This is a genomic window from Gracilibacillus thailandensis (assembly GCF_010994055.1).
Taxonomy (GTDB): domain Bacteria; phylum Bacillota; class Bacilli; order Bacillales; family Amphibacillaceae; genus Gracilibacillus; species Gracilibacillus lacisalsi.
The window spans coordinates 1-49,589 of sequence record NZ_WJID01000051.1 but is presented as its reverse complement, the minus strand read 5'-3'; the positions used below and the strand labels follow the sequence as shown (position 1 = coordinate 49,589).

Genomic DNA, 49,589 nt, shown 5'->3' with positions numbered 1-49,589 from the left:
ATCACTCCAGGAAGCACCACCACATTTAGTATAGAGCCCTTTTTATTCAAGTGGACATAAAAAAACAGAGAAGGGCAGTATGAACTGTTGACCCTTCTCTGTCCGGTTACCTGAGAGTTTTTGCCTTATAGAAAGCTTCCCCTTTGGTGGCGTATGGATACGCGCTCTCCAGAGATTCGTCCTATTATGGTACTTTAACCTGAGAGATTGGTTCATAAGGATTTTTTATGAACTTGCTCCTTCGGTGGTAATCAATACGCTCTCCCATAATAATCATCCGATTCATATTTAGTTATATCATTATGTTATGGTGTTTAGTTTTTTTAGTCAATAGGAATGTAAAATTTTGTTACAAAGGTGCTTCATCTGTTACATGGTTATGCAGGAAAAAATGAATCTATACATCTGCTCCAACTACATCTCATTATTTGTTTTTAAAAAAGTACATTGTTAAAGGACCAAATATCACAATTAATGCAATCGATATATAGATGACGATCATGACATCTCCATTTGCCTCCGAACCATGGATCAGTGTACGAACCGCATCAACTACAAACGTTATTGGATTAATATCTACAAACTTCTGTAACCAGTTTGGCATTGTTGAAGGATCAACAAACACACTACTTAAAAAGGTGAGTGGAAATAAAAACATCATACTAATTCCCATTAATGCTTTTTCAGAACGAACGATAATCCCGAGCATTGTCCAGATCCATGATAAACTAAAGGAGAACAAGAGAAGAATAGCAACTCCCATGATGACACCACTAAAACCAGCTTCTGGTCTAAACCCTAGTATATATCCTAGTGTTACCATGATAGTCGAGGCAATTAAGTATCGTAGTGTGTCAACAAGTAAAGCACCAACTAATACAGACGGTTGCCATATCGGTAGAGAACGAAAACGATCAAATACGCCTTTTTCGATATCCTTATTCAAGTCTAGGCCAGTGTACATCGTGATCATAGAAACCGTCATTACTAAAATACCTGGCAAAACGAAATTTAAATATTCGCCTGTAGAACCGGAAATTGCTCCACCAAACAAATAAGTAAACATTAATAAAAAGATAATTGGAAAGATCGTCACGTCAAACAGCTGTTCAGGAACATAACGGATCCGTAATAATGCTCGCCATGCGAAAGTAGCAGACGCTTGGATCGCTGTGGGACTTTTGGGCCTGGTTCGATTAGTTAATACTTCTTCAATTGTTGATGGTTTATTCATTTGAGGAGTCGCCTCCTTCATGCTCTGGTACATTTCCGGTTAAAGTTAGAAACACTTCATCAAGACTTGGCTGACTCATCGAAAAGTCTTTGATTTGCACATTAGTATTCGCTAATTCACCAATTGCTTTTGCGGCTTTTGCATGCTCCTTGATCATAATGGTTAAGGATATATCTTGTTCGTTAATCTCAGGTTGCTGTTCAAATCGCGAAACAAAAATGTTCTGTGCTTTTTTCAATTCATCGACATCATCAAAGTGAACGGTGAGGCTACCGGCACCAATGGAGGATTTTAATTCTTTACTTGTACCCTCTGCAATCAGCTTTCCACGATCGATGACTCCGATTAAATCAGCTAATTGATCCGCTTCTTCTAAATACTGTGTGGTTAAAAATACAGTGGTTCCATTTTTAACAAGTGCTCTGACGATGTCCCATACTTGATTTCTGCTTCGTGGGTCTAGTCCTGTGGTAGGCTCATCAAGGAAAAGTAGTTCTGGGGAGGTAACGATACTTGCAGCAATGTCGATCCGTCTACGCATTCCGCCTGAGTATTTTTTTACTTGGCGCTTTGCGGCCTCTTCTAATTGAAAGGCTTGTAATAATTCATCTGCTCTTTGTTTTGCTTGTTTTCTGCTATAACCTACTAATCTACCGATAAAGATAAGGTTTTCTCTACCCGACAGTTCCTCATCAACCGAAGCAAATTGCCCGGTTAGACTAATAGAATGTCTGACTTTATCCGCTTCTTGTGTAAGATCATATCCCATCACTTTGGCATGCCCTTCATTTGGTTTCAACAAGGTTGCCAGCATACGAATGGTAGTTGTCTTTCCGGCGCCATTCGGACCAAGAAATCCATAGACAATACCTTTTGGCACTTGAAGACTAATGCCATCGACAGCACGTTCCTTACCGAAAATTTTCACTAAATCGGTTGCTTCTACCGCATATGTACTCATTAGACACATCACACCTTTCCTTTATTATTTCATCTATAAAAGTATAGCACACTAACGTTTGTTTATTGTAAAGAAATTTAGTGTAAGAGGAAGGCTTTTTAGAGGACTTCATTGATCTTTATTGAATTTTATGGAAAAATAGATGGTAATATAATATCTAAATTAAATTTTGTGAGGAATTATAGAATAAAGGAGAATACATTCGAAAAAATATGTTCTTATCGAAAAAGTAACAGAGATCTCAGAACTAGAATCTATCATTTGTAATAAATGTGGTACGGAAAAAGTTCTTCACGGAGAAGATTATGAAAAAGATTGGCAACGTGACTTATTTCAATCTTTCAACCTAAGGTTTGGCTATGGAAGCAAGTTTGATAATGAGCATTGGAAGTTTGAGTTATGTGAAGAATGCGTTATGGAATTGATCAATTCTTTTGCTTATCAGCCGGATGGCTATAGAGAATAAGCTTTCTAGACTAGAGATGGGGTAGATTAACATGAATATTATCTACAAAAGTTTGGAGAAGGACTATTGTGTTGAATTTGTTACATTAACGATCTTGTCTATTATTACTTTTAAACGAATTCAGAAAGTAGAAATGAAACGTGAGAAATTAAAAAAAGAAATAAAAGATAAACCTTATTATCGTGTTTGATATGAAACCTCCTAATGCTAGTTTAGAGGTTTCTTTTACTTATAAATGAAAAGAACTGTGTTACCTCATGCTATTGTTGCGGAGTCTGGTAATAGCGAAGGCAGCACACTTCGAGAGAAATAATAAGCTGTCTAGTGAGAGTGCGTGCTACTTTCCTAGACAGTTTTATTTTTGGATTATTTCTCTATGAAAACTGCAGACTAAAGTCGAAAAATGTAATTAATACAAAAAATATGTATTAATACATAATATCATTTTCTGTCAAACATACCCTAAGTTTCTAAGTGAATTAGGCTGTATATACTTAGAATGGCGAAATTAGTCATTTTTTGCAATTAACATAACTAATTAATTTGGGTAAAACAGTTTTATTATCTGAATGACTGAATGAAAAATATAAAAAAGTTAATCAATTGAACAGAAATAGTATTGACTTTTATGAAATGTAAGCGTATTCTATATTTAAAGTTACAGAAAAAATGTAATTAAACATTTTATTTGTAACTAAATGAAGGAGGAGTCAATATGAAGAAGGGGTTTAGTGCATTTATTGGTGTCGTTTTTGTTGCTTTGATATTGGCCGCGTGTTCTGATAACTCTGATTCAGCTGGAAATGATGTAGAAATTCCGGAAGGTGCTACTGAAGTGGTTATGTGGAATTTGTTTAGTGGTGGAGATGCGGAATACATGGAAGATATCGTAAAAGAATTTAATGAAAGTCAAGAAACGTATTTTGTTAATAATGTTCATCAGGATTATGATGAATATTACACAAAATTACTGACAAGTGTTGGATCGGGACAAGGCCCTGATTTAGGTATTGCTCACAGTCATGTTTTGCCTGAATTAGTTAGCCAAGGACTTGTAACCAATATTAATGATTATGCTGCAGATGTAGGACTTAATTGGGATGAGTTTAATCAGAATGTGTTGGATGTCACCATTTATGATGGCAATAACTATGCAGTGCCTATCGATACCCATCCAGAAATCATGTATATTAACAATGATCTTGTTGAGGAAGCTGGTCTTCTAAATGACGATGGCACTCCAATGTTCGAAGAAACACCAGAAGGATTTGTTGAGTTCTTAACTTCACTTAAAGAAGCATTACCCGAAGATAAAATGGCCTTTGCTTTCTCCAGTAATGGTGAAGATCCATATCGAATCTGGTGGGCGTTATATAACCAGATGGGAGGAGAAAACTTAGTTTCCGGTAATTTGGAAAATCCGACGTATGCATTGGATCACGAGAAGGCAATTGCAGCAGCAGAGTACCTCTACGACTTATATCATACACATGAAGTTACTCCTCTAGATTTAGCTGACTTTTACAGTGATTTTCAATCCGGCAATGCAGCTGTAATGTCTACTGGTGTTTGGGCTACGGGGATTTGGGAGACAACGGATGACCTTAACTTTACACCAATGCCTTTCCCGAATATGTTTGGCCAAGAGGCTGCATGGGCAAGCTCTCATACATTCGTATTACCTTATTATGATGATGCAGATAAAGAAGCACAAAAAGGTGCCGTTGAATTTATGAAATTTGCTACTGACAATGGTGCTGATTGGGCTAAGGCTGGACATATACCAGCTAAAGATACTGTTCTAGAGTCAGATGAATTTCAAGAAATGCCATATCGCAGCGAGTACGCTGAAGTTGCCGATTATGTAAAATATGTGGACCGTACTGTTCATGCACGTGGAATTCAGGATATTGTTGTTCGTAATTTAGACACGTACTGGGCAGGAGATGCTACTGCAGAAGAAGTATTCTCCATGATTGAACAAGAAGTAACGGATCTAATAGCAGAATAAATGATCAAAATTACAGATAACTTAGCAGCCTGGTCCTATAAATTTAAAATCGAATGACTAGGACCAGACGCTATTCTTTTTCCATCCTTATCAGAGGAGGTCAAATTATGATGAAGAAACAATGGGTCCATGATGTAAAGGCGATTCCATTCTTATTACCGTTCTTTATTGCTTACATGATCTTTACGATATTTCCAATTTTTAAAGGTTTAGAAATGAGTCTATATGATTGGACGTTAGTTCGTAAATTAGAGTTTGTTGGATTAGAAAATTATATAAAAATGTTTACAGATCGACATTTTTGGCGAACGTTATGGAACACTACCCTCTTTGTAATATTGACAACGCCGTCGATGGTTTTATTGGCTTTAGGTTTAGCGCTATTATCTAACCTAAATACGAAATTGAAAACATTTTTCCGCGGTTCCTTTTTTATACCTAGTATTTTATCTGTTTCTGTTATTTCTTTTCTAATGATTTTTATGCTACAGCCCTATAACGGATTGGTAAACAATCTGATTCAAATGTTTGGCATTGAGGCGGAACCAAAGTGGATGGCAGATCAAGGTTTAGCCTGGGTGACTATAGTTGTTGTTACCTTATGGTGGACAGTTGGGTTTAATATGATTTTGTTCCTAGCTGCATTACAGGATATTCCGGAATCTTTATATGAAGCAAGTGAAATAGATGGTGCTTCGCGCTGGGATATGTTTAGGTATATCACATTACCACAGCTTATTCCGATCGGTCGCGTCATATTGCTGTTACAAATACTGGCGTCCTATAAAGTGTTTGCACAAATTCTATTAATTACTGGTGGTGGACCTGGCGGGGCAACAAGACCGTTAATTCAATATATTTATGAAGTTGGGTTTAATCAAAATAACCTAGGTTATGCTGCAACGATGTCCTATGCACTATTCTTTATTTTATTAATTCTCTCTATTATTCAATTAAAGAGTCAAAGATCGGGGGAGAACTAAATGAGTGATCCACAATTCGGGAATGAAACAGCGGTTCCAATCAGAAAAAGTAAAGTATTACAACGAAATCGTGATCCTAAATTAGGATTAAAAGTGACATTGGGGTTTATCGTAGCATTAATCTTTATTTCCCCTATTATTTGGATGCTGTTTGTTTCGATTAAGCCAAACGGTTTTTCAACAACAGAACCACTCGAATGGTTCTTACCACCGTATACATTTTATAACTATGTGGATATTATGTTCGGTAGTTTAATATTTCGTTGGTTGTTTAATAGTTTGATTGTAGCGGTTATTACCACTGCTTTAACGTTGTTGATAACGTCACTAGCTGCATTTGCGATTTCCCAAATGAAATTTCGCTTCAAAAACTTTATCTTTATTTTCTTTTTGCTAGGGTTAATGATTCCTGGCGAAGCAACGATTATCCCGCTTTATGAGGTGGCAAAGAGCTTAGGGTTAATTGATACGTATGCGGGTTTAATCTTACCGATGATAGCATCACCACTAGGTGTTATTATATTGAAAAGCTTTTTTGACAATGTTCCAAAAGAAGTCGTTGAGAGTGCGATTATCGATGGTTGTTCTTATTTTAAATTATTTTACAAGATCGTATTACCATTAGCGAAACCAGCATTATCAGCGATAGGGATCTTTACCTTTATCGGTTCGTGGAATAACTTCTTATGGCCCTATTTATCGATCATGTCAGAGACGCTGTACACGTTACCTGTTGGTTTACCAGTATTTAATGCTACCTATTCACAAGCGTATGTTCAACCAATGACAGCTAATGCTATTGCATCGATACCAGTAATCATCGCATTCTTAATTTTTGAAAAACAAATTGTAAAAGGAATTAGCTTTACAGGAATAAAAGGATAACAAAGGAGAATGGACATGACAGAAAAAACAATGACTTATCAAAGAACAGAATACCCTCGACCACAATTTCAACGTGATAGTTGGATGAACCTTAACGGAACTTGGAAGTTCGCATTTGATGATCAAAATATCGGAGAAAGTGACAAGTGGCACCAGAACTTGACAGAAACAACGGATATCCAAGTTCCATTTACGTATGAAACAAAAGCAAGTGGTATAGGGGATGAACAATTTCATCCATACGTATGGTATCAAAGATCCTTTGAGATACCAACTGATCAAATTGGTAAAAAAGTGCTGTTACACTTTCAGGCATCAGACTATTTAACAAAAGTGTGGGTGAATGGTGCATATATTGGCAGCCATAAAGGTGGGAATGCTCACTTTTCCTTTGATATTTCTAACGCCGTTACAACAAACGACAAAAATGAAGTTGTTGTGAAAGTCGAGGATAGCAATAGCTGTTATCAACCAAGAGGGAAACAAAGGTGGAAAGAGGATAATTTTGGTTGTTGGTATGTACAGACAACTGGAATCTGGCAAACGGTTTGGTTAGAATTTCTCGAAAACAAAAGTATTGAACATGTAAAAATGACACCGAACATTGATACGAATTCAGTAGTTTTTGATTATTCACTAACAGGTAACATCGATGAACAACTGAGAGTAGCAACAACGATTCAGTTTAAAGGTGAGACAGTAAAACAATTCTCTTTCACACCAAGCCGTTCAACGATGCACTTTGAAGTAGATCTATTAGCTGAAATACATGAATGGAAGGTCATGCACTGGACACCTGAGCATCCTAATTTGTACGATGTGACCATTCGCTTATATGAAGGAGACAGGTTGTTAGATGAAGTGCAATCTTACTTCGGTATGCGAAAAGTATCGATAAAAGATGGTCAGGTCTTGCTGAATAACCGTCCTATTTATCAGAAGCTTTTATTAGATCAAGGATATTGGCAGGACACTATGCTTACTCCACCGTCTGATGAAGCAATGATCGAAGATATCGAAAAAACATTAGAAATGGGCTTTAATGGTGTACGTAAACACCAAAAACTTGAAGACGAGCGCTTCTTGTATTGGTGTGACCGCAAAGGATTATTAGTTTGGTCTGAAATGGCTGCGACATATGAGTATTCAGAGCAAGCGGTGGAGAATTTTACAAAAGAGTGGTTAGAAATTGTCCAGCAATATTATAACCATCCATCGATCATTACGTGGGTTCCGTTTAATGAATCTTGGGGTGTACCTCACATCGCAACCAATAAAAAAGAACAAGCTTTTACAGAGTCTATTTACTATTTAACGAAATCAATGGATACGGAACGACCAGTTATCGTTAATGATGGATGGGAACATACGATTTCAGACATTATTACCTTACATGATTATGAGGAGTTTGGTGAAAGATTTTTAGATCGATATCGAGATAAAGAAGCGATCGTTCAGAATGACATAGCTCACAATAATGATAAGTTTCCTTTTGCGAATGGTTATACGTATAAAGGGCAGCCCATCATTATCTCCGAATATGGTGGTATTGCATTCAATGAAGGGAGCGGATGGGGATACGGTAATCAAGTTGAAACAGAGGAACAATTTTTGAATCGCTACCGAAATATCACGAATGCCATCAAAGACATTCCGTATATATCTGGTTACTGTTATACGCAAATTACGGATGTTCAACAAGAAATTAATGGTTTATTAAAAGAAGACCGAACACCAAAAATATCACTGGAAAAAATCAAACAAATAAATGATTAAGACTTCACAGGGATTGTTCTCAGCAATCGAACAATCCCTGGTTATCACGGTGTAAAACCTTCGATATTACTTCAGGCAACGAAAAGGAGTGGCTGTATTGAAAAAAAGCGTAGTCTTGCTGTTTCTTGTTGTGTTAGTACTATCTTTTCATAGTTTAAGTAAAGATTCTAGTGTTCAAGCTTCATCAGATCCCATTCAAATAGATGGGAATGATAGACCCGGAAATGAACAGTTACCTGATGAATTAAAGGAATTAAAGCAATTCAAGTTAGAGTTAAAAGAAGACTCATATGAAAGTGGGCTATATCATGATGGAAGCCTTACGATCAACTTTCATGACAGTAAAACTTTTGATTGGCAGTCTGATATTGGCATCAAGTATGTATTTGTAAAGGGTGGTAACGCAGGTAATTTATATAGTTATAATCAGGAGGATACTATGGATAATGAATTAAACGCTCCGAAAAATAAAGGGGGGCAACGACCAGACATTGGTCATATAACCTTTTATTATGAAGAAGAACCTGCACAACTATTTGAAAATCCTGTGGTAGGTGATGGGGCAGACCCATGGATCGTTAGACATACAGATGGCTATTATTACTATACAAATACAACTGGGAATAACGTAACGATATGGAAATCTAAGACTATTACAGGCTTACAGGAAGCAGAAAGTAAAGTTGTTTGGACACCGGAACAGGGTGCTCCTAATAGCGCGCACATTTGGGCTCCTGAAATCCATTTTATTGATGGCCAATGGTACATCTACTTTGCCGCATCTGATGGTGATATGGAAAAGCAACGCATGCATGTGCTTCAGTCAGAAACGTCTGATCCATTTAGTGACTATTCTTATCCGGAAGGAACTACCTATGGGAAGATAACGACCCCTGCTGACAAATGGGCCATTGATGGAACGATTTTGGAAATGGATGACGAATACTATTTTGCATGGTCAGGTTGGGAAGGTGACATTAATGTGCGTCAGGATATTTATATTGCGCCAATGGAAAATCCTTGGACGATAAGCGGTGAAAGAGTAGAATTATCAAAGCCAGAATATGATTGGGAAAAAATCGGGGAACCACTTATCAATGAAGGTCCACAATTTTTAAGAAATAATGATGGAGAGCTCTTCTTGATTTATTCTGCTAGTGGAAGCTGGACCGACGATTATAAATTAGGAATGTTGACCTTTACTGGATCAGATCCACTTGATCCGAATGCATGGGAAAAGAGTCCAGAACCAGTATTTGAAAAAGATCCGGAAGTGGATGTTTATGGTCCTGGACATAACGGTTTCTTTAAATCACCAGATGGAACCGAGGATTGGATCATTTACCATGCAGCCAAATTTCAAGGAGCAGGTTGGGATCGGAATATTAGAATGCAGAAGTTCACCTGGAATGAAGATGGAACACCTAACTTTGGCAAACCTGTTGCAACCGGAACATTGTTAGAAGTGCCGTCAGGTGAACAGGCAGGTACGTTAAGCCCTAAAGTTCCAGTAGGATATAAATTTGAAGCAGAAGATGCTACGGTTCATCGCGCCAGTATTGTAGAGAATACCTCTGCTTCCAATGGAGCAAAGGTTGGTTATATTGATTACGATGATAGTTTTGTCGAGTTTGATGTAGATCTTCCAGCTGGAGATTACACTTTAAAAATCAGATATGCAAATGGCATGGAGGAGCCATCCTCCCATCAAGTTTCCGTTAATGATGATACGATAGGTGAAGTTGTCTATCATAATTATGGTTGGGACAGCTGGTATTTTGCAGAAAAAAATATCCATCTAACTAGTTCGGAAAATAACATTAGACTAACAAAAGGAAATCTATTTGCAGAGCTTGATTTTATTGAATTAATCCCGAGGCAGCCAGAATTTAGATATGAAGCAGAACATGCAAATTTAAAGAACGTAACGACTATCAATACGTATACGGCATCCAATAAACAGAAAGTTAATGTTACTAGCGATGGCAGTCTGACTTATCAGATAAATGTGGAAGAAGCAGGAACTTACAACTTGGATCTGATCTATAGCAACGAGACAAATGAGATTGGCAGACAGGAATTGGTAATAAACAATCATAGCATTGGTGAACTAGAGTTTCCGCCAACGGGTAATAAGCAGAATACTGTTTCTATCCCGATAGAGTTAGAAGCAGGAGTACAGACGATTCAATTAGCACATAACTCGGGTGAATTAGCTTTAGACTATATACAATTAACCAAATAAATATAATTACTTAAGTTCCTCAAAATAAAATGATTCAGAGTGAGCAATTAAATGGTTGTTTGTACTAAACATTCAAGAAAGCGCTTTATTATTAGAGAGAAAAATTCAAAATTAATAAGAGTTACTTACAAAATAATACTAAGTAACTCGACTGAGGAGGAAGAAAATGAAAGGTAAAGCAAAAAAGATTGTCAATCCATTTATAGTTGTGATGTTGGTTGTTTTATTGTTGTCAGCTTGTAACTCTGATTCTAGTAGTTCCTCATCAAATAATTCTGGTAGTAGTGAAGAAGGAAAATTAACCATGACTGCTTGGGGGAATCCAGCTGAAATTAAAGTATATCAAAAAGCAATTGATGCTTATCAAGAGGTAAATCCAGATGTATCGATCAAATTAATTCCAGGACCAGGGGATACGTATAAACAAAAATTATTAACACAGCTCCAGGGTAGCCAATCACCAGATTTGTTCTATGTTGGAGGAGAATATATGTCACAGTTAATCGAGACGGGGCGAGTGGCTGAATTGTCAGAATTCTTAGGTTCAGAGGAAAGTTATGTGAAACCAGATGAATTTGCGGATGGATTATGGGGAGCAGCCAAAAAAGGGGAAGAAATCTATGGTGCACCAGTCGACTCGAATCCAGTGCTTCTTTATTACAACAAGAAAGTTTTAGAAGAAGCTGGATTGGATCCAAATGAACCGCAGAAATTGTACGAAGCAGGTGAATGGAATTGGGATAATTTTGTTAAAGTAAACAAACAAGTTGCTGAATCAGGAAAATATGGTTATGTAGCAGAAAGTGGATATCTACACATGTTTAACTGGGTTTGGTCCAATGGTGGACAAATGTATGATGAGGAAGGGAATATCATGCTGCAAGATAATGAAAAGGCAGAGGAAGCTATTGCTTACTTATATGAAAATGTTACAAATGGTAACTTCAAATATGCTGGTTCTTTACCAGAAGGCCAGGGACCTGACGCGATGTTTATGTCTAACCAAACAGCCTTTGTAGGAGCAGGACGATGGTATACACCGATGTTTAGTGAAAATGAAAGTCTGGAATTTGACTATATTCCATGGCCAACCAATACAGGAAATAAACTGGAACCAGTTACTATTGGAACTGCCTATTTATCTGCAACCACTGACTCCGATAATTTAGAGGAAGCAAAAAAATTCCTTTCTTTCTATACTTCAGAAGAAGGACAACGAGCACGTCTCGAAGGAAATGGCAATGCAGTACCATCTATCTCAAGTGTGGATGATATTATCGAGGGTGCGGAAGTGCCAGAACATGCAAGTTATTTAATAGATACTCGTGATATAGGAAAAGTAGAAACACATCAATCTATTATTCCAGGACTAGAGTCAGAAGTAACAAGTATATTTGATTTGATGTTCTTAGGAGAAAACACACCAGAGGCAGCAATTGCTGAAATAACCGAAAAAGCTGAGACAATGATTCAAGATTATAGGAATCAGTAAATCATGAGGGAGAGGGAGTAGACATCTCTGCTCCCCAATCTATATTTCAATAAAGAGGTGAGCAATGTGCGTAAAAACAATGCCTTATGGGGACTAATATTTCTGACACCACAATTACTAGGGTTAATTATTTTTGCGATTATCCCATTAATTTCTGCACTAGTATTAAGCTTTATGGAATGGGATGGCTTTGGAGAAAGATCCTTTGTAGGACTAGAAAATTTCATCTATCAGTTTTCGAGTTCGGATTTTTGGAAAGCCACTTACAATACCATTTTATATACGGTGCTGACTGTACCAATTGGTTTGATGATTTCCCTTCTTCTTGCGGTTGCACTCAATAAAATTAAAGGAAAAGAGATCTATCGTTTATTTTACTTTATGCCAGTGGTCACAAGCTCTGTTTCTATTGGGGTTATTTGGATGTGGATTCTAAATGGAGATCTTGGGATTCTGAATCAAGCTCTAGCAATGATCGGTATAGATGGACCTGACTGGTTAACGAATACGAATCTCGTCATGATATCGATCGCATTGCTAAGCATATGGTGGCAGCTTGGCTACAATATGGTTATTTTTCTAGCAGGACTGCAAGGAATATCGAAAACATATTATGAAGCAGCAGAAATAGATGGAGCATCTAAATTTCAGCAGTTTCGCAATATTACTCTGCCAATGCTGTCTCCCACCACGTTCTTTGTAGCGATTATGGCAATTATCGGTTCCTTCCAAGTATTTGATCAAGCATTTGTTATGACAAACGGTGGTCCCGGTAAGGCGAGCTATACGATGGTATATCATATTTATGATAATGCCTTTGTAGACTTTCGGTTCGGAGAAAGCTCTGCAGCTGCGATGATTTTGTTTGTTGTCATTTTAATCTTTACTCTCGTTCAATTTAAGCTACAAAAAAGGTGGGTTCACTATGAAGAGTAATACACAAACACTAAATGATCAAGTCATGACTGTTACTCAGACGAAGAAAAAAATTGCACCTGCAAAAGTTTTACTACACATTGTTCTAACCATTGGTGCACTGCTTATGGTATTTCCTTTTTTATGGACTATTAGTAGTTCATTAAAGGATATGACCCAAATTTTTGCAGTACCACCAGTTTGGATTCCAGATCCTATCGTATGGTCTAATTATGTCGATTCCTTTACCGCCATGCCGTTTGGTAGAGCTTATTGGAATAGCTTCTACATTACGGCAATTGTAGTGGTGGCACAGCTTTTTACTGGATCAATGGCTGCTTATGCTTTTGCGAAGCTACGTTTTCGTGGATCAGGTGTCCTGTTTATTTTGTTTTTAGCCACAATGATGATCCCAAAACAAGTTACCATGATTCCATTATATTTAATTATGGATAGAATTAATTGGCTTGATACTCATCTTGCGCTAATTGTACCTGGAGCATTATTCAATGCCTTTGCTGTCTTTTTACTACGTCAATTTATTCGTGGGATTCCTAAGGAATTAGAGGAAGCAGCAGTTATGGATGGTGCTAATCCATTTCGAATTTATTGGAGTGTAATATTACCTTTGATTCGCCCTGCATTGGCTGCAGTCGGTATTTTCATTTTCATGGGTACGTATAACAACTTTATTGATGCCTTAATCTATTTATCCACACCAGAAAATTTTACGGTCCCATTATTGCTTAATAATTTCAAAGGTTTATATGTAACAAACTGGGCATATATGATGGCAGGTGCAACCATTTCGGTTATTCCGGTTATCATTGTTTACGTGTTTGCCCAACGACATATCATTGAAGGGGTAACATTAACAGGTATAAAAGGTTAATTTTGAAAAATTCCCACTAGAAATCAAAAAGGATAGTGGGGATTTTTTATACTATATAAAGATATCATTCTGGCTAATCCAAAAAAATCAGACTGCTAAAAGAAATGTATTTCATTGGAGAATTTTGACCATGTAACTTTCAAGGTAGTATTAATAACTTGAATACGGACGATTCTATTATTACACGGTATATTAAAATCGATTGAGAATACTGAGCAAATAATAAGTATGTGGAAAAATCCCTACTTAACTTCTTCCTTCTTGCTTTATTTCGAATACCATTTATTTACCTCAAAGATGAGAGCTATTTTGTACGTAATCGGGATTTAGTCCAAAAAAATTGTAATAATATAAGGTTTTCATTTATAATATAAGAATGAAAGTAAGGAGGTAGCTGATTTTGCTCGAGTTATCACTTGAAGATCAAAAAAAATTAAGGAAGGTGGCGCGTGCGCTATCTTCAGAAGTCAGGTTACAAATCATCAGTCTTTTAAGTAAACAGAATATGAATATAAATCAATTGGCAGAAAGTATTGGGATTCCGATGTCTACTGCAGCCTCTCATATTAAAGTTTTAGAAGAAGCAGAACTAATATTGACAGAACTTCGACCAGCCAGCAGGGGAGCAATGAAGGTTTGTACAAGGAATTTTGATGATGTACATATAAAATTAAATACGTCTAAAAATTATGCAGGTGAATATGAAAACTATGAAATTGAAATGCCGATCGGACAGTATACGGACTTTAGCGTTTCGCCAACATGTGGTATGGCTAATCACGATGGGCTGATTATACAAGAGGATGATCCAGTTAATTTTTATAATCCTGCCAGATCAAGTGCACAACTTATCTGGACGAGAAAAGGTTATTTAGAGTATAAATTTCCACTTGCCATTCCACCAAGTGCAACAGTGAAAGAGCTTCAAGTATCATTTGAAGTCTGTTCCGAGGCACCAAACCATGATCATCACTGGCCTTCAGATATCAGTGTTTGGCTAAATGGTGTAGATGTAGGTACATGGACAAGTCCAGGGGATTTTGGTGATAGACCAGGTAAATTAAATCCGAAATATTGGGCAGAAAGTACAAACACTCAATATGGCACATTAAAGACTTGGAAGGTTACGGAAGACAAAGCGATGATCGATGATATCCCTTTTAGTAATGTGACAGTTGATGATTTAAATTTATATGAAAACAACTTTTTGACCTTTCGAGTAGGTATTAAAGACAATGCCTTACATAAAGGCGGCTTCAACATATTTGGTAAGGAGTTTGGGGATTATCCGCAAGATATTAAGTTAAAAGTGGTTTTTCAATAAGATTTAGAATTTTAAATTTTGCGCCCACGGTTCTGAATAATCATCCAATCGAAAACCAATTTAAGTTAAAACTGCACCCCAATCGGTAGAGAGCGTCTGACCATTGTTGTGCAGTTATAGTTTAAATGCTTAATATTTTCCTAATTACTTATCGAATTTTTCATTTTCTGGTGGTTGTTCTCCTAATTCATCGGATATCTCAGTTTGGTACTGTAACTGTCTATCCATTGGCCCTTTCTCATCATCAGGCAAAATTTGATTAGCTAAATAGCGATGGAAGAATATTTCAAAAAGACCAACAGCTAATGCTGCAATCGTAGTAGCTGTAAAAATGTTATCAGTTACAGCCATACCCTCAACAAACATAAATATAATTAACCATGCTATGAAAAAGTCTGCTACAGTCGCTAGTGTATTATTTGTTCTAGGTAATATCAATAGGTCCCCGATTACATAAGCAGCTAATCCTAACACGGCAGTTAAAAGAAAAACCTCACCGAAAGTCATTCCATACATTAATCCAAGGATAAGATATAGAAGAACTAGAGAAGCTATAAACTTAATCAACAAAGCACTTACATGTTTCATGTAAATTCCTCCTTTTGTTCATATTGTTTATTCCTTCTAAAAAAATATACATTACTTTATCACGGTCCCTCATAATTGATGTCAACCACAACAAATGATATGCTTTGGATAAATTTTGCATATGTTTGCAAGGAGGACTAATGATGCCAGAAAAATTTCAAGCATTAGTTGTAAATAAACAAGATGAAGAATTTTCGGTTAATAGGAAGGAGCTAACCTTTCAGGATTTACCGGAGGGAGAAGTCTTAATCCGTGTTCATTATTCCGGAATAAACTATAAAGATAGCCTCGCAACGATTCCAAACGGCAATGTTGTCAGCGATTATCCGATGATACCTGGAATTGATTTAGCAGGTGTTGTTGTTTCATCTGATGATCCACAGTTTAAAGAGGGAGACGAGGTGATCGCGACTAGCTATGAGATCGGCGTTTCCCATTATGGAGGGTACAGTAAGTATGCACGTATTCCCTCCAAATGGATTGTTCCACTTCCAGCAGGTCTTTCTCTGAAAGAAACCATGATTATTGGGACAGCTGGTTTTACTGCGGCATTGTCTGTTCAACGTTTAGAAGAAAATAATCTATCACCAGAAAAAGGAAAGGTGCTTGTAACAGGTGCAACTGGTGGTGTTGGCAGTTTTGCGGTAGCTATTCTTTCTTTACTCGGTTATCAAGTAGAGGCTAGTACCGGGAAGGAATCTGAGCGTGATTATTTGCGTAAACTTGGTGCGAATACAATCGTTTCTCGTGAAGAAGTATATGACGGGAAAATAAGAGCTTTAGCGAAACAAAAATGGGCTGCAGCGGTTGATCCAGTCGGTGGCGAACCACTAGCTTCTGTCTTAAGTCAAATCGAATACGGAGGTTCGGTTGCTGTTAGTGGGTTAACCGCTGGGACAAAACTGCCATCTACTGTTTTTCCATTTATCTTAAGAGGGGTTAATTTGCTAGGGATTGATTCTGTTTATTGTCCGATGGCAACACGTTTGAAAATATGGGAGCGTTTGGCGACTGATGTAAAATTAACTAATTTAGAGAAGTTTGTTGCTCAAGAAGTTAGCTTAGAAGAACTTCCAGACATTCTGCCAACCTTATTGAAGGGACAAGTTAGAGGGAGAATACTTGTGAAATTAATATAATCGACGAAAGGCTGCCGGATAATAGGTAGCCTTTCGTTATGCAGAATAAATGACTTAGGAGAATCAGTCATCCTGGTGAAGATAAATAATGCTCATAAATGCAAGCTGAATGTAAAAAATAATAGGAAACGGAGATAAGCACGAAAACAATTATAAATAATCGAAAAACAAGAAAGGTGGTGAATAAAATGGCAAAAAGGAATAAAATACTCGTTCCAGAAGCTCGAGAAGGATTGGACCAATTAAAAGCAAAAATAGCTAATACAAATGACCCGCAAAAAGCAAAGTATGAAGTGGCAGCAGAACAACATGTATCACTTGAGCAAGGCTATAATGGGAATATTAAGGCTAAAGATGCTGGAAAAATAGGTGGACACATAGGTGGTAATATGGTCCAAGAATTAGTCAAGATGGGGCAACAACAGCTTCAACAAAATCAGGAAGATTCTAAGTAAAAGGGTCCGTTTAATCAAAGGAAGACGAAGCGGTTGATCCTACATTAAATAGTTGGGATGAACCGCTTATTAAAAATAGCAAGTTCTCTAAGAGGGATTATTTAGAATATAACTATTTGGTTAAAAGTATGCTAATTTTCATTAATACTTTGATATTGTGATTTAATTTTATAAATTTCTTCGTCATGCTTAAAAACCATCTCTTTAAGATAATTAAAATCATCTTTAGTGGCTTTACTGTTTAACTTTTGCATTGTTTCCATATGATACTCACTTATTTTGGCTGTTTGTTCTTGAATGGCATTTGTTTTGTTTTCTAATCGATCAAAACGTTCATTGAATTGACGATCCATCTCATTAAGCCGCTGATTAGTTCCATCAAGCCGTTTATTTGTTTTTATCTGTTCGTCTTTGATGCCATTAATCTCACCTTTCATTACTTTTATTTCATCTAATATCTCCAATAAAAGTTTTTCTGCCATTTAACAGCACTCCTTCTTATTATATGTTTGATTATAGCATACTTGACGGATGTTTTGACATAGGATTCAAGGAAAGTAAAGGAATCTAAATTGTGGCGGGGTTAGCTTAGGTCAGGTTAATTTATACTTATGAGATTTTGGCACCACCTGCTTTAAGGGGAGTATGATGACTTTTACGAATGTATGTTCTGATTTTATTATACTACTACTACAAATGGAAAGCAAATATTTTGTTATCCTAAGAAAATGCAGCGTCATATGTGAGTTGTGATATTGTAGCATATGCCATCAATATTAGAAGAAAAGTTATCTAAGCATCCCTTCTATCTCAAATATTACCATATTTCATGCTATAATCGAGGTAATGTTGAGGGAAAGCAAGCTAAGGAGTAGCTCCTGCTGGCTTTATTGAGTTTGTGTGTTATATAGTGGGTCGATGATAAGATATACTATTTACTAGCAAAAAGAGAAAATGATACATAAGTCAACGAGATACTATAATGATTCAGAGGAGAATTAGATGAAGTTAAAACATTTTTTATTCTTACTATTATTGTTAACAGCCTGTAGCAATCAAACGTTATCGGAAGACGAAATATGGAATAAGACAGTAGAAAATATGAATCAATTAGAAAACTATTCTTTCCAAGGTAAGATGGAACATATAGAAAAAAATAATCAATTGGAATCAGATTATGCCATTTCGATTGCTGGAGATAATCAAGTAGAGCCATTCGAAGCCTCAATGGATACAACCTTTCAAATACATGATGAATCTCAAGAATATAAAACATACTATATAGAAGATACTGTATTCTATGAGGCTGAATCTGAGGAAGAACAATTGATAAAAGTAGAATTAGATGATCAACTGACACAAGTTCCAGATATTCTGGCATTTTTAGATGAACACAAAGACCAATTGACATATCAAGAACAAGCTGAAAGCTATCAGTATACTTATGCTTCAGACTCCGAACAAGAATCATCCATTCTTTCGTCGATTTATCCTCAGATACTATCATACGCAGTGTTTGAAATGCTTGCAGTTGAGGTAGTGCTAGAAGATATGAATATAGATAATTTAGTAGTCGATGTCCATATTGATAAGGACGATTATGTTATTTCAAAAATCGATATTGCGTTCGAAGGTAAGGGGAAGCAGGCAGACGCGCTTACTATAGCGCAAACAGTAGAATATAAACTCTTTGACCATAATCAAGTAGAGGAATTAGCTATTCCTTATGAAAAAACAGAAAAAGCTGTTACTTTTATGGAATACATACAGGGCCAAACGGAAGTAGCACAAGAGGAAAGAGAAAAGGAAGCAATTGAAAATAAAAAAAAATCACTCGGTCATACGCATGGTAACCTTATGAACGGTGGACGTTGGGCTACGGATGGGGAATGGATCTATTATTCGATATTTAGTGATGGACTTTTTCGCATGAGTATGGACGGGACACAAAGACATCGGATAACTGAAAGTGAAGCAACCCACATTAATATAGTGGATGATACATTGTTTTTTATTGATAAAAGTAATGAGAATAAGCTGAGTAAAATAAATAAAGACGGAACAGCAAAAGAATTTATAAATAATGTATCTGCTAATCATTTAATTGCGACGAAAGAGTGGTTATATTTCATTGAATTGGATGAGTATTATCATTACCCATTATGGCGGGAAAAACATGATGGTTCTTATGGAGAAAAAGTTGCAAATGAAGCGAGCGACTTTATGTTAGATGGAGATAATATGATTTATACCAAAAATTCAGATCCATTGTTGTATTATCGTGATCTCCAAGAAGATATTTACGAGCATACAGAGGAAGTATTTTTCGAGTTAGAATCCCCACATTTTCTAATAAAAGATGAATGGCTATACTTTGAACATTGGAAAGCTGACAATAAAATTTATCGAAAAAATATCGAAACAGGAGATACGGAACCATTAACAGCAAATAGCAGTTATAGTTTTAACATGAGTGATAACTATATATTCTATGTCAATGACAATGATAATTTTAGCCTATACCGATATGACCTTTCATCTCAAGAAGAAAAAAAGCTAGTAGATGGAGAAGTACATTATATTCATATTATAGAGGATGAACTATTTTTTGCCCACATGCCGGGACCTAATGCAATAGATTGGTACCGAATGTCATTTGACGGGGAACAACAAGAAAAAATACAATAAAAAGATATAGGAACTAGAAAAAAAGAGGTGTTAATCATGCAATATGATTCGATTATAGTTGGAGCAGGATCGATGGGAATGGCAACAGGTTATTATCTAGCCAAACAAGGAAATAACATTTTATTAATAGATGCAGGAGATCCACCACATACAGAAGGTTCCCATCACGGAGAAACGAGAATAATCCGGCATGCATATGGTGAAGGGGAAAGTTATGTCGAAATGGCTTTGCGTGCTCAATCTTTATGGGAGGAATTACAGACAGAAACCGATCGGACTATTTTTGTGCCAACAGGTGTGCTCAATATTGGTAAGGAAGATTCTGCTTTTATTCAAAATGTACGAAACAGTGCTCTAAATTATCAATTAGATGTTGAAACTCTAACAGCAGCAGATATTAATTCAAAATGGCCAGGTTTTGCTATTCCCGAAGGATTAATAGGCTGTTATGAAGTAAACTCTGGTGTGTTAATGAGTGATAATATTATCAAGACATATCGAGAGCTAGCAATTAAGCATGGCGCTGTCCTAAAAATAAATGAACCAGTAACAGATATTGTGATGGAGGAAAATCAGGTTACGGTTACGACAGAGAAACAAAGTTACAAAGGAGCAACAATAATTTTAACACCTGGAGCACATGCAAAGGAGAAGCTTGCAAGCATTGGTCTGGACTTACCACTAGAAACAGTGCGCAAGACTTTTTCGTGGTTTGCAGCAAATGGAGAATGGTATGCAGACGACCATTTTCCTGCTTTTAGTTTTGCTTTAGATCATGCTACCTATTATGGATTTCCGAGTGTTGAACGAGCGGGTGTTAAAATCGGCAGGCATGATGGTGGTATGAAACGGGATATCCATCAACCAATTGAGCCTTTTGGAACATATACCGAAGATAAAGAGGATGTCTCGATGGTGGCAGATCGTTATTTTTCCAATATTGCTAATCATCAAGAGGGAAAAGTTTGTACTTATACGAATACACCAGATGGTGATTTTATTATCGATCGACACCCTGATTATCAGCATGTCGTATTTGCTTGTGGCTTTTCGGGGCATGGGTACAAATTTAGTAGTGTTATCGGAGAAACTTTAGCCAAACTAGTAGCTGAGGAACAACCGTTAGTGGATATTACACCATTTGCTTATGCACGTTTTTTCTAATTGATACCTATTGATTTCGAATTCGCTGAAAGGCTGTGTAATAATTGAGAGTGTTTAATCATTATTCTATCGATATTCACCTCTTTCTAAAAAATCTCTCTAAATTGATTGAAAAATATACCGTCTGGATAGTATAGTAATATCACAAGTTTAAAAAAAGAGGAGATCTCGAATGGGCAGAAATTCTAGAAAAGTGGAAATCCTTCATGCTGCATCAAAGGTCGTTAGTGAGCAAGGTATCTTTAACTTAACACTTGACGCTACTGCAAAAGAAGCGGGCATTAGTAAAGGTGGACTGCTTTACCATTACCCATCCAAAGAAGCTCTCGTACAAGGGATGGTAGAACACCTTGCGAACAATTATCGCGAGAAAATAGCAAATAACGCTGAGGCAGATCCTGTTGATAAGGGAAAATGGGTTCGTGCCTATGTGGATGTCACTTTTAATCAAGCATACCAAAACAAAGATATGCATTATGGTTTACTTGCTGCAAAAGCAGTAAGCTCCAATTCGTTGGATCCTATTCGTGAACTATATACGGAGTGGCAGCAAGAAATCGAACATGACGGTATAGATCCAATTAAAGCGACCATCATTCGTTTGGCTACTGATGGGATTTGGTTATCTGAGTTATTCGATATTTATCATATCGAACCGGAAAAGAAAGAAGCAGTCTATAAAAAGCTCAAAGATTGGGCTAATGAATCAGATTAAATAATTTTTGAACAAAACACCAGTTTATCAAGCTGGTGTTTTAATTTTTTTGTGATTTCTTGTCGAAAACACGGAATGTACTGTCCTGACAGTCACTAACGCTCTACTTTTATTTTCAGAATCCCCCAATGTAACCCCTTTCTACTATTATATCGGCTTGAAAATAAACCGTCTGGATGGTATAGTTTCTAACGTGATAAAAAAACCGTCCGGATGGTATATAAATTATAAAGATTTGACAGATAAAAGCATCTTAATATAGAAAGTGAGGATATCCAATGAAGAACAAAGTATTATTAACAGCTGCGGTAACTGGTGCAGGAGATACAACAGCAAAAAGTTCTTATGTTCCGGTAACACCAAAGGAAATTGCTGAAGCAGCGATCGAATCAGCAAAAGCAGGTGCAACGGTAGCACATGTCCATGCTCGTGACCCAAAAACAGGTGGAATAAGTCATGATGTTAATCACTACCGAGAAATTGTCGATCGTATACGCGAATCAGAAACAGACGTGATTATTAATATTACTTCTGGAGGTGGCGGTGATTTTATTCCGAGTTTAGATACGCCAGCAGCTGGAGGCAATGGAACAGATATTCAAACACCAGCAGAACGTCACGAACCAGTCGGCGAACTACTTCCGGAAATGTGTACACTCGACTGCGGTTCAGTAAATTTCGGAGATATGATTTATATGAGCCCGACAGATTGGTTAAGAGATCAAGCAAAATTGATTCAAGACAGTGGTGTAAAACCTGAACTGGAATGTTTTGATACCGGACATCTTCGCTTTGCCAAACAACTTGTAAATGAAGGATTAATCGATGGCGATCCAATGTTCCAATTTTGCATGGGAATTCCATGGGGAATGGATGCAGATGTAGAGACAATGCTTTATATGAGAGATCGTCTTCCAGAGAATGCACATTGGTCAGCATTTGGTATTGGACGTATGCAGTTACCAATTCTGGCACAAGCTGCACAGTTAGGTGGAAATGTGCGTGTGGGATTGGAAGATAACATTTATTTATCTAAAGGTGTACTAGCTCGTAATGACCAACTCGTTGATAAAGCAGTTACTATGCTAAACAGCAATGATATTGAAGTGATGACACCAGAAGAAGCAAGACAACAATTCGGATTGCGAAATCCCTATGGAGGTAAGAAAGCATGAGTAACGTCAATAAAGTAGCAGTAGTTGGTACAGGTGTAATAGGAAATGGCTGGATTGGCCGATTTTTAGCACAAGGATTAGATGTAGTAGCATTTGATCCTGCAGATGGTGCAGAAGAACGTACGCGTCAGGTGGTAGAGCAAGTTTGGCCAGAGTTAGAAAGGTTAGGCATGACTGAAGGTGCTTCACAAAACCGTCTAACATTTGTTTCTACTTTAGAAGAAGCAGTTCAAGATGTTGATTTTATACAGGAAAATGTACCAGAGCGTGAAGATATTAAAAAAAGTGTTTTAACCAATATTGATCAGCATGCGAAACCTGATGCGATTATCGGGTCAAGCACATCTGGTATTATGGCAACGACTTTACAGGAAGATTTACAACACCCTGGACGTGTCATTGTGGCACACCCGTTTAACCCGGTATATATTTTACCGCTTGTTGAACTTGTTGGCGGTCAAGCAACAGATGCTGAACTGATGGAAAGAGCAAAAGCCTTCTATCAATCTATTCAAATGAGACCGCTAGTAATTAACAAAGAAATCGAAGGTCATGTTGCCGATCGTTTAATGGAAGCATTATGGCGTGAAGCATTACACCTTGTGAATGATGGTATTGTGACAACGGAAGAAGTTGATGCCGCAATCATTTATGGTGCAGGACTTCGTTGGGCTCAAATGGGACCCTTCTTAACATTCCACTTAGCTGGTGGTGAACAAGGAATGCGTCACATGCTTGAACAATTTGGTCCGGCATTGAAAAAGCCATGGACGAAATTAGAAGCACCTGAATTAACAGAAGACTTGAAAGAAAAAGTCATTGAAGGCTGTGAAAGTCATGCCGGTGATGTGCCAATTTCTGAATTAGAAAATAAACGAAATGAATTTTTAGTTAAACTACTAGATTTGGTAGAAGATTATTGGCCTCAATCAAAAATCTAAGGAGGTTCTATAACAATGGCGGAACAAGCCTTTCAATATCAAGATTATGTGCATCACGATTGGGTGGATTATAACGGCCATATGAATGATGCAGCATATGCGAAAGTATTTAGTCTTGCTGTCGATGCCTTTATCGATGAAATCGGACTAGATCCACAAGCTCGCGAAAAGTACAGCTATACCATTTTCACATTAGAAACACATTTATGTTATTTGCAAGAAGCACATCAAGGTCAGCAACTAACCGTCAATGTACAACTGTTAGATGTTGATGCCAAACGTCTACACATCATTTTCACGATGAAAAATACAAAAGACGATGTGCTTGCAACAAGTGAACAAATGTTAATGGGGATGGATACTGATCAACAACGACCTGCTCCTTTTCCAGAGGATGTTGCAGTGAAAGTAGAAACGATCTGGAACGAGCATAAACTACTGGAAGCTCCGAAACAAGCAGGAAGAATAATTGGTATCAAACGAAAAAGGTAAGAAGATAAGGATAGGAGAATGTTGATGAATAAGATTGAAGTGAATAATCTGACGAAAATCTTTGGTTCTCATCCACAACAAGGTCTCAAACGTTTGAAAAATGGCGAACAAAAAAGTGAAATCCTTGAGAAAACTGGAATGACAGTCGGTGTTAACCAAGCATCATTCGCAGTAAAACCTGGAGAAATCTTTGTTATTATGGGCCTTTCTGGAAGTGGTAAATCTACCTTAATACGATTAGTCAATCGATTGATAGAACCAACAGATGGAGAAGTGTTTATCGATGGGGAAGACATTACCAAAATGGATAAAAATACGCTAATTGATACAAGACGTAAAAAATTAGGGATGGTTTTCCAAAAATTTGGTTTGTTACCGCATAAAACAATCTTGGCAAATGTCGCATATGGCCTAGAACTTCAAGGTGTTAATAAACAAGAACGAGAACAAAAAGCGCAAGAAACGATTAAGGATGTTGGGTTGAGTGGTTATGAAGATAGCTATCCAAGTCAATTAAGTGGTGGGATGCAGCAACGTGTCGGCATCGCTCGTGCACTTGCCAATGATACAGATATCCTTTTAATGGATGAGGCGTTCAGTGCGTTAGACCCGATCATTCGAAAAGAAATGCAAGATGAACTATTAAAAATTCAAAACAAATTAGGTAAAACCGTATTATTCATTACCCATGATTTAGATGAAGCATTAAAGCTTGGCGACCGTATTGCGATCATGAAAGACGGTCGAATTGTTCAAATCGGAACATCAGAGGAGATTTTAGAAAACCCAGCAAATGATTATGTCTCCAATTTTGTGAAAGATGTTGATCGTTCCAAAGTGTTAGAAGCATCTCATGTCATGAAAAAACCAGAGGTGTTATTAACATACAAAGACGGACCGCGTGTAGCGGTAAGAAAGATGGAGGAAGCTGGTGTTTCCAGTATCTTTGTTACCGATAAGGAGAAGAACTTTAAAGGTCTGATCACGATTGATGATGCAGTGAAAGCATATCAAAATAATATTCCAATGGAAGAAGTACTGATTACCGATAATATCTATTCCACTTCGCCAGCTACACCATTAAATGACTTAATCGGTATAGCGGCAGATGTTAAATATCCAATTGTCGTTGTCGAAGATGAAAAACTATTAGGAATCGTTTCACGTGTTTCGATCCTATCGGGATTAGTGCTTGGGAAAGAGAAAGATGAGGTGGAATCAACATGAACTATTTCTACTTTCCGTTAGAAGAATGGACAAATGATTTTGTTAATGATTGGTTACTACCAGTCATGGGTGGCTTCTTTGATAGTATCAGTGTACCACTTCGCTCGTTTATTGATGGTGTAACTAATCTGATTCTGGCGATTCCTCCAGAAATTATTGCAGTACTGCTGATTTTATTAGCATGGAAACTCGCAGGAAAAGGAACAGCGTTGTTTACATTAATCGGTTGTCTTTACATCGGTTCCGTTGATTTATGGGCGGAGACGATGCAAACCGTTGCGATTGTGATTGTCTCAACAATTATCGCGATTATTTTTGGGGTTCCGGTTGGGATACTAAGTGCCAAAAGTAATGTGATAGATAAAATCGTTCGTCCCATATTGGACTTTATGCAAACATTACCGATTTTCGTCTATTTAATCCCATCGATTCTATTATTTGGACTTGGTGGTGTGCCAGCGGTAATCGCAACATTCGTATTCGCTGCTCCACCAGCAGTAAGAATGACACGATTAGGAATTTTACAAGTTCCACAAGAAGTAGTGGAAGCATCAAAGGCATTCGGTTCCACTTCGAAACAATTACTTTTCAAAGTGCAGTTACCACTTGCGGTACCAACGATAATGGCTGGTATTAACCAAACAATTATGCTAGCACTATCAATGGCAGTTGTTGCTTCGATGATCGGTGCACCAGGACTTGGCTCGATTGTATTATCAGGTATTTCAACTGTAAACGTTGGTCTCGGATTAATTGGTGGATTAGCGATTGTCGTCATTGCTATTATTCTTGATCGAATCACACAAGGAATAGGAAATAAATTATAGAGGAGAGAGAAGAATGAAAAAAGTAGTATTAACTTTGAGTGTCTTACTAGTTATGTTTATCGTTGGATGTTCTCAACAAAATAATGAAGCAAACGGAGACGAAGCAGGTGCAGAAGAGAAACAAACCATTACACTAGGTGTAACCCCATGGACGAGTACAGTACCACCTACTGAAATTGCCCAAATTATATTAGAAGATATGGGATATAACGTAGAGCAAACACAAGCAGATGCAGGTAGTACGTATATCGGTTTATCTCGTGGAGATATCGATGTATTTATGGATGGCTGGTTCCCAGTACATGACGTATACATCGAAAAATATAGCGACACTATTGAAGAAACAGCAGTTAGCTATCCTGAAGCAGATTCTGGACTAGTAGTACCAACTTATATGGAGGATGTCAATTCCATCGAAGATCTGAAAGGAATCGAAGCAGATTTGGGTAATGAATTATATGGTATTGAAGAAGGAGCAAGTATTACAGAGGAGATCGACGGATTAATCGATAGTTATGAACTTGATATGAAACAAGTCAATTCTTCTGAGGGTGGAATGATCGCTCAAGCCATGCGTAAAATGGAAAGTGAAGAACCAGTTGTTTTCTATGGCTGGAGACCACACACGATGTTTAACAAATTTGATATTAAAGTATTAGAAGACCCTAAAGGTGTTTTTGAAACAGCATCTGTTAAAGTAATTACCAATAATGAAATACAAGAAACTGCTCCAGATGCATATGAATTTTTGAGTAATTGGAGTATCTCTATTAATGATGTCGAAGAAATGATTGTGAAAATTGAAGAAGAAGAAATCCCTAAAGAAGAAGTAGCACAAGAATGGATTGACAACAATCAAGATAAAGTAGAAGAGATGCTAGGCGAATAAGGAAGCAATAAGTGTCTGTGTTGACGTGTGTCAGCACAGACCTTGTTTTTGTATTTACTGTTAATTATTTTAAAAGGAAGGTTCATATGACAAAAATCAATCAAATCATTGTTGAAAGGGAAGTCCCTTGTACATTAAGAGATGGCATAACATTATATGCAAATATCTATCGGCCACAAGCAAGTGGAAACTATCCTGTGTTATTAACACGTTTGCCTTATAATAAAAATCTTCCAGACTTTTCACATAGATGGATCGATCCGATTCGAACAGTGATGCAAGGTTACATCGTCATCGTCCAAGATGTTCGAGGTCGTTTTGCATCTGAAGGTGAGTTTGAACCTTTTGCCCAAGAGATTAAGGATGGTTATGATACTGTTGAGTGGGCTGCAAGCTTATCGTACTCGAATGGAAAAGTGGGGATGTTTGGCTTATCTTATTATGCATTCACTCAGTTGTATGCATTAGTAGAACAGCCTTCAGCGTTAAAAGCTATCTTCCCGGCCATGACAGGAAACATTTTTAAGGAACCTTTTGGGGAAAGTGGTGTACTTGCTCTAGCGTCAGCAGAAACTTGGCTGCTTGATTCTGTAGCACCTGATTACTTAAAAAGAAAACTGAGTAGTGAAGAGTATAGTGCAGCGATCAAGGAGCTTTCCAACGACCTTGACCAGATTGAAGAATGGCATAACTATATGCCAATTAGCGAATTGCCAGCAGCGATGAAACACCCCGTACTACAAGACATCTATCGCAAGTATATAGATCAAAATTTCAATAAAAGGGCAGTGACACAAATACATGCCCGAAATACTTCTGATTTCATGAATATTCCAGCCTATCACCTTGCTGGATGGTACGATAACTTCTTAAGTCAAACGTTAATGAATTATCAACAGATGCGAGAATACAACTCGAACCAAAAATTAATTATTGGACCATGGGGACACGGAATGATTGGTTCTGACTTAGGTGAGCGTTCCTTTGGTGTAAATAGTTCAGCTCTGTCGATTGCTGGTAAAGAAGATCTTACATCAGTTCATATTCAGTGGTTTAACCATTGGCTGAAAGAAGATAACGATATACTTCAAACTGATGAAGATCCTGTGAAAATTTTTGTAATGGGTATTAATAAATGGCGTTCTGAAAAGGAATGGCCATTACAGCGTACTGTATATACAAACTACTATTTTCATAGTGATGGACAAGCAAATAGTAAGTCTGGGAAATTAACTACTGCCACTCCTACAGATGAACCAAGAGATCAGTTTACCCATGATCCCGCTAGTCCTGTACCCACTCATGGTGGTGGAACATTATTTTATAATGGTAGAAATGTAGGACCACGTGATCAAAGGCAAATCGAAGTACGGGACGATGTAGTAGTTTATATGACTCCACCATTGGACGAATCAATAGAAGTGACGGGTTCCGCAAAAGTAATATTATGGGCATCTACAGATGCATTGGATACGGATTTTACGGCAAAATTGGTTGATGTTTTTCCAGATGGAACAGCGTATAATTTAGCAGATGGCATCGTCCGAGCAAAATATCAACACGGAGAATCTGTAAAGAATAAAATAGTTTGCTATGAAATAGAATTATGTCCGACAAGTAATGTGTTTTTACCAGGTCATTCAATCCGAGTCGATATTGCTTCTAGTGACTTCCCTCGTTATGATGTGAATCCTGGAACAGGTAAAACGACATTAGATACGGTAGAAATGGTAAAGGCAGCTCAAAAAGTGTTTCATCAAACTGAATATCCATCACATGTTATTTTGCCAATTATTCCTCAATAATGGAGAGGCAGTAGTGTAGCTTAGGTGGCATTGATATGTTATCGTATCCCTCTGGGGAAATAATAAATGAGTTTAGAAAAGAGGAACAAGCATTGAATAAGGGATTGTTTGCATTATTAATCATTATAACAACAAGTTTAATGGGATCTTCCTTTACGGTTGGCAAGATCGGATTAAACTATATATCTCCTTTACTGTTAGTAGGGATACGATTCACACTAGCGGGTATTTTAATGGGAATTATGGTTCGACTTTTCCAGCGAAAACACCCGAGTACTAAACGGGAATGGATTCAAATTATGATTATTGGCTTGTTCCAAACAGCAGGAGTAATGGGATTTATCTTTATCAGTATGAGAACAATAACGGCTGGTGAATCATCTATCTTAACATTCACCAATCCATTACTTGTCGTTATTTTCGGAACCTTGTTTTTAGGAACGAAATATCGTTGGAGTCAATGGTTAGGCGTTGTCGTTGGATTTGTAGGTGTATTTATTACGTTAGGAGCTGATTTGGATGTTCAGCAAATTGGTACTATACTTGGTTTTTTAAGCGCGGTTTCTTGGGCAATTGCAACACTGTTGATGAATAGATGGGGATCAACGCTTGATGTATGGGTAGTTACATCGTATCAAATGCTGACAGGTGGACTCTTATTATTATTAATGAGTACTATCTTTGAACAAGTTGAACTGGTTATTACAACTAGTTCGATTTTAATCGTATTATGGTTAGCGATTATGGCCTCGATTGTGCAATTTGCTGTATGGTTTTTCCTGTTACAGAAAGAGAATCCGGGTAAGGTAAGTTCGTTTTTATTTCTTGCTCCGCTCTTCGGTGTCCTATTTGGTTGGCTTTTGTTAGATGAACAATTGCATATCTCTACATTAATAGGTGGTTCCATTATATTAATTGGTATTTATTTGGTGAACAGACCACAAAGTACTTCATAACGTCATTCACCTTATGATCCACTTCAGTGTTACTCATTATGGTCTGTGGTTTAAGTTATTACATTTAAGGAATTAGCACCCTAAGAGATAGTGTTTTTTACTTTTAGGGTGTTCCCTCACATTTGTTTAAAGTGGTAGTTATCCTTTCGCACTTCTTGTTCAATAAGTTCACAGCTTTAAATCATTTCTGTCTTATCATATCGTTTTCAAATAATTCCACACCGCATTCGTAAATAACTGTACCTGCGAGACCATAGTTGTCCCCTCAAATAATTGAAGAAATGGTTTCAGCAGTTTCTTGACAACAATCTTCCGTACACGTTCACTTTCTAATTCACTAACAATCACGTCAAAAAGATCTTGTTGCTCTTCATTAAAATCATGTTGTCCTTGCAATTGCTCTGCCATTTCCATTACCTCGGATTTCGTTACCACTTTTTTATGGACATTTCTATGAAGTAAGTCAATTGCATAATTGTTTAAAAAACTACTATTTTTCTTTTGCATCTCTGGTATAAGTACTTCTACATAAGACAAAATAGTTTCGATTAATTCATGTAAGGTAAATTGGCTGTTTGTAAGATTTAATGTAAATAGCATATACTGCAGCATGCCAAAATACAATACCGTTGCCTCTGTCGCATAACCTCGAATATCTTCTCCGATAACATCAACGAGACGATTCGCTAGCCATTCCATTTCGATCACTCGATGCTGTAATACTAGTTTTTTTAAATCTGCTTGATCAGAAGATAAAATATTTTCAAATAGCGTCCGTAAATTTTTTTCCTCATTCAACTTCATGATGATAGTAATTTGTTCAATTAACACTTCTCGATCTTGTGGGTCTTTTCCAATTTGCATGGCAACTCTTTGTTGGCTTGCATCATAGCGAATATTTTCTAATATTTCAGCAATACAATCATTTTTAGAAGAGAAATAATTGTAAAAGGTACCTTTAGATATGTCTGCTTTGTCTATAATTTCTTGGATGGATGTCTGTTGAAATCCTTTTTCGATAAACAAGTTTAAAGCAATGTCTGCTACCTTTCTTTTACGCTCGTTCATAATATCCTCCTGTCCTCTATATGGAATAGTATACGTTTCTTAACCTATAAAAACAACATTTTTATACTTTCGGTATAAAAGTATTGAAAAAATTAAACTGTAGGTATAAAATATTCAAGTACTAAATATACTAAGTAAAGATAAGAAGGGAAAAATTATGAATACACAAGTGAATAAGACACCATATTTAATGATCAGTATTTTGTTTATCGGTGCTTTCGTCTCATTTCTAAATAATTCATTATTAAATGTAGCATTGCCATCGATAATGGTTGATTTAGGAATTAAAGACTATTCTACGGTACAATGGCTTGCGACAGGTTACATGCTTGTTAGTGGAGTATTAATTCCAGCTTCAGCATTTTTAATTACACGTTTTTCAAACCGTAGTTTATTTATTACGGCTATGTCCATATTTGCGCTAGGTACAGCACTCGCAGCATTTGCACCCAATTTTGGTGTGTTGTTGACGGGACGTATGGTTCAAGCAATGGGTTCTTCTGTAATGGGACCATTATTAATGAACATCATGTTAGTAAGTTTTCCGCGTGACAAACGTGGCGCTGCTATGGGTGTTTTCGGTATGGTAATGATTGCTGCACCAGCAATTGGACCTACATTATCAGGATATATCGTGGAATATCATAACTGGAGATTACTTTTTGAAATGATTTTACCATTAGCCATTATCAGTTTAGGACTGGCGATTTGGAAGTTCCAAAATGTGATGGAGCAAAATAAAAATGCTACTCTTGATTATTTCTCTCTAGTATTATCCAGTCTCGGTTTTGGTGGGGTGCTATACGGTGTAAGTAATGCAAGTACACAAGGCTGGGATGATCCAGTCGTGTTAACGACCTTAATAGTTGGTGGCATTGCCTTAATTCTATTTGTAGTTCGTCAATTGAAAATGGATGAACCATTATTAGATTTACGTGCATATAAATATCCGATGTTTGCTCTTGCATCTGTCATTATGATTGTTAATGCAGTTGCTATGTTCTCAGGTATGATTTTAACACCTGCTTACGTTCAGGATGTTCGGGGGATTTCACCGCTTCATTCTGGTTTAATGTTATTACCAGGTGCAATTATAATGGGAATTATGTCTCCTATTACTGGTAGACTGTTTGATAAATTCGGTCCACGTATTTTAGCAATTGTTGGACTGACTGTTACAGGGGTATCGACTTATTTGTTGGCACATGTACAAATTGATTCAACCTATACGTATATTGTTCTAGTTTATTCTTTACGGATGTTTGGTATGGCGATGGTAATGATGCCAATCATGACAAATGGTTTGAATCAGTTACCAACATCGTTAAACCCACATGGTACTGCGATCAACAATACCGCGCAACAAGTATCAGGATCAATCGGAACTGCTGTTATGGTAACCATAATGAACTCTGTAGCGACTTCAGAGGGTGAAAAATTAATGAGTGGAGTTGATCCGGCCACCTTAACAGAAGCTTCAACAGCTTCCATGACACAACAGGCGTTACTCAGTGGAATTCAGTATTCCTTTTATGTAGCGCTAGGAATCAATATCGTCGCGCTCGTACTTTCCTTATTTATGAAACGAGTGGATACGAGTGATAAAGCGGTACGAGAAATTGAAAAGCAAGAAACAAGCACGTTAGAACCAGCAGTAGAATAATAACTAAAAGGCGTAGTACCTACATTTTCCTATGTGGGAACTGCGCCTTTTTAGATAATGGGAATTGTTAAGTTGCCAGTAAAATCAAAAAAGTTGCCAGAAAAGTAGTCGAAGTAGATAGTAAAATCAAAAAGTTGATAGTAAAGTAGTCGAAGTTGATAGTAAAGTGCCGAAGTTGCCAGTAAAACCTAGTAAATAGCCAAGCAACTTCCCGCATTTTCAAAAGGTACTAACTCATAACAAATATAGAAACGCCAGTCATGTTGCGCCGATTCTTGGTAGCTCAATGCGTAGTTTTGTGTTTGATGTTTTACGTTATCGTTTTGCCACTTGGGTTGCCGTGCAATTATCGTTGCAATAAAAAGGGGCCGATCATCGTTATTTTATGAGCGGCCTCTAATTTGTTAGATAATTCTATCCGTTTTGTGCTTGTTCAAGTTGATAAGCTTCCCTTATCGCTTCAATTGCCTTTCCTTTAAATGTTGCCTGATTAACAATCTCCCACTCATCTTTTTCTGTTAATTGATAAAGATGGTTTGTGCCATCAAATTCTTTGTATATGATATATGCTTCTTTTTCATTTGCTTTGTTGATAAAGGCGGTTGGCTTAATCATTTCTTCATCTGTTTGGGGAAGCGAACGATAAAAGCTACTGGAAAATTCACCCCCAAATACAGTTACTGCTGCGTGTTGATATTGTGCGGGATCGCTGGGAACGTAATTAGCCCACTCATCTTCAAGCACATTCCAAGCATAAGTTTGAAAATCGATTTTTCTTAGAGAATGATCTTTATTTAGGCTGGTTGTATCTTTTTTAATCGCTACAATATTCTTAGGTGCTAGATCAACAGTTATAGCTAAGTCTGACAGTTGTTCTTGTTCCATATTAGTAATCAAAGTAGGAATAACCGTGATTTCTTCTATTCCTTTTATTGGTTCAAAGGCTCCACGTAATCGTACAATATCTTTATTAAAAGGTGATAAGTGGAGTCGCTTCTTTTCTTTACTATCTATTTTCTCGAGCTTTTCCCCATCATAGTAGATCTCCAGGTCAAATTTATCTTCTCCATATAAAGGTGTAGTAATTTCCGTATCGATGACGATTGTACTTGGAGTTGTTGTAAGTTCATTAATAGCAAACTGGTAGTCATCAATCTCGCTAGTTTGATTAGGTTCATAGATAGCAATCGTATTATTTCGTTCAACGGGCATGTTGAAGCTCCACTCTCCTGATGTCCATAATACTTCTGAAAACGTTAGTTGAGCAGTAAATTTTTCCGGTAAGGGTTGCTCTACACTGATTAACCCAAGTAGTGAATCACCTTCACGGTGCCAACTTTCATCAAGGTTGGAGACGGGTTGTTGATCAATGGTAAGTTGATAAGTCGAACGAAAAATTTCTTGAAAGCTGTCTATCTCCTTTTCTGTTTTTTCAGAAAGATCAATGACATAGCCGATTACAAAACGATTGTAATCATAATAAATATCGGTTACTGTAATTGAAATCCCTTGGTCAGTCACGGTTTCTCCGATTTCGGTTGTCATATTGTTACGACTAACATACTCTAAGCCAATATCATAATGACTTAATACCGAACCAATTCCAGGTATTTGCTGCAAAACGCTTGCAACAACAGGGGAGAAGTAGGCAGAGCCAACTAGAGAACAAAATAAAGTAGCTGCGATGACAATACTAATAAGTGCTTTATTTCGCAATGGAATAGTTTTTCTTGGTGTATTTTTAATGGAACTAGAAATAACTGTTTCTAATTCTTCATCTGGAACCGGGATCTCCTCAACTTTTTTATGAAATTGGTTAATCTCGTTATTCATTTGCACAATCCTCCTTTTGAAATTTTTGTCGTAGTCGTAGTAGCGTTCTATGCAGTGTTGATTTAACTGTACCTTCAGGGCAGCCGATGATGTTGGCAATTTCACGATCTCGATACCCTTCGAAATATTTTAAAATAATAATAGATTTTTGTTTTTCATCTAATTCGTCAAGCAAATTATATAAATCTATTTGTTGATCAAGATCAACAGGCTTGTCTGCTATTGCTTCCATTTGTTCGTGCATAATGGGGGTAACTTTGCGATGTTTGCGAATATAATCGATAGCAGCATGGATAACAATTTGTTTCAGCCAAGCAGATACTTATGCACTATCACGTATGGTATGCATAGAAATAAAAGCTTTAAAAACAGCTTCTTGGACAATTTCTAACGCATCAGTTTGATTTTTTACATATAAATAAGCAATCTGATACATTTTAGCTCGTTCTGTTTGGAGGATGTTTTCCAATGCTTTTTTGTTACCTTTTTTTGTATACATGTTGACCTCCTTTCGTAAACATGACGGATCAGTTATGCAAATCGTTCCATTTTTTTAATTTAATCTCACTATACATTAAATTAAAGTTATATGATGTCTGATAAGGATTTAAATATGTTAGAAAATAGTTGCATTGAATCTTAAATATTTATAAAATGAACATATGAATAACTATTCATATAAAAGAGGGTGAACTGATGTACGATACAATAGTTGTTGGTGCTGGTCAGGCTGGTCTTGCTGTTGGTTATTATCTAAAAAATACCGATCAACACTTTCTACTGCTTGATAAAGGAAATGAAATAGGCGAAAAATGGAAAGGAAGATATGATTCATTGGTTTTATTTACTCCTCGAATGTATAGTTCATTACCGGGATTACACCTTCGAAGAGACAAACAAGGATTTCCTTCCAAAAATGAAATAGTTTCTTATCTAAAAGATTATGTAGCCCATTTTAATTTACCCGTACAGTTGAATGAAGCAGTAAAAAGTGTTGTTAAAGTAGAAAATAACTTCCTAATCGAAACGAATAAAGGGACTTATAAGGCAAAGAATTTGGTAGTAGCGACCGGTCCTTTTCAAACGCCCTATATACCTAAATTCTCCAAAAACTTATCACCTACTATCAACCAATTTCACTCTGAAAATTATCAGAATCCAAATCAATTGTTGGATGGGAATGTAGTAGTAGTAGGGGGAGGGAATAGTGGAGCGCAAATTGCTGTGGAATTGTCTAAGGAACGAGAGACTTACTTAGCTATCAGCAAAAAATTAAGCTATTTACCATTAACGATATCTAATAAAAGTATTTTTTGGTGGTTTAATAAGTTAGGGATTCTAAGTGCAACAAATAATTCATTGTTAGGGAAGTTTATTCAAAAAAAGGGAGATCCCATTTTTGGTTTGGATTTAAAACAAGCGATCAAAAAAAATAAAGTAAAAGTGAAGTCTAGGGTAGTCGCTGCAAATAAGAACGTTTTAGTATTTCAAGACAACTCGACACTTGAGGTAAACAACATTATTTGGGCAACGGGTTTTAAGTCAGAATATCCATGGTTACGCATAGAAGGGGTCTTAGATAAAGAGGGACAAGTAATTCATGAAAGAGGAGAATCAACTATCAAGGGACTCTATTTTATAGGCTTGCCTTGGCAATTTAGACGGGGATCTGCATTATTACAAGGTGTAGGATATGACGCAGAATTTATTGTGAGAAAAATAAGTGAGAGTCGAAGACGCTAAGCAAACATTTAATATAGCCTTAGCCAAAAATGACTAAGGCTATATTAAATGTGGTTGAAACTTGATAGTCCAGACCTCTTACTAAAATCTAGGAGTTGCTCTTAGCTTTACTGAATTTCTTTATTGCTCATAAAGAAAAGCGTCGTTAGTTTCTTCATCAGCTATTGTTTGTACAGCATTCTGTACCGGATTTGCTGACTGTGTATTATTTTGGTTTTGATTGGTTAGCATATTTTGTACTGGTTTCGTAAATTGTTGTACTTGAGGATTATTTAGTGCGTTATTAACGGTTTCAGGTAACCGCTGAAAAGTTCCGTTTTGTACACCTCTGGTAATACCATAAATGGCAGCACCTGCAGCACCCACTGCTAAGACTCTGTTCATTAAACCCATATCATCATTCCTTTAATAAGATTTGGAACAGTTATATTTTTTATATAAACGTCACTTTTTATACAGTAATTCAATTTCCAATCATTAATCCTAGAGTGTTTTGGTATATATAAGGTGATCAGAGATAATTAAAGTGTTGTTTGTTGTAATAATGTTAATGGAATGGGAGAAAATAAGGCTAATCAATCCTCTACTCTCCATTTAGAGTACATAGCTCCCTGATATTTCCTCATACTATGATGTCTTGCCGGTAATAAATCAATGGACCATTTAAGTTAAATGTAGTTATTCCTGAAACCTTTATGTAATAACATCCGTACATAGGAATACAAGAAAAGAGTATTAATCACTAGCAAAGTGATAAATTTACATATAAAAAAGGAGGAAATACATATGAACCAAAAACGCTGGATTGCTTTAGTTGTTGCTGCAGGGCTATTTTTGGCTTCAATAGGCTTTCAGTTTTTCTCAAGCATGGCAACTGCTGATTTTGAGAACATGCTTAATCTTCAAGATCCAGATGATAAATTCGGTGAAAAGGTGATTGAGAGAGGATCGGGTAACAATAAAATAGCAGTACTTCATTTAGATGGGGTAATTCAAGACACGACACCAAGCACGTTAATTAATACGAATTCTTATAACCATCAACGCTTTTTAGATATGTTAGACAAAGCTGGTGAAGATAATCGTGTGAATGGGATTATCTTACGTGTGAATACACCTGGTGGTGGTGTCGTGGAAAGTGCAGAAATTCATGATAAGATCCTGGAAATTCAAGAACAATACGAAAAACCAATCTATGTATCAATGGGCAATACCGCTGCATCAGGTGGCTATTATATTTCAGCCCCAGCTGATAAAATTGTTGCACATAATGCGACACTTACTGGTTCGATTGGTGTGATTATGGAAAGCTTTAATTTTGCCGAATTTGCTGATGAACATGGTATTGATTTTAACACGATTAAGAGTGGTGAATATAAGGATATTATGTCAATGTCTCGTGAAATGACAGATGATGAACGCGAGATATTACAAACGATGATCGATGATATGTATGCGGAGTTTGTGCAAGTTATTGTTGATGGAAGAGAGATGTCCGAGGATCGTGTTCGTGAATTAGGGGATGGGCGAGTATACACTGGTTCACAAGCACAAGAAGAAGGGCTCGTTGATGAACTTGGTTCTTTAGATGATACGATAGAAATCATGAGAGAAGATCATGATCTGGCAAATGCTCAAGTGATTGAATACGAGCCTGGCTTTAATTTTAATCAATGGTTTGGTGGTACTGTTCAAAGTATGTTTAGATCAGAATCTGATTTAATTGGTATTAAGGATTTACTGCGAGAGAATAATGCGCCACGTGCCATGTATCTCTATTCACAATAAGGAGGTGTCGGAATGACTGAAGAACAAATGAATGATTCCAATACGCAATCAATGAAATTTCGATATGCAGGATTTTGGATGCGATTCTGGGCATACCTGGTTGATTTAATTATTGTTTTCAGTATTAACGGCATCTTACTTGTGCCATTTAAATTTATCAACGATGGATTCACGATGGATATCGGATTTTGGACCGTTACAGGGATTCTTAGCTCGATCGTTTTTTATCTTTACTTTTTGTTGATGACAAAATTTTATAACCAGACACTAGGTAAAATGATCTTCGGTTTAAGAGTGATTCGTGAGGATAGTCAATCGCTTAGATGGAATGATCTAATCTTTCGCGAGATAATCGGAAGATTCATTCACCGTGTGTTTTTTATCGGTGTCTTTTTGTACCTGTTTGTCGCATTTGGTGCCCAAAAGCAAGGGATTCATGACATGATTGGAAATACACGAGTTGTGTTTGAAGAATAATTCAGATATGAAAAGTGCCTGTTTACTTATAACGATTTGATCTTAATAAGGAACAGGCACTTTCTTTTAAATGATTTTTAAGCTACTTTTCTCGTGAAATTCAAAATCAACCCTAGTATTCCCCCCACAATTGCAGGGATTATCCATCCTAGTCCTACCGTATATAAAGGAAGTACAGCTGTAAATAGTTCGTTCACTATTTGTATCTTTATACCAGCTGCGTTCAAGCCATCAAACAAAGCTACAATAAATGTGAAGAAAATACTTACTTGATATACTTCTCTTTTTCCTTTGAAAAGCGGGCTTACGAATGTTAAAAACATTAAGCACATCGCCAATGGATAAAGCATCGATAAGACAGGTACAGAAAATTCTATAATAGTAGTTAAACCGAAATTGGAAACAACTGCACTAAATAATGTAAAAATAATTGCCCATACTTGGTATGATACATTTGGTACAATTTCATTAAAGTAGGATGCACAGGACGTAATTAGTCCAATACTTGTCGTCAAACATGCAGCCACCACAATAATTCCGAGAATGATCTTTCCATATGATCCGAAATAGAATGCAGATGCTCCCGCTAAAATCGCTCCACCATTATCCATAAAGCCAATCTCTGTAGTACTAATTGCCCCAAGATAGGCAAGGGAGGAGTATACAATAGCTAAAAGTACTGCAGCAATTAGTGCAGCTTTCATTGTTGAAACTAACAGTTCCTTTTTGGATGAAGCGCCTTGGTCTTTCATGGCATTAATAATAATAATCCCAAATACGAATGCTGCTAGTACATCCATGGTTAAATAGCCCTCTTGAAAGCCTTTGAAGAAACTGTTTGTCGAGTAGGCCTCGGTTGGTTCCTGAATCATACCAATCGGATTAAAAAAGGCAGCCAAGATTAATATTGAGATAACAATCAACAAGAGCGGTGTTAGTACTTTACCAATGATATCTACAAGCTTTTTTGCCTGTAATGAGAAGTATAATGATAAACCAAAGAAAATAATGGTAAAGCTAGGCAACGCCCAATTGTTTGATTGATTCTCTAGAAACGGCATAATCCCTATTTCATAAGCAACAGTATTTGTTCTTGGTAATGCGAACAGTGGCCCAATTGTTAAATACAATGCAATGGTAAAAATAAGACCGTACAATGGATGAACCTGACTTGCAAGTGATTGTAAGTTACTTTTACCTGAAATGCCTAATGCTAGAACAGCAAGTACAGGCAATCCAACCCCAGTTATGATGAATCCGATGTTTGCTGAAAATAAGTTATCACCAGCAGCTTGACCTAATTGTGCTGGAAAGATTAAGTTCCCCGCACCAAAAAATAGGGCAAATAACATAAATCCTACTGTAACGACACTTAATGAACTTCGTGATGACATATTAAACCTCCGTTATTTTAATTAATATCAGATAAATGCTAAATATCAGATTATTTCGGCGACATGTTTCGTCAAAATATTTACAGAATATCATGGAATTATCTGAAAAGCAATCTATTTTTAAACCGTTCTCGAAATCGGCATTAGATAAGTTATACTAAGAAACAGATTTTATTTTCTAACTTCGATCTTGTCCTGTGAACAACATCGGTACTAACCTCTTGATTCGCTTTCTGTTTCTAGTCTGTTTTCTTTAATGAAATTCTAGGACAGTGATGAGGTTGGAATATTATGTTAAAATAGTAGAATCAATGTAAACTGTTAATGGAGGCTAAGTATGATCACTATGGTGAGTATTGGTTTATATCTAATAATTCTTTTTAGTATATCTACACTATTATTCTTTTCTTTGACTTTTGTATTAGGAACGCAAGACCCGATGATCGCATACCTTTTATCTTTAATTGCGACTCATTTGATCTTAAATACTTTAGGGGGATTGAGGAAAAGCAAATTTTAGATTTTGATAGTGAATTAGCTGAAAAATAAAGTTCGATTAGTTGTATGTTACTACCCATTTTCCTTCATTGGTAATGGGATTTCTTTTGCCATTGTTTTTAGTACACGGATAATTTACTATCAACTCCCACCAACATTAAGGTATGTCAGCAAATACCATATTTGTGATTCCTTTTTATCAGTATTGATAAGTGGAATTATGCCAAAAGTAATGATAATATAGTCATAAAAACTTAAGCGATATTAAGTTGGCTATCTACAGGGGGATAATTATGCAAAAGCGGTGGTTAGATAAGTTGAGGTATAAAAATATCAAAATTGGAAGAAAATACGGATTTATATTAAGTGTAGTATTGATGTTGTTTATCATTTCAACAGTTATAGTAGGTGTCTTACTAAACAATATTAGATCTGATATACAATCGATGGAAGAAAGTGAAATGAATGCAGTCAATGCTACAGAAATGGCGTCGTTGATTCGTGCTAAGGCAGTCAATTTTTATCAATATATGGAGAATCCATCATCTGAAATAATTGATGAATTTAATGAGTCTAAAGATCAAATAGCAGCGTTGAATGCAGAATTAGAAGAGAGTATGGATACCAACGAACAGAAAGAATTATATCAGCAAGCGGCTGTCTTAGATAAGTCATTTAATAATGAGTTTGAGGAAGTTGTTTCATACATAAACAGTGGAAACGAAAATTTGGCAGCTAGTCGAGCAGAAAATGCTAAAGAACTCCGCTTACAAGCAGTAGAACATATAGATGAATTAAAAGAGTTACTACATAACGAGATGGGGGAGGCTTCCAGTCGAGCAAAAGAAAGTCAAAAGGTGGTATTAACGTCACTGTTCATTGCGATCGCAGTTTCATTAATTATCAGTATTATTCTCATTAGTCTGGTGAACCGGACCATTTCACGTAACTTATCCAAAGTAGTGTCTGTCAGCAATGAAATAGCACAAGGTAATTTGCAAATAGACCAGTTAGATTACCAAGCCAATGATGAAATCGGGCAATTGTCAAGTTCTATCAATAAAATGAGTGACTATCTAAAAGGAATGATCCGACAAGTTTCTGAAGTTTCTGATACTGTCAGTGCACAAAGTGAAGAATTAAATCAATCTGCCAACGAGGTGAAATCTGGAACAGAACAAATTGCTGTCACCATGCAAGAATTGGCGTCTGGTTCCGAAACTCAAGCTGATCTTGCAGGAAATGTCTCTAGTAAAATGAGCGAATTTGTCCAAAAAGTTCACGAAGCAAATGAAAATGGTGAACAAATCCAATCAACATCTACAAATGTACTAAATATAACAGAAGATGGCAGTGAAATGATGAAGTATTCTGTGAAACAAATGGAACGAATTCATATGATAGTTCAAGAAGCTGTAGAGAAAGTCCGTGGTTTGGATGATCAGTCCCAAGAGATTACCAAGCTCGTGTCTGTCATCAAAGATATTTCAGAGCAAACCAATTTATTAGCTTTAAATGCTGCGATCGAAGCGGCACGTGCAGGTGAACATGGAAAAGGATTTGCTGTTGTAGCTGATGAAGTGAGAAAACTTGCCGAACAAGTAGCTGATTCGGTTTCTGATATCACAGGAATCGTCTCTAATATCCAAAATGAATCTGCTAATGTGTCACAATCATTAGAAGAAGGTTATGGAGAGGTAGAAGCAGGTACAAACCAAATCAAACAAACAGGAAAAACTTTTGAACAAATTAATCGTTCTATAAGCGAAATGGTAACTAGTATAAATAAAGTGTCAACAAATCTTTCAGATATGTCAGCTTCAAGTAACGAAATCAATAGCTCAATTGAAGAAATAGCTTCGATATCAGAGCAATCTGCAGCAGGAGTGGAGCAAACTTCTGCATCTTCTCAACAAGCAAGCAGTTCCATGGAAGAAGTATCATCCAATTCCGAGGAATTAGCTAAGTTAGCAGAAAAATTAAACAGTCTAGTACGGCAATTTAAACTATAAATAATCTATGGAAATCCTTGGTTTTGATGAAACGTTTGATGAGTGCAAATCTAATCGTGTTTGCATTTCCAATTATTTGTTAGTATACTAAAAATGGAAACTGAATAATTTAACCATTCGGCTAGGGGAGCATGTAGATGCTGAGAGAGGAAATCGACCCTTTGAACCTGATCTAGTTAAAACTAGCGTAGGGAAGTGGAATTGGTAGTTATATAGATTGTTTGATAAGTCTGTACATTACTAACCCATCTCCCTTCATTGGTGATGGGTTTTTATTATGCAATCTCAAAATTTTACTGGCAACTTTCATGACTTCTCTGGCTACTTCTATTCATTAAAAAGGGAGAGTGTAAAAATGACTACATTGTTTACCGATCGTCTATGGAACAGAGTGGAACCGGTTTGGAATTCGTATCTAGAACATCCTTTTGTAAAAGGATTAGGTGACGGCACACTGGAACAGGAGAAGTTTAAGCATTGGCTAAAGCAAGACTATGTCTACCTGATTGATTATGCAAGGTTGTTTGCGATCGGGAGTTCAAAAGCAGAAGATTTGGATAAAATGGTGACTTTTGCCAAGTTGCTTCATGGTGTTTTAGATGTGGAAATGGATTTGCATCGTAACTATGCTGCGGAATTCGGTATTTCAAAAGAGGAGCTTGAAGCTACAGAAGCGTCTGCGATTACTACCGCGTATACGAGTTATATGTTGAATTTGTCTCAGCGTGGTGGGGTGGAAAATGTGGTTGCATCGGTACTAGCGTGTGAGTGGAGTTATAATTTTATTGGGAAATCACTGGCTAAATGGCCAGGTGCATTAGATGATAATTTTTACAGCAGTTGGGTAGAAATGTATAGTTCTAATGAATTTACCGAATTAGCGGAAGAAACGAAACAATTGATGAATCAAATTGCAGAAGGAAAGCCAGAGCAGGAATTAGCAAGACTTGAAGAGATTGTGGTGAAGACTAGTCAATTTGAATATATGTTTTGGGATATGGTTGAAAAGAAAGAAGATTGGCCGGTGAATGCCGAATGAACAGAGCATTAACCAATTTAGTAGATGATAGACAAGATGAATTAAAGCATATTTTATCTGATCTTATCGGTTTTTCTACTGTTAGCCCTCCTGCTAGAAATACGTCTGATATTCAGAAGTATATAGCGAATTATCTAGAAAAATTAGATTTTCACACTGAACGATGGGATGTCTTCCCGAATGATCCAAATCTTGTCGGGATGAAGAAAGGAACTGATTCTGATACATATAACAGCCTGATTATTAACGGGCATATTGATGTAGCGGAGGTGGGGGATGAATCTAGTTGGACAGTGCCTCCATTCTCTCTTACTGAAAAAGGTAAATATCTGTATGGCCGTGGGGTTTCTGATATGAAGGGGGCTGTTGCATGTGCCTTGTTTGCGACTAAGCTATTACATGAAGAGGGAATTGACTTAAAAGGCGATTTGCAGTTGCAGACGGTAATTGGTGAGGAAGTCGGTGAAGCGGGAACACTTTCTTGTATTGAAAAAGGATATAATGCTGACTTTGCGTTAGTTGTTGATGGCAGTAATCGTGAAATCCATGGTCAAGGTGGTGTAATCACAGGTTGGGTTACGGTTAAAAGTAAACGTGTTTATCATGATGCAATGCGTGCGGAATTAAATGAAACAGGCGAGGGTGCCAGTGCGATTGAGAAAATGACAAAAGTCATCGAGAGCCTGCGTAATTTAGAAAAGAAATGGGCGGAGACAAAGGAGTACCCTGGCTTTAAAAAAGGTACAACTACTATTAATCCGGCTGTTATAGAAGGTGGGCGCCATGCAGCTTTTGTTGCGGATGAATGTCGCCTTTGGATTACGGTTCATTTTTATCCTCATGAAGATTATCGCATTGTTTCGCAAGAAGTAGAGGAATATCTCCATCAATCACTTAAAGACGACTTATGGTTTGAGAATAATCCGCTTCATTTTGAATGGGGTGGAAAATCTATGATAGAAGATCGTGGTGAGATTTTTCCTTCTGCAGAGATTGATCCAGAGCATCCAGCCATTAAACTTCTCGAAGAGTCACATCAGGATATCGAACAGGTAAAGCCTTTTGTTGGTATGTCGAAGACTGTGACAGATGCTGGGTGGTTTAGCGATGCAGGTATACCAACCGCGATTTATGGTCCAGGTAAATTACATGAAGCACATTCAGTTGATGAAAAAATAGAACTAGAAGAGTTGATTCAATTCACGAAGACATTGTTAACGTTTATTCCGGCTTGGTGTAATACCAAGAAACAATGAGCTAAACAAGTATATGTCAATTACAATAGAATCCTTATTATATATAAAATTACCCTGCTTAACATGGAAGTTTACAAATGATAAGCAGGGATTTCTTATTCTAATCAAGTATTCTATCAACTCGACAAATGCTTCTGAAGAGTCTAAGCAGACAAATAAAATGAAGATTTATTTATAAGAAATAAATCGTTATAATGGTGTGGTGCAAAATTTAAAGTTGGCAGGTGGATTTATTTCATAGCCATTGGAAGGAAGGCAAGAAATTGACCGAACTTGATATTTATTTATTACTTATTTTGATCGTTTTTGGATTTTTGTCTGGTTTCATTGACTCTGTTGCGGGAGGTGGTGGGCTTATCACATTGCCGGTATTGTTATCAACTGGAATGAATCCATCAGCAGCTGTTGCTACGAATAAACTGGTAGGGACGATGGGGTCTTTTACGAGTGCCTTCGTATTTTTAAAGTCGGGAAAACTAGATTTATCATCTGTCTATAAGTTATTTCCACTAGTTTTTATTGGGGCAATGATTGGGGCTTGGACAGTGCACTTGATTGACCCTGAAGTATTAAAACCACTGATGCTGATCATGCTTGGTGTCGTAGCATTTTATACTGTGATCAAAAAAGACTGGGGCAGTATTTATGCAGAGAAGAAACTAACAAATCGTAATTTTATTATATTTGTCATTACCATTTTTGTAATTGGGTTTTATGATGGGTTTCTTGGACCAGGTACAGGTTCATTTCTCATATTTGCTTTTTTAATCATCGGTGCGGATTTTATTAAAGCAGCAGGAAACGCAAAGTTTTTGAACTTTGGAAGTAACATTGCAGCATTAATCATGTTTATCTTTTTAGGTGAAGTAAACTATGCATATGGATTTCCGATGGCTGTTGCATGTATTGCAGGTTCAGTGTTTGGGGCAAGGTTTGCTATTAGTCGGGGGAGTGGTTATGTCCGTGCTATATTTATAATCGTAACGTTCTCGCTTTTAGCAAAAAATTTATATGATGTATTCTGGTAATCTAGCTTTCGAACGATATATCTGGAGTATGACAAAGGCTTTCGTGAATAGGAGTACTTCTGATTTGGAATAACTCTCATGTACTCTTTACTGATAAATGATAGTACGGTATATTTTAAATCAATCAGCAAATACATTTGGATATTTTACTCCCAAGTAAATCTGAGCTGAGTGCGGACATTTGTTCCGTTATTTGTGACAAAAGTTCCGTTTTTAGCGTGGAAGCGGATATCTATTCCGCTATTCATTGAAAATATTGCTAATGGAAGCCAAAATGAAGCAAATAAGGGATTCAATGTCCGCTAACATCGAAAACTAGGTAATTTTCAGTCAAATAACGTACTAAATGTCCGCACTTTAGTTCGCAATATGTATCTAATATGCTATACTTTCTACCTCGAATCATTCGTCTTTAACACGGAAGTTTTAATTTAGTCTCAGCTTTTTTTATTAATTGATATTCTTTCGTTCTACGCTCTATGCTTTGCTTTCTAATCATAAAACTCCATATGTGTCTTTTCTTGTTTGTAGTAAGCCAATCTGTCCTGTAAAGTACCTGTATGAAACTCAAATTTATGTCCATCAGGATCTGTGAAGTAAATAGATTTCTTATCTCGTTGGTCTCTTGGACGACCCGACAATATATTGACATTCAAATCTTGTAGTTTCTTGTACATTTTATCAAAATCTTCTTCTTCGATTGAAAAGGCAACATGTGTGTATGATTGATCTATTTCATTACGTGGTATATCCTCTTCTACATTTAAAGCAAGCCACATACCATTCAAATCGAAATAAGCAGTGTTTCTTCCTTTGACTAATAATTTGGCGTCAAAAACTTTTTGGTAGAAATCAATTGAATTTTCTAAGTTAGAAACCGAAAACAAAAAATGATTTAGTCCTTTTATCGACACGTTTATCACCTCAACTAGATTATAATAATTTTTTGTTGATATCTCCACCGTGTTTTAATATGATGTTCCCGACATACGCATAAATCTTCTCCCGTCTCATATAAATGAATTAATCATAAAATAACTGGGGGAATGTTGATGTCAAGGGCAACAGAGGTTGAAGAATCTTCTGAACTATCAGAAGATATGTTAAAGAAATACTATGATTTAAACCTTCAGAAAAAAGAATTAGAGAAAGAAATGAATCAGATTAAAAAACAAATCCACCACTGCTTAGATGACAAGTTTGGAAAACAACAAAAAGCTGAAGTACAACTAGGTAAATATAAGGCACAGCGCATCATTCGTGCTTCTGTTCATTACAATCAAGAGAAGACAGTACAAAAATTGGAAGAATTAAATTTAGAAGATTTTATCTTACAAGTAAAACAACCAGATACAGAAAAACTAGAAGCAGCAATGAAGATAGATTTAGTCAATGAAGAAGAATTCCAGGATTGTAAAACGAACAAGCTGTCGCAAGCTATTACAGTGAAAGAATTGAGTATGTAGCTATGATAAAGTTTGGATTTCAATAATCCAAACTTTTTTATAGCTAACAATATTCACTTTTTAAGTAAATGCATGATTTTACATTTCAAGTCAGCTGGTAAAGGTTGCTTTAATCCCTCCTCGAAAACGCTTGGGTGATACCTGTCGCTTTAAATTTTCGGTACCAATTAATGATAGTATTTGATTCATTTGTGTTGTATGATCTAGGTCAACCAAAATATCTATGTCATTAGGTTTATCAATTAATTGATGGAAACGAAGCAGAAGTGATCCACCAACTCCCCATGTAATATTCTGATTATTAAATATGTTACCTATAAAGGATAAAGTTTCTAACATCTCCATTCTCCTATTGTTTTGTATTTTCCATTCAATCGTAACATAAAATTCCAATTGATGATTGACTTTGTTTACTAAAAGATGTGTAACATATTATTGACTTTATCTTCCATATGAGTTATTATTACGTTATACGATATATCGCAATACGTAATAAGGAGGGTGAGTAATGAAATGAAAAAAAATAGGTTTTCAGAACCTTCGTTACTTATTTTGATCAGCCTTGCTGAACAAAATCGCCACGGTTATGCGATTATGGAGGATATTGAACAGAATTATAATATTAAATTAGGGCCAGGTACGTTGTATGGTGCCATTTCACGATTAGAGAAAGCAGGATATATACGTGTTCTTGAATCAGAAAATCGAAAAAAGCCTTATGAAATGACGGAAGCAGGTCGGATATATTTAAGTGAACAAATTAAAGAAATGCAAAAAATAACTACGCTAGGGTTAAAAAGGCTTGGGTTAGTATGAAGTGGTTCATCTATTTGTATCCAAAAAAGTGGAGAGAACGATATGGAGATGAGTTATTTGAACTGTTGAATCATACCGATTGCTCGATTAAAGTAGTCATTGACTTACCTTTAGGCATAATAGATGCTTGGAAAATAGAACTGCATGAAAAAGAGATCTTAGGTTTTCGAATGAGTCAGATTTTACTTCTAGTTAGTTTAATCAATATCTATATTATTTATAGATGGATATCATTAAGGGAGGTTATTTTCTTGGAACAAGCTGCGTTAATCATTGCTATGTTAGCTTTTCTCTTGTCAGTTTCGGTTTTTATTGTGAGTATTTTTCAGGAAGGAATCAAAAACGCTTTTTCAGCAAACTCAAAATTAGCTAGAATATCAGTGGGCCTATTTGGAGTTTATGCGCTCAGTTTCACCGCATTTTTAGTGCTAGCTAATTAAACAAATAATATAAGGAGTATCTTTGTTAAAATAGATGCTCCTTATGCGTTACTGACTTGAACCCAAGAATCCAATTCATAATTACTACTAACATAAGACTTCTGCATGAGATAGTAAAAAATTGTTATCGAAATTGAAGGAGTGACATGATGAAAGAGATAATTAATTTAATTGAGAAGTTTGAACAGTTTAACAGTTGGGTGAATGCATTAGAAAAAGTAGATGAGGATCTCTTCTTTACACCAATTAATGAGGGAAAATGGACACCGGCAGAAATCATTAGTCATATTACTTACTGGGATCATTACATATTAGAGGAATTAATGCCTCAAATGAGGAAAGACGCTAAGCTTGAAAGTGTTGTTTTTGATGCGATTAATCAACCAGCTTCCGAGTATGCTTCATCGGGAGTTTCGAAAACACAATTGATACAAGAACAGATCGAAGCTAGAAATCATTTGGTAGAAGCGCTTAAAGAAAAATCAGAGCTAGAATTTTTTGACACATTTGCTTTAAATGGGGAAGAAATTGACCGATATTCTGGCTATCCACACTCACTTTTTAACGTTCTTCAGAAAGAAGTCTTCCTCTTCAAGCGTGTGAAGGGCGTAGCCCAACGGTAAGGGGGAGATGAATTTCGGTTGGGCGACAGCCCAAAGTTTTTTTATTTTGTCTTTTTCCTCAATATGGTATTATAACAATGAAATTAGACAGTAACAATCATTCAGTATTCTGGATGTATTATCATCTTGTGTTAGTCGTGAAGTATCGAAGAAAAGTAATGGATGATACGATTTCGGATTATGCCAAAAATAAATTTGTG

At 36.5% G+C, this 49,589-nt stretch carries 48 protein-coding genes and 3 riboswitches; of the genes, 36 read left to right on the top strand and 12 right to left on the bottom strand.

Annotated features, from left to right (window positions below; all coding sequences use genetic code 11):
- Nucleotides 1-95 precede the first annotated feature (95 nt).
- Nucleotides 96-175: riboswitch (glycine riboswitch) on the bottom strand.
- Between the two features lie 2 nt (nt 176-177).
- A riboswitch (glycine riboswitch) is annotated at nt 178-277 on the bottom strand.
- A gap of 147 nt (nt 278-424) precedes the next feature.
- Together GH715_RS14990 and GH715_RS14985 are read right to left on the bottom strand one after the other, a co-directional pair.
- Nucleotides 425-1,234 carry an ABC transporter permease gene (locus GH715_RS14990; protein ID WP_018933181.1) on the bottom strand — a complete coding sequence of 270 codons (810 nt, stop codon included), beginning with the start codon at nt 1,232-1,234 and terminating at the stop codon, nt 425-427.
- Nucleotides 1,227-2,195, bottom strand: a complete 969-nt coding sequence (locus GH715_RS14985) for an ATP-binding cassette domain-containing protein (protein ID WP_153836013.1) — start codon at nt 2,193-2,195, stop codon at nt 1,227-1,229. Before GH715_RS14985 ends, GH715_RS14990 begins: the two co-directional genes overlap by 8 nt.
- A gap of 497 nt (nt 2,196-2,692) precedes the next feature.
- Between GH715_RS14985 and GH715_RS14980 the strand changes: the two genes are divergently transcribed.
- From GH715_RS14980 to GH715_RS14935, 10 genes are all read left to right on the top strand, one after another.
- Complete coding sequence (locus tag GH715_RS14980; RefSeq protein ID WP_153836014.1) at nt 2,693-2,851, top strand: hypothetical protein; 159 nt, start codon at nt 2,693-2,695, stop codon at nt 2,849-2,851.
- Between the two features lie 525 nt (nt 2,852-3,376).
- On the top strand, nt 3,377-4,672 hold the full coding sequence (locus GH715_RS14975) for an extracellular solute-binding protein (RefSeq protein WP_153836015.1): 1,296 nt from the start codon (nt 3,377-3,379) through the stop codon (nt 4,670-4,672).
- 107 nt (nt 4,673-4,779) lie between these two features.
- The gene (locus tag GH715_RS14970; protein WP_153836016.1) at nt 4,780-5,655 is read left to right on the top strand and encodes a carbohydrate ABC transporter permease; all 876 of its coding nucleotides are present in this window, start codon (nt 4,780-4,782) and stop codon (nt 5,653-5,655) included.
- A complete protein-coding gene (locus GH715_RS14965; RefSeq protein ID WP_153836017.1) occupies nt 5,656-6,540 on the top strand; it encodes a carbohydrate ABC transporter permease in 885 nt (294 codons plus the stop codon). It begins immediately after the preceding gene.
- Nucleotides 6,541-6,555: 15 nt separating this feature from the next.
- On the top strand, nt 6,556-8,316 hold the full coding sequence (locus GH715_RS14960; RefSeq protein ID WP_153836018.1) for a glycoside hydrolase family 2 protein: 1,761 nt from the start codon (nt 6,556-6,558) through the stop codon (nt 8,314-8,316).
- A 97-nt stretch (nt 8,317-8,413) separates the two neighbouring features.
- A complete protein-coding gene (locus tag GH715_RS14955; protein ID WP_153836019.1) occupies nt 8,414-10,561 on the top strand; it encodes a family 43 glycosylhydrolase in 2,148 nt (715 codons plus the stop codon).
- A gap of 166 nt (nt 10,562-10,727) precedes the next feature.
- Nucleotides 10,728-12,053, top strand: a complete 1,326-nt coding sequence (locus tag GH715_RS14950) for an ABC transporter substrate-binding protein (RefSeq protein WP_153836020.1) — start codon at nt 10,728-10,730, stop codon at nt 12,051-12,053.
- Nucleotides 12,054-12,119: 66 nt separating this feature from the next.
- The gene (locus tag GH715_RS14945) at nt 12,120-12,989 is read left to right on the top strand and encodes a carbohydrate ABC transporter permease (RefSeq protein WP_163578684.1); all 870 of its coding nucleotides are present in this window, start codon (nt 12,120-12,122) and stop codon (nt 12,987-12,989) included.
- Between the two features lie 25 nt (nt 12,990-13,014).
- On the top strand, nt 13,015-13,860 hold the full coding sequence (locus GH715_RS14940; RefSeq protein WP_153836053.1) for a carbohydrate ABC transporter permease: 846 nt from the start codon (nt 13,015-13,017) through the stop codon (nt 13,858-13,860).
- A 400-nt stretch (nt 13,861-14,260) separates the two neighbouring features.
- Nucleotides 14,261-15,184: an ArsR/SmtB family transcription factor gene (locus GH715_RS14935; RefSeq protein WP_018933013.1), complete on the top strand. Its 924-nt coding sequence runs from the start codon at nt 14,261-14,263 to the stop codon at nt 15,182-15,184.
- Between the two features lie 144 nt (nt 15,185-15,328).
- Here the strand turns inward: GH715_RS14935 and GH715_RS14930 are convergent, their stop codons facing one another.
- Nucleotides 15,329-15,772 (bottom strand): YndM family protein, encoded by a 444-nt coding sequence (locus GH715_RS14930; protein ID WP_153836022.1) that lies wholly within the window; start codon nt 15,770-15,772, stop codon nt 15,329-15,331.
- A 143-nt stretch (nt 15,773-15,915) separates the two neighbouring features.
- Between GH715_RS14930 and GH715_RS14925 the strand changes: the two genes are divergently transcribed.
- Complete coding sequence (locus GH715_RS14925) at nt 15,916-16,911, top strand: NADPH:quinone oxidoreductase family protein (RefSeq protein ID WP_153836023.1); 996 nt, start codon at nt 15,916-15,918, stop codon at nt 16,909-16,911.
- A gap of 188 nt (nt 16,912-17,099) precedes the next feature.
- Nucleotides 17,100-17,366, top strand: coding sequence for an alpha/beta-type small acid-soluble spore protein (locus GH715_RS14920; protein WP_018933005.1), 267 nt, complete (start codon nt 17,100-17,102; stop codon nt 17,364-17,366).
- A 131-nt stretch (nt 17,367-17,497) separates the two neighbouring features.
- Here the strand turns inward: GH715_RS14920 and GH715_RS14915 are convergent, their stop codons facing one another.
- Nucleotides 17,498-17,848, bottom strand: a complete 351-nt coding sequence (locus tag GH715_RS14915) for a hypothetical protein (protein WP_153836024.1) — start codon at nt 17,846-17,848, stop codon at nt 17,498-17,500.
- 520 nt (nt 17,849-18,368) lie between these two features.
- On the opposite strand from GH715_RS14915, the gene GH715_RS14910 reads away from it, so the two are divergent.
- From GH715_RS14910 to GH715_RS14860, 11 genes are all read left to right on the top strand, one after another.
- The gene (locus GH715_RS14910) at nt 18,369-20,054 is read left to right on the top strand and encodes a DUF6612 family protein (protein WP_153836025.1); all 1,686 of its coding nucleotides are present in this window, start codon (nt 18,369-18,371) and stop codon (nt 20,052-20,054) included.
- A gap of 36 nt (nt 20,055-20,090) precedes the next feature.
- Nucleotides 20,091-21,218, top strand: coding sequence for an N-methyl-L-tryptophan oxidase (solA, locus tag GH715_RS14905; protein WP_153836026.1), 1,128 nt, complete (start codon nt 20,091-20,093; stop codon nt 21,216-21,218).
- Nucleotides 21,219-21,390: 172 nt separating this feature from the next.
- Nucleotides 21,391-21,933, top strand: a complete 543-nt coding sequence (locus GH715_RS14900; protein WP_153836027.1) for a TetR/AcrR family transcriptional regulator — start codon at nt 21,391-21,393, stop codon at nt 21,931-21,933.
- A 278-nt stretch (nt 21,934-22,211) separates the two neighbouring features.
- Nucleotides 22,212-23,108 carry a beta-keto acid cleavage family enzyme gene (locus GH715_RS14895; protein ID WP_153836028.1) on the top strand — a complete coding sequence of 299 codons (897 nt, stop codon included), beginning with the start codon at nt 22,212-22,214 and terminating at the stop codon, nt 23,106-23,108.
- A complete protein-coding gene (locus tag GH715_RS14890; RefSeq protein ID WP_153836029.1) occupies nt 23,105-24,049 on the top strand; it encodes an L-carnitine dehydrogenase in 945 nt (314 codons plus the stop codon). The genes GH715_RS14895 and GH715_RS14890 overlap by 4 nt, the downstream gene beginning before the upstream one ends.
- Nucleotides 24,050-24,064: 15 nt before the next feature.
- Nucleotides 24,065-24,541, top strand: coding sequence for a thioesterase family protein (locus GH715_RS14885; RefSeq protein ID WP_153836030.1), 477 nt, complete (start codon nt 24,065-24,067; stop codon nt 24,539-24,541).
- A gap of 24 nt (nt 24,542-24,565) precedes the next feature.
- Nucleotides 24,566-25,768, top strand: a complete 1,203-nt coding sequence (locus GH715_RS14880) for a quaternary amine ABC transporter ATP-binding protein (protein WP_153836031.1) — start codon at nt 24,566-24,568, stop codon at nt 25,766-25,768.
- Nucleotides 25,765-26,595 (top strand): ABC transporter permease, encoded by an 831-nt coding sequence (locus tag GH715_RS14875; protein WP_018932998.1) that lies wholly within the window; start codon nt 25,765-25,767, stop codon nt 26,593-26,595. Before GH715_RS14880 ends, GH715_RS14875 begins: the two co-directional genes overlap by 4 nt.
- A gap of 13 nt (nt 26,596-26,608) precedes the next feature.
- Nucleotides 26,609-27,484: a glycine betaine ABC transporter substrate-binding protein gene (locus tag GH715_RS14870; RefSeq protein WP_153836032.1), complete on the top strand. Its 876-nt coding sequence runs from the start codon at nt 26,609-26,611 to the stop codon at nt 27,482-27,484.
- Nucleotides 27,485-27,570: 86 nt separating this feature from the next.
- A complete protein-coding gene (locus GH715_RS14865; protein ID WP_153836033.1) occupies nt 27,571-29,289 on the top strand; it encodes a CocE/NonD family hydrolase in 1,719 nt (572 codons plus the stop codon).
- Between the two features lie 92 nt (nt 29,290-29,381).
- The gene (locus GH715_RS14860) at nt 29,382-30,245 is read left to right on the top strand and encodes a DMT family transporter (protein ID WP_153836054.1); all 864 of its coding nucleotides are present in this window, start codon (nt 29,382-29,384) and stop codon (nt 30,243-30,245) included.
- Between the two features lie 195 nt (nt 30,246-30,440).
- Here the strand turns inward: GH715_RS14860 and GH715_RS14855 are convergent, their stop codons facing one another.
- Complete coding sequence (locus GH715_RS14855; protein ID WP_153836034.1) at nt 30,441-31,313, bottom strand: TetR/AcrR family transcriptional regulator; 873 nt, start codon at nt 31,311-31,313, stop codon at nt 30,441-30,443.
- Nucleotides 31,314-31,470: 157 nt separating this feature from the next.
- Between GH715_RS14855 and GH715_RS14850 the strand changes: the two genes are divergently transcribed.
- Nucleotides 31,471-32,976 carry an MDR family MFS transporter gene (locus tag GH715_RS14850; protein WP_153836035.1) on the top strand — a complete coding sequence of 502 codons (1,506 nt, stop codon included), beginning with the start codon at nt 31,471-31,473 and terminating at the stop codon, nt 32,974-32,976.
- A gap of 414 nt (nt 32,977-33,390) precedes the next feature.
- Here the strand turns inward: GH715_RS14850 and GH715_RS14845 are convergent, their stop codons facing one another.
- Genes GH715_RS14845 through GH715_RS14835 form a run of 3 tightly spaced genes read right to left on the bottom strand, consistent with a single transcriptional unit; the run spans nt 33,391 to nt 35,308 of the window.
- On the bottom strand, nt 33,391-34,809 hold the full coding sequence (locus tag GH715_RS14845) for a DUF4179 domain-containing protein (protein ID WP_153836036.1): 1,419 nt from the start codon (nt 34,807-34,809) through the stop codon (nt 33,391-33,393).
- Nucleotides 34,802-35,119, bottom strand: a complete 318-nt coding sequence (locus GH715_RS14840; protein WP_153836037.1) for an RNA polymerase sigma factor — start codon at nt 35,117-35,119, stop codon at nt 34,802-34,804. Before GH715_RS14840 ends, GH715_RS14845 begins: the two co-directional genes overlap by 8 nt.
- 12 nt (nt 35,120-35,131) lie before the next feature.
- The gene (locus GH715_RS14835; protein ID WP_153836038.1) at nt 35,132-35,308 is read right to left on the bottom strand and encodes an RNA polymerase sigma factor; all 177 of its coding nucleotides are present in this window, start codon (nt 35,306-35,308) and stop codon (nt 35,132-35,134) included.
- A 197-nt stretch (nt 35,309-35,505) separates the two neighbouring features.
- Here GH715_RS14835 and GH715_RS14830 point away from each other — a divergent pair, with 197 nt between their 5' ends.
- A complete protein-coding gene (locus tag GH715_RS14830; protein WP_153836039.1) occupies nt 35,506-36,552 on the top strand; it encodes a flavin-containing monooxygenase in 1,047 nt (348 codons plus the stop codon).
- A gap of 120 nt (nt 36,553-36,672) precedes the next feature.
- Here GH715_RS14830 and GH715_RS14825 read toward each other — a convergent pair whose 3' ends face one another.
- Nucleotides 36,673-36,936, bottom strand: coding sequence for a hypothetical protein (locus GH715_RS14825; RefSeq protein ID WP_163578683.1), 264 nt, complete (start codon nt 36,934-36,936; stop codon nt 36,673-36,675).
- A gap of 402 nt (nt 36,937-37,338) precedes the next feature.
- Between GH715_RS14825 and sppA the strand changes: the two genes are divergently transcribed.
- Nucleotides 37,339-38,340 carry a signal peptide peptidase SppA gene (gene sppA / locus GH715_RS14820; protein ID WP_153836041.1) on the top strand — a complete coding sequence of 334 codons (1,002 nt, stop codon included), beginning with the start codon at nt 37,339-37,341 and terminating at the stop codon, nt 38,338-38,340.
- Nucleotides 38,341-38,352: 12 nt separating this feature from the next.
- Nucleotides 38,353-38,817: an RDD family protein gene (locus GH715_RS14815; RefSeq protein ID WP_153836042.1), complete on the top strand. Its 465-nt coding sequence runs from the start codon at nt 38,353-38,355 to the stop codon at nt 38,815-38,817.
- 77 nt (nt 38,818-38,894) lie between these two features.
- On the opposite strand, the gene brnQ is transcribed toward GH715_RS14815, so the two are convergent.
- Nucleotides 38,895-40,211 carry a branched-chain amino acid transport system II carrier protein gene (brnQ, locus tag GH715_RS14810; protein ID WP_153836043.1) on the bottom strand — a complete coding sequence of 439 codons (1,317 nt, stop codon included), beginning with the start codon at nt 40,209-40,211 and terminating at the stop codon, nt 38,895-38,897.
- Between the two features lie 791 nt (nt 40,212-41,002).
- Between brnQ and GH715_RS14805 the strand changes: the two genes are divergently transcribed.
- From GH715_RS14805 to GH715_RS14790, 4 genes are all read left to right on the top strand, one after another.
- On the top strand, nt 41,003-42,721 hold the full coding sequence (locus GH715_RS14805; protein WP_153836044.1) for a methyl-accepting chemotaxis protein: 1,719 nt from the start codon (nt 41,003-41,005) through the stop codon (nt 42,719-42,721).
- A 113-nt stretch (nt 42,722-42,834) separates the two neighbouring features.
- Nucleotides 42,835-42,932: riboswitch (TPP riboswitch) on the top strand.
- Nucleotides 42,933-43,076: 144 nt separating this feature from the next.
- On the top strand, nt 43,077-43,760 hold the full coding sequence (tenA, locus tag GH715_RS14800; protein ID WP_153836055.1) for a thiaminase II: 684 nt from the start codon (nt 43,077-43,079) through the stop codon (nt 43,758-43,760).
- Nucleotides 43,757-45,016, top strand: a complete 1,260-nt coding sequence (locus GH715_RS14795; protein WP_153836045.1) for an acetylornithine deacetylase — start codon at nt 43,757-43,759, stop codon at nt 45,014-45,016. The genes tenA and GH715_RS14795 overlap by 4 nt, the downstream gene beginning before the upstream one ends.
- Before the next feature lie 263 nt (nt 45,017-45,279).
- A complete protein-coding gene (locus GH715_RS14790; RefSeq protein WP_153836046.1) occupies nt 45,280-46,044 on the top strand; it encodes a TSUP family transporter in 765 nt (254 codons plus the stop codon).
- A 491-nt stretch (nt 46,045-46,535) separates the two neighbouring features.
- Here GH715_RS14790 and fosM read toward each other — a convergent pair whose 3' ends face one another.
- Nucleotides 46,536-46,958, bottom strand: coding sequence for a FosM family fosfomycin resistance protein (gene fosM, locus GH715_RS14785; RefSeq protein WP_163578682.1), 423 nt, complete (start codon nt 46,956-46,958; stop codon nt 46,536-46,538).
- Nucleotides 46,959-47,096: 138 nt separating this feature from the next.
- On the opposite strand from fosM, the gene GH715_RS14780 reads away from it, so the two are divergent.
- Entirely contained in the window at nt 47,097-47,510 is a 414-nt protein-coding gene (locus GH715_RS14780; RefSeq protein WP_153836047.1) for a hypothetical protein, read from the top strand.
- Nucleotides 47,511-47,600: 90 nt separating this feature from the next.
- On the opposite strand, the gene GH715_RS14775 is transcribed toward GH715_RS14780, so the two are convergent.
- Complete coding sequence (locus tag GH715_RS14775; protein ID WP_153836048.1) at nt 47,601-47,849, bottom strand: nucleotidyltransferase family protein; 249 nt, start codon at nt 47,847-47,849, stop codon at nt 47,601-47,603.
- A gap of 174 nt (nt 47,850-48,023) precedes the next feature.
- On the opposite strand from GH715_RS14775, the gene GH715_RS14770 reads away from it, so the two are divergent.
- From GH715_RS14770 to GH715_RS14755, 4 genes are all read left to right on the top strand, one after another.
- Entirely contained in the window at nt 48,024-48,326 is a 303-nt protein-coding gene (locus GH715_RS14770) for a PadR family transcriptional regulator (RefSeq protein ID WP_153836049.1), read from the top strand.
- The gene (locus tag GH715_RS14765) at nt 48,323-48,766 is read left to right on the top strand and encodes a hypothetical protein (protein WP_153836050.1); all 444 of its coding nucleotides are present in this window, start codon (nt 48,323-48,325) and stop codon (nt 48,764-48,766) included. The genes GH715_RS14770 and GH715_RS14765 overlap by 4 nt, the downstream gene beginning before the upstream one ends.
- 149 nt (nt 48,767-48,915) lie before the next feature.
- Nucleotides 48,916-49,389 carry a DinB family protein gene (locus tag GH715_RS14760; RefSeq protein WP_153836051.1) on the top strand — a complete coding sequence of 158 codons (474 nt, stop codon included), beginning with the start codon at nt 48,916-48,918 and terminating at the stop codon, nt 49,387-49,389.
- A 77-nt stretch (nt 49,390-49,466) separates the two neighbouring features.
- Nucleotides 49,467-49,589: transposase (locus GH715_RS14755; RefSeq protein ID WP_205601864.1), on the top strand; the 123-nt coding region annotated here is incomplete at its 3' end.

Excerpts from the sequence above, each read along its gene's own strand:
- GH715_RS14990 (WP_018933181.1), bottom strand. The coding sequence starts at position 1,234 with ATGAATAAACCATCAACAATTGAAGAAGTATTAACTAATCGAACCAGG.
- GH715_RS14985 (WP_153836013.1), bottom strand. The coding sequence starts at position 2,195 with ATGAGTACATATGCGGTAGAAGCAACCGATTTAGTGAAAATTTTCGGT.
- GH715_RS14980 (WP_153836014.1), top strand. The coding sequence starts at position 2,693 with ATGAATATTATCTACAAAAGTTTGGAGAAGGACTATTGTGTTGAATTT.
- GH715_RS14975 (WP_153836015.1), top strand. The coding sequence starts at position 3,377 with ATGAAGAAGGGGTTTAGTGCATTTATTGGTGTCGTTTTTGTTGCTTTG.
- GH715_RS14970 (WP_153836016.1), top strand. The coding sequence starts at position 4,780 with ATGATGAAGAAACAATGGGTCCATGATGTAAAGGCGATTCCATTCTTA.
- GH715_RS14965 (WP_153836017.1), top strand. The coding sequence starts at position 5,656 with ATGAGTGATCCACAATTCGGGAATGAAACAGCGGTTCCAATCAGAAAA.
- GH715_RS14960 (WP_153836018.1), top strand. The coding sequence starts at position 6,556 with ATGACAGAAAAAACAATGACTTATCAAAGAACAGAATACCCTCGACCA.
- GH715_RS14950 (WP_153836020.1), top strand. The coding sequence starts at position 10,728 with ATGAAAGGTAAAGCAAAAAAGATTGTCAATCCATTTATAGTTGTGATG.
- GH715_RS14940 (WP_153836053.1), top strand. The coding sequence starts at position 13,015 with ATGACTGTTACTCAGACGAAGAAAAAAATTGCACCTGCAAAAGTTTTA.
- GH715_RS14930 (WP_153836022.1), bottom strand. The coding sequence starts at position 15,772 with ATGAAACATGTAAGTGCTTTGTTGATTAAGTTTATAGCTTCTCTAGTT.
- GH715_RS14925 (WP_153836023.1), top strand. The coding sequence starts at position 15,916 with ATGCCAGAAAAATTTCAAGCATTAGTTGTAAATAAACAAGATGAAGAA.
- GH715_RS14920 (WP_018933005.1), top strand. The coding sequence starts at position 17,100 with ATGGCAAAAAGGAATAAAATACTCGTTCCAGAAGCTCGAGAAGGATTG.
- GH715_RS14915 (WP_153836024.1), bottom strand. The coding sequence starts at position 17,848 with ATGGCAGAAAAACTTTTATTGGAGATATTAGATGAAATAAAAGTAATG.
- GH715_RS14910 (WP_153836025.1), top strand. The coding sequence starts at position 18,369 with ATGAAGTTAAAACATTTTTTATTCTTACTATTATTGTTAACAGCCTGT.
- solA (WP_153836026.1), top strand. The coding sequence starts at position 20,091 with ATGCAATATGATTCGATTATAGTTGGAGCAGGATCGATGGGAATGGCA.
- GH715_RS14900 (WP_153836027.1), top strand. The coding sequence starts at position 21,391 with ATGGGCAGAAATTCTAGAAAAGTGGAAATCCTTCATGCTGCATCAAAG.
- GH715_RS14895 (WP_153836028.1), top strand. The coding sequence starts at position 22,212 with ATGAAGAACAAAGTATTATTAACAGCTGCGGTAACTGGTGCAGGAGAT.
- GH715_RS14890 (WP_153836029.1), top strand. The coding sequence starts at position 23,105 with ATGAGTAACGTCAATAAAGTAGCAGTAGTTGGTACAGGTGTAATAGGA.
- GH715_RS14885 (WP_153836030.1), top strand. The coding sequence starts at position 24,065 with ATGGCGGAACAAGCCTTTCAATATCAAGATTATGTGCATCACGATTGG.
- GH715_RS14880 (WP_153836031.1), top strand. The coding sequence starts at position 24,566 with ATGAATAAGATTGAAGTGAATAATCTGACGAAAATCTTTGGTTCTCAT.
- GH715_RS14875 (WP_018932998.1), top strand. The coding sequence starts at position 25,765 with ATGAACTATTTCTACTTTCCGTTAGAAGAATGGACAAATGATTTTGTT.
- GH715_RS14870 (WP_153836032.1), top strand. The coding sequence starts at position 26,609 with ATGAAAAAAGTAGTATTAACTTTGAGTGTCTTACTAGTTATGTTTATC.
- GH715_RS14865 (WP_153836033.1), top strand. The coding sequence starts at position 27,571 with ATGACAAAAATCAATCAAATCATTGTTGAAAGGGAAGTCCCTTGTACA.
- GH715_RS14855 (WP_153836034.1), bottom strand. The coding sequence starts at position 31,313 with ATGAACGAGCGTAAAAGAAAGGTAGCAGACATTGCTTTAAACTTGTTT.
- GH715_RS14850 (WP_153836035.1), top strand. The coding sequence starts at position 31,471 with ATGAATACACAAGTGAATAAGACACCATATTTAATGATCAGTATTTTG.
- GH715_RS14845 (WP_153836036.1), bottom strand. The coding sequence starts at position 34,809 with ATGAATAACGAGATTAACCAATTTCATAAAAAAGTTGAGGAGATCCCG.
- GH715_RS14835 (WP_153836038.1), bottom strand. The coding sequence starts at position 35,308 with ATGTATACAAAAAAAGGTAACAAAAAAGCATTGGAAAACATCCTCCAA.
- GH715_RS14830 (WP_153836039.1), top strand. The coding sequence starts at position 35,506 with ATGTACGATACAATAGTTGTTGGTGCTGGTCAGGCTGGTCTTGCTGTT.
- GH715_RS14825 (WP_163578683.1), bottom strand. The coding sequence starts at position 36,936 with ATGAACAGAGTCTTAGCAGTGGGTGCTGCAGGTGCTGCCATTTATGGT.
- sppA (WP_153836041.1), top strand. The coding sequence starts at position 37,339 with ATGAACCAAAAACGCTGGATTGCTTTAGTTGTTGCTGCAGGGCTATTT.
- GH715_RS14815 (WP_153836042.1), top strand. The coding sequence starts at position 38,353 with ATGACTGAAGAACAAATGAATGATTCCAATACGCAATCAATGAAATTT.
- brnQ (WP_153836043.1), bottom strand. The coding sequence starts at position 40,211 with ATGTCATCACGAAGTTCATTAAGTGTCGTTACAGTAGGATTTATGTTA.
- GH715_RS14805 (WP_153836044.1), top strand. The coding sequence starts at position 41,003 with ATGCAAAAGCGGTGGTTAGATAAGTTGAGGTATAAAAATATCAAAATT.
- tenA (WP_153836055.1), top strand. The coding sequence starts at position 43,077 with ATGACTACATTGTTTACCGATCGTCTATGGAACAGAGTGGAACCGGTT.
- GH715_RS14795 (WP_153836045.1), top strand. The coding sequence starts at position 43,757 with ATGAACAGAGCATTAACCAATTTAGTAGATGATAGACAAGATGAATTA.
- GH715_RS14780 (WP_153836047.1), top strand. The coding sequence starts at position 47,097 with ATGTCAAGGGCAACAGAGGTTGAAGAATCTTCTGAACTATCAGAAGAT.
- GH715_RS14775 (WP_153836048.1), bottom strand. The coding sequence starts at position 47,849 with ATGTTAGAAACTTTATCCTTTATAGGTAACATATTTAATAATCAGAAT.
- GH715_RS14770 (WP_153836049.1), top strand. The coding sequence starts at position 48,024 with ATGAAAAAAAATAGGTTTTCAGAACCTTCGTTACTTATTTTGATCAGC.
- GH715_RS14765 (WP_153836050.1), top strand. The coding sequence starts at position 48,323 with ATGAAGTGGTTCATCTATTTGTATCCAAAAAAGTGGAGAGAACGATAT.
- GH715_RS14760 (WP_153836051.1), top strand. The coding sequence starts at position 48,916 with ATGAAAGAGATAATTAATTTAATTGAGAAGTTTGAACAGTTTAACAGT.